Genomic DNA, 42,441 nt, shown 5'->3' on the forward strand with positions numbered 1-42,441 from the left:
CCGAGAATTACAAGTTCGCTCAGCTCGACGTGATCCGCGCCGATCTCACGGCGAAGTTCATCGAGGGCGGCCTCGACGGACGGTGTTTCGGTGATGGCGTGACGGCGGCGATTTGTCGGCATTGACAATGAGTGTCAACACCGGTGTGACACCCATTTCGCGATGTGATGCCGCCGGTGCTCGGTTCCCCGGATGGTGCTGTGCCGGTAGACCCAGCTCAGGGTGGCCAGTTCGACGTCCTCGACGGTCTTCTACGGCTCGCCCCACACGGTCAACTAACGCATATAGACTCGCGTTAGATATCGTTAGCCGATGTGAGGATGGCCCGAAGTGACTGTTGACGAACTTGACCAGCTCTTGCGCGACCGCTTCGGCCTAGACCGAGCCGACCTCATCGCTGCACTCATGACGCTGCCTGCCCACCGCCCTTGGGCGGCGGCGCTGACCGCAGGTGAGGCCCGCCTGCTCGATGTGGCTGGGCTCACCGAGGACCCCGACGCCTACGTCGAGATCGCGGCGGACGTCACCGCCCACATGGGCCGTCTCTACAGCACCGCCTACACCGCTGCCGAAGTTGCAAGCGGCTTGGGCGTGAACAACTCCCGGATCCGTCAGCGCCGCCTCGAACACACTCTGTGGGCGATCGACGATGGCGGATCATGGGTGTATCCGGACGTGCAGTTCCAACTCGTCGACAACGGCCGTAACGCTCCCCTGTCGCTCAAGCACGTCCGCGGCCTCGACCGAGTCCTGCCGCACCTGCTGACCAAAGGACTGCACCCCACCGCGGTCGCCGGCTTTCTCCTGGTACCGCAGGACGAACTGCGCATCGACGGACAACCACGGTCGGTCAAGGAATGGCTGCTGCACGGTGAACCTGTAGAGCCGGTGCTCAACCTCATCGACGTTGGCGACTGGGCCGCCACGTGACCCAAGACCCTACGCTGCCCGACCCGCCAACCCCGCCCGAGCTGCGCGCACTGGGGATTCTGACCGGCGAGACCCGAATCATTCCCACCCACGAGCTCTGGTGGCGCGTCCACAAAATCGCAGGCGAGCACGTCTTGGCATGGAACGCGCTACGCACCTTCGGGCCACTGCTGCGTTTCGACCCGCACCACCTACCCCAAGGTAAGGATCCCGGCCGTGGCGTCTGGTACGGCGCCTCCACTCCCGACGCCGCCTTGGCCGAAGCCTTCCAAGTCGACCGCACCATCGACCGCGGTGGCAACCGCCCGTACCTGACCGCGCTGTCGTTCACCCGACCGCTCACCGTCCTGGACGTCGCCGCCGACAGCACGGGCGCCTGGGCCACCCGCGTCGGCGGCACCTCCGCAATCTCCACCGGCCCGTATGCCATCACCCAGTCCTGGGCGCGGACCATCGTCGACGCCCACCCGAACTTTGACGGGCTGCGCTACAACAGCCGCTTAGCCGGCACCCCGTGTCTGGCGCTATTCGCGCCTGCCGCCGACGCGATACCCGGACGCCCGGAACTGTCACTGCCACTGACACACCCAGACCTGGCTAGCCGCATCGCCGGAGCGGCCAAACGCCTGGGCTACGGCGTCGTCTGATCCGGCCTCATGACATAGGTTGACAGGTTCCTGCGACGTAGCGCCCCAAGCTTCCGGCCCGGGGCGCTACGCTCGCCCCACCATCCTGGCCTGTCAGACACCGCCAGAGCCCCCCTCACTCCCGCACCCTCCCCACCAACCCCGCCGCTCCGTAAGATGACCCGCGTGGCACGACGCCCTGACTCCGCCCAAGGTCCCGCGCACCTGCTCGAGTTGGTGCGTTCCACCGTGCCGCCGATGCACCCGGCCGGGCGCCCGTTCGTCGCCGCCGGGCTTGCCGCGGCGGCCGCCGGATACCGGCATCGGTGGCTGCGCCGCACCGGCCTACTGGCAGCGGGGGCCTGCGCGGGGTTCTTCCGCGAGCCCGCGCGGGTCCCGCCCAGCCGTGAGGGCGCGGTCGTCGCTCCCGGCGACGGCACGATCTGCGTCCTGGACTCCGCGGCGCCGCCGGCCGAACTCGGCATGGGCGACACTCCGCTGCCCCGCGTCAGCATCTTTTTGTCCATACTGGATGTCCACGTACAACGGGCTCCGGTGAGCGGGGAGGTGATCGCCGTGCAACACCGTCCCGGGCGTTTCCTGTCCGCCGACCTGCCCGAAGCGAGCGAGGCCAACGAGCGCACCAGCGTGCGAATCCGCACAGACCTCGCCGCACCGGATGCCGGCGCCGCGGAAGTGGTCGTCGTCCAAGTCGCCGGGCTGGTGGCGCGGCGCATCGTCTGCGACGCCCACGCCCGCGACCGGCTCTCTATCGGCGACACCTACGGCCTGATCCGGTTCGGCTCCCGGCTGGACACCTACCTGCCGCCCGGTACGGAGCCGCTCGTCGAGATCGGCCAGCGCACCATCGGTGGCGAGACGGTATTGGCCGAGCTGATATGACCGGCAAACCCGTGCGCAGGCGGACCAAAGACCTGCACCTGGCGCACCTGGTGCCCAGCGCGATGACCGTGCTGTCCATCTGCGCGGGCCTGACGTCGATCAAGTTCGCCCTCGACGCCAAACCGGTCCCGGCGATGGCATTGATCGCGGTGGCCGCAATTCTCGACGCCCTCGACGGCCGGGTGGCCCGCATCCTGGATGCCCAATCGCGAATGGGCGCCGAGATCGACTCGCTGGCCGACACGGTGAACTTCGGGGTGACACCGGCCCTGGTGGTCTACGTGACGCTGCTGTACAAGTGGCCGATCGGGTGGGCGGTGGTGCTGTTCTACGCGGTGTGCGTGGTGCTGCGCCTAGCGCGCTACAACTCCCAACTCGACGACGGGTCCCTGCCGCCCTACGCCAAGGAATACTTCGTCGGCATGCCCGCCCCCGCCGGGGCGGTCTCGATGATCGGAACCATCGGCCTGAAACTCCAGTTCGGCGAAGGCTGGTGGACTTCGGTGTGGTTCCTGACGTTCTGGATCACCGGCACGGCGCTGCTGATGGTCAGCACACTGCCGATGAAGAAATTCCACACCCTGGCGGTGCCACCCAACTGGGCCGCCCCGCTGCTGGCGGTGCTGGCGGTCGCCGCCGCCGCCGCGGTTCTGGTCCCCTACATCCTGATCTGGGTCATCATCATCGCCTACGTCTGCCATATCCCGTTCGCCGTGCGAAGCAAACGCTGGCTGGCCGAGCACCCCGAGGCGTGGGAGGACAGCAACAAGCAACGCCGTGCCGCCCGGCGCGCGACCCGGCGAGCGCAGCCGCACCGGCGGTCGATGGCGCGACTCGGTCTACGCAAGCCGGGCAGGCGACTGTGACAGACGCCCGGCAGCTCACCCTCACCGCGCGCCTGAACACCTCGGCCGTCGACTGCCGCCGCGGCGTTGTCCGCCTGCATCCGAGCGCGATCGCCGCGCTGGGCATCCGGGAATGGGACGCCCTGTCGCTCACCGGATCCCGCACCACCGCTGCCGTCGCCGGCATTGCCGACGGCGACATCCCGGTCGGCACCGCCCTGCTCGATGATGTGACGCTGTCCAACGCCGGACTGCGCGCGGACACCGCGGTGATCGTCAGCGCGGTCGCGGTCTACGGCGCACGGTCGGTCACGCTCAGCGGTTCGACACTGGCCACCCAATCGCTGTCCCCGGTCACGTTGCGTCAGGCATTGCTCGGCAAGGTGATGACCGTCGGCGACGCGGTCTCGCTGCTGCCCCGCGACCTGGGCCCGGGAACCTCCACGTCGGCCGCGGCCCGGTCGCTGGCGTCGTCGGTCGGGATCAGCTGGACCTCCGAGCTGCTGACCGTCACCGGGGTCGACCCCGGGGGGCCGGTGAGTGTGCAGCCGAATTCGTCGGTCACCTGGGGCACCGAGATCGCCCAGGCGTCTCCGGCGATCCCATCCGCCGAAGTTTCGGCTCCCGCGATACAGGTCGAGGATCTCAAGGGCGCCCAACCCCAGGCGGGGAAACTCACCGAGTGGCTCAAGCTCGCCCTCGACGAGCCGCATCTGCTGAAAACCTTGGGCGCCGGCACCAACCTGGGTGTGCTGGTCTCGGGCCCGGCCGGAGTGGGGAAGGCGACACTGGTGCAAGCGGTGTGCTCCGGACGCCGGCTGGTACAGCTCGACGGCCCGGCGATCGGGGCGCTGGCCGCCGACGACCGGCTCAAGGCCGTCACGACGGCGGTAAAGCAGGTGAGGGAGGACGGCGGAGTCCTGCTGATCACCGACATCGATGCCCTGCTGCCGGCCACCCCGGAACCGGTTGCCGCACTCATTCTCGGCGAGTTGCGCACAGCGGTGGCCACCACGGGTGTCGCACTGATCGTCACCACCGCGCTGCCCGACCAGCTCGATGCACGCCTGCGCTCACCCGAGCTGTGCGACCGGGAGCTGGGGCTGCCACTGCCCGATGCCCGCACCCGCGGCGCACTGCTGGAGGCGCTGCTGAGGGACGTCCCGGCCGAAGAGCTTGACCTTGACGAAATAGCTTCTCGTACACCTGGTTTCGTAGTTGCCGACTTGGCGGCGGTCCTGCGGGAGGCCGCACTGCGGGCAGCGTCGCGGGCCAGCGCCGACGGCGACGAGCCCAAGCTGAGTCAAGACGATCTCGGTGGTGCGCTGTCGGTCATCAGGCCGCTGTCCCGCTCGGCCAGCGAAGAGGTGAGCGTCGGCAGCGTCACCCTCGACGACGTCGGCGACATGACCGAGGCCAGACAGGCGTTGACCGAGGCGGTGCTCTGGCCGCTGCAGCACCCCGACACCTTCGCGCGGCTCGGCGTCGACCCGCCGCGCGGGGTGCTGCTGTTCGGCCCGCCCGGCTGCGGCAAGACCTTCGTGGTCCGCGCCCTGGCCAGCACCGGGCAACTGAGTGTGCACACCGTCAAGGGGTCCGAACTGATGGACAAGTGGGTGGGCTCGTCGGAAAAGGCGGTCCGCGAACTGTTCCGGCGGGCACGCGATTCCGCCCCGTCCCTGGTGTTCCTCGACGAGGTGGACGCGCTGGCGCCGCGGCGCGGGCAGAGCTTCGATTCTGGGGTGAGCGACCGGGTGGTGGCGGCGCTGCTGACCGAGCTGGACGGCGTCGACCCGCTGCGCGACGTGGTCGTCCTGGGCGCAACCAACCGGCCCGACCTGATCGACCCGGCACTGCTGCGTCCGGGCCGGCTGGAACGGATGGTCTTCATCGAACCGCCCGACGTCGACGCCCGCCGCGAGATCCTGCGGACCGCGGCCAAATCGATTCCGCTGGGCGCCGATGTCGACCTCGAAGACGTGGCCGCCGATCTCGACGGCTACAGCGCCGCCGACTGCGTGGCCCTGCTGCGCGAGGCCGCCCTGGCCGCAATGCGCCGGTCCATCGACGCCGCCGAAGTCACCGCGGCCGACCTGGCCACCGCCCGCGAAACCGTACGGCCGTCGCTGGACGCCGCGCAGGTGCAATCCCTGCGCGAATTCGCCCAGGCCCTGTAGGGCGTCGGTCCCCGCCGGGCTCTGGCCGGGCCGGCGTCAGATGACCAGTTCGCCGACCAGCTCGTCGACCACGGCGCGCAGGTCGCCGTCGTGCTCCTCGGCCACCCGACGCTGTCGCTGGTAGGACGCGCCCAGCCGGGGGATGTCGGCGACCGCGGCCAGCTCGTCGGCGCAACACAGTCTCCGGGCGAGGGGTTCGAGGCGGGTGAGCACATCGTCGAGATCCGCAGTGACCAATCGTTCATTGCTGTCGGCGTCCTGGATGATCTCGGCATCCAGCCCGTAGCGCGCCGCCCGCCACTTGTTTTCCTGGACGTGCCAGGGCGGCATCGTCGGCAACCGTTCGCCCGCCTCCAGCCGGCGGTCGAGGTCGACGATCAGGCAATGCGTCAGCGCCACCAGCGCGCCGAGCTCACGCAGATTGGACACCCCATCGCAGATCCGCACCTCGACGGTGCCCAGGTGCGGCGACGGCCTGACATCCCACCGGACTTCGTCGACGTGATCGATGATGCCGGTTTTCTTCTGGTCGTAGACGAAGCCCTCGAACTCCGACCACTGTTCGAACTGGAACGGCAGCCCGGCGGTCGGCAACTGCTGGAACATCATCGCCCGGTTGCTGGCGTACCCGGTGTCCACACCGCCCCACCACGGCGACGACGCCGACAACGCCAGCAGATGGGGGTACTGATTGAGCAGCGAGGAGATGATCGGCATCACCTTCTCCGGCGACGACAGCCCGACATGCACGTGCACCCCCCAGATCAGCATCTGCCGGCCCCACCATTGCGTGCGCTTGATCATTTCGGCATAGCGCGGCGCGTCGGTCAGCTTCTGGGTGGACCACTGCGCGAAGGGATGGGTGCCGGCACAGAACAGCTCCATGCCGCGCGCCCGCACGATCTCGCGGGCCGGGCCCAAAGTGTCCCGCAGATCCTGCATCGCCTCGCCGGTGGTGGCGCAGACACCGCTGACGACCTCGACGGTGTTGCGCAGCAATTCCTTGTGCACCCGCGGATTTTCACCGATCTCGGCGATCACCGCAGTGGCCTCGTTGCTCAGGTCCCGGGTTTCGGCGTCGACGAGTGCGAACTCCCACTCCACGCCCAGGGTCGGGCGTTGCGACCGGGCAAAGTCAATGCGGTTGGCCGCTCGGCTCAGCGGCAGCCTGCCGGGCCCATTACCCGGACCCAATGACACCGCACGCCACCCGCTTGCCGGCGTCGCCAGTCGCTGTCGTGGTCTCGTCGGGGCCGGGTCGCCCGCTGGTCTGGTAGCGGAAGGGAATGTTGCCGAAATTGTCCGAACGCTCGTGGATGATGATGGCCGTCCCGCTGCCTTCGGTGAGGTCATCGGCGGTGACGGCATCCGTCGTGGTGACCAGTGTCCCCGACCCGTCGGCGCGGACCTGCAGCGAGGTCAGATTTCCGCTGGTGGTGGGGCCGGTGTCCCCGGGCAGCGAAAAGTGCCCGCCCGCCGACATGAAGTCGCCCTGGCCCCCGCCGGTGGGTGCGACCGAGTTCGGTTCGCACTTACCCACCTTGTGCACGTGCACGCCATGGAAGCCGGGCGCCAGCACCCCGGCGGTAACGGTCGAGAGCGTCACGGTGGCATAGCCTTTGGAGAAGTCGAACTTGGCTGTGGCGACCTCCGTGCCGCCGGCCCCCTTCAGCACCGTCGTCAAAGAACCGTCGGCCGCCGGGATCCCCTCGCCACCCGACGTCCCTTCGGCGTCACCGGAGCCCGACGGCGCCGGCGAACCCGTCCAGATCGCCGGCGTTGTACCGGGTGTGTCCGCTGGCTTCTGGGGTGACGAGCACGCACTCACCAGCGCGACGCAGGCGACCGCCGACAAGGCGGACACGGTGATTGTTACGGGGGAGCGACCGGCGGGCGTAGGCATAGCCGAGAGCCTAATAGCAATCGACCCGCGTCGCACCGGTCGGGGGGCAAGTCGTCACCGGAGTCGGAAATCGCCTTCAGCCCGCAACCAGGACGACCACGCCCGGCGGCTGTTCGGCGAGTGCGGGAATGCGCTCTTCGACGGGCGCGCCCAACTTCACACCAACCGCGTCGGCGGTGGCCCGCTCGGCGTCGTCGCCGTAATACACCGTAGTTACCGCGACGTCGGGAACCGTGAGATTGGTGACCTCGGCCACGTTGAACCCCGCTTCCCGGAGCTCATCGGCGGTGCGTCCGGCCAGGCCTTCCAGCTCCGAAATGTTGTAGACGCGTACCTCCGCCCGGGTTTCCGCGGGAGCGGTGCTGGCCGGCGCCGCTGCGGTCGTTGCGGTCGGCGAGGACACCGTGGTGATCTGCAGCCCGGCATCGTCGTCGGCTTTGCCGGCCGTCCCCAGAGCCTGCCAGCCCAGCAGCAGGAAGATGACACCCAGGAACAGCAGCACCATCACCATGGCCCGCAGGGGAAGCCCCGAAGAGTCGGGTACACGCTCGCTCATCGCACCAACTGTAGCCAGCCGAACACAAGAAACCGCAACGGCGCCAGAGCCGTCAGGTCACCTCGAAACCCAATCGCCGCGCGGCCCGGGCCTTCTGCCGGCTGGCGCGCAGCCGCCGCAGTCGCTTCACCAGCATCGGGTCGGCGGCCAATGCTTCGGGCCGGTCGACCAGCGCGTTGAGCACCTGGTAGTACCGGGTCGCCGACATGGAGAACAACTCTTTGATGGCGTCTTCCTTCACGCCGGCGAACTTCCACCATTGACGTTCGAAAGCCAGGATGTCGTGCTCGCGGCGGGTCAAACCGTCGGCGACGGCGGATTCGTCCCCCGCTGGGTTTACCCGCGCCATGGCGCTGTCCATACCGCTTCCCTGGACCCTTCCGGCGTATGCCCGGTTGCTCGAATAACGTGACCTACTCGGGGCAATGTGTTGCGCCAGTATTGAACCACGCCGCGATGGGGTCGCCCGCAATCCCGGCCCGCGCGTCGGACGAATCGGCGCGCATTGGCAGGTCCGCGGGTTGTGTTCGGTGCGGTTGGTCGCGGTTAAGCTAGCCGACCATGGCAGTCGTTCCCATTCGCATCGTCGGTGATCCTGTCCTGCACACCCCGACGACGCCCGTTGCGGTAGCCGCCGACGGGTCACTACCGGCCGATCTGCCCCAGCTCATCGACACCATGTACGAGACCATGGACGCCGCCCACGGTGTCGGACTGGCCGCCAACCAGATCGGCTACGGGCTGCGGCTGTTCGTCTACGACTGCGCGTTGGACCGTGGATCGAGCGAGCAGCGGCGCGGGGTGGTGATCAATCCGGTACTGGAGACCTCCGAGATCCCCGAGACCATGCCCTCGGCGGGCCACGACGACGACGAAGGGTGCCTGTCGGTCCCGGGAGAGTCGTTCCCGACCGGCCGCGCCGACTGGGCCCGGGTCACCGGACTCGATGCCGACGGCAAGCCGGTCGACATCGAGGGCACCCGGTTGTTCGCTCGCATGCTCCAGCACGAAACCGGCCACCTGGACGGCTTCCTCTACCTGGATCACCTGATCGGCCGGCACGCCCGGTCCGCCAAGCGCGCGGTCAAGTCGAACGGCTGGGGCATTCCCGGATTGTCGTGGCTACCCGGCGAGGGGCCCGACCCGTTCGGCCACTGATCCCAGATCCCATCGCGGCCCGCACCGGACAGTAGAGGAGCACGCCATGCCGGACGGCACCCTGCGAATAGCCACCTGGAACGTCAACTCGATTCGGGCGCGCATGGACCGGGTGGTCGGCTGGCTCGCACGCGCCGAAGTCGATGTGCTGGCCATGCAGGAGACCAAGTGCACCGACAGCCAGTTTCCCGCACTGCCGCTGCATGAACTCGGCTACGAGGTCGCCCACGTCGGCGTCAACCAGTGGAACGGCGTGGCTATCGCCTCCCGGGTGGGACTCGAAGACGTGCAGGCCGGTTTCGCCGGTCAGCCCGGCTGGAGCAGCAAGCCCGGCACACCCGCCGCACCCGAAGCCCGTGCGCTGGGCGCCACCTGCGGCGGTGTGCGGGTCTGGAGCCTGTACGTGCCCAACGGGCGGGCCCTGGACGATCCGCACTACACCTACAAGCTCGAATGGCTGGCCGCACTGCGCGATACCGCCTCGGGCTGGCTGCGCGAGGACCCGTCGGCACCCATCGCGCTGGCCGGAGACTGGAACATCGCACCCACCGACGAGGACGTCTGGAGCACCGAGTTCTTCGAGGGCAGCACACACGTCTCGGCGCCGGAACGCAATGCCTTCAGCGCCATGGCAGATGCCCGGTTCACCGATCTGGTACGGCCATTCACACCGGGCCCGGGGGTGTACACCTACTGGGACTACACCCAGCTGCGGTTCCCGAAAAAGCAGGGTATGCGGATCGACTTCATCCTCGGCTCGCCGGCGCTGGCGCAACGGACGATCACCGCCGAAATCGTCCGCGAGGAGCGCAAAGGCAAGTCGCCCAGCGACCACGCACCGGTGCTGGTCGACCTGCGCCCCTAGCCGGCAGGGCCGCGGCACCTGCACATCCACCAACGGCTGCGCTAGCGTGGACATCACCCGGAGCCGACCCGGTGGGGCCGCCCACCGAACCGGAGCCGGGCGGCCGATTACCGCACGAACAACACGCGGGAGCGCAATTCTCATGCGCTGAGAGGACGGCTGCGAGCCGTCGACCGTACGAACCTGACCGGGTAATGCCGGCGTAGGGAGATTGCAGGATGACTGACGTTATTTCCAAGACCGTTGAACCTCAGGTGACCACCGGGCCCATCGCGGGCAGCGGCAAAACCTACCGCGACGTCGACGGGGTGCCCGGAGCGCGGGTGCCGGTGCGGCGGGTGCAGCTGTCCACCGGGGAACACTTCGACCTCTACGACACCTCCGGGCCGTACACGGATCCCGACGCGGTGATCGACCTGACCGCCGGGCTGTCCCCCCGGCCCGGCGTTGTGCGCGATCGCGGCACCCAGTTGCAGCGCGCCCGCGCCGGCGAGATCACCGCGGAGATGGCGTTCATCGCGGTACGCGAGGGCATGCCCGCCGAACTGGTGCGCGACGAAGTGGCCCGGGGGCGGGCAATCATCCCCGCCAACCACAATCACCCCGAGAGCGAACCGATGATCATCGGCAAGGCGTTCGCGGTCAAGGTCAACGCGAATATCGGCAATTCGGCGGTCACCTCCTCGATCGCCGAGGAGGTCGACAAGATGGTCTGGGCGACCCGCTGGGGCGCCGACACCATCATGGACCTGTCCACCGGGAAGAACATCCACGAGACCCGCGAATGGATCCTGCGCAACTCGCCGGTGCCCGTCGGCACCGTGCCCATCTACCAGGCGCTGGAGAAGGTCAAGGGCGACCCCACCGAACTGACCTGGGAGCTCTACCGCGACACCGTGATCGAGCAGTGCGAGCAGGGCGTGGACTACATGACCGTGCATGCCGGGGTGCTGCTGCGCTACGTGCCGCTCACCGCCAAGCGGGTCACCGGGATCGTGTCCCGCGGCGGGTCGATCATGGCGGCCTGGTGCCTGGCGCACCACCGAGAGTCATTCCTGTACACCAACTTCGACGAACTCTGCGAAATCCTGGCGCGCTACGACGTCACCTTCTCGCTGGGTGACGGGCTGCGGCCGGGATCCATCGCCGACGCGAACGACGCAGCCCAGTTCGCCGAATTGCGAACCCTGGGGGAACTGACCGGGATCGCGAAATCCCATGGCGTACAGGTGATGATCGAGGGCCCCGGTCACGTTCCGATGCACAAGATCGTCGAGAACGTACGCCTGGAGGAAGAGTGGTGCGAGGAAGCCCCGTTCTACACACTCGGGCCGCTGGCCACCGACATCGCGCCCGCCTACGACCACATCACCTCGGCCATCGGGGCGGCCATCATCGCGCAGGCGGGCACCGCGATGCTGTGCTACGTCACCCCGAAGGAACACCTGGGCCTGCCGGACCGCAAGGACGTCAAGGACGGTGTCATCGCCTACAAGATCGCCGCGCACGCCGGCGACCTGGCCAAGGGGCATCCGCACGCCCAGGAACGCGACAACGCGTTGTCGCAGGCGCGTTTCGAGTTCCGGTGGAACGATCAGTTCGCACTGTCGCTGGATCCCGACACCGCACGCGAGTACCACGACGAGACGCTGCCGGCCGAGCCGGCCAAGACCGCGCACTTCTGTTCGATGTGCGGACCGAAGTTCTGCTCGATGCGCATCACCCAGGATGTTCGGGACTACGCGGCCAAGCACGGACTGGAGACCGAGCAGGACGTCGAAGCGATGCTGGCCTCCGGAATGGCCGAGAAGTCGCGCGAGTTCGCCGAGCACGGCAACCGGGTGTACCTGCCTCTCTCGCAGTGACGTCGGTGCCGCCCAGCCTGCCCGCGCCGCCCGTCCTGCCCGTGCCGCCGCCGGGCACAACTCCGCTGCGGGTGCTGACCATCGCCGGATCGGATTCCGGAGGTGGCGCGGGCATACAGGCGGACATGCGCGCCTTCGCCATGCTGGGGGTGCACGCCTGTGTCGCGGTCACCGCGGTTACCGTGCAGAACACGCTGGGTGTCAAGGGTTTTCACGAAATTCCCGGCACAGTCGTGGCCGAGCAGATCGAGGCGGTGGTCACCGACATCGGCATCCAGGCCGCCAAGACCGGAATGCTGGCATCGGCGTCGATCATCGACGAGGTGACCGCGACCTGGCTCCGCCTGGGGATGACGGTACCGCTGGTGGTCGACCCGGTATGCGCGTCAATGCACGGAGATCCCCTGCTGGCCGCCTCGGCGCTGGACTCGCTTCGCGCGCGGCTGTTCCCGCTGGCCACCCTGGTGACACCCAACCTCGACGAGGTGCGCCTGCTGGTCGATATCGATGTGGTCGACGCCGACTCGCAGCGCGCTGCCGCCAAGGCGCTACACGCCCTGGGGCCGGACTGGGTGTTGGTCAAGGGGGGGCACCTGAGATCCTCCGAGCACAGTTGCGATCTTCTCTACGACGGCACCGGCTTCTACGAGTTCGATGCGCAACGACTGCCCACCGGCAACGATCATGGCGGCGGGGACACAATGGCGGCCGCGATCAGCTGCGCATTGGCGCACGGGCACACCGTGCCGGACGCGGTGAGCTTCGGAAAGAGTTGGGTGACAGCGTGTTTGCGGGCCTCCTACCCGCTTGGCGCCGGGCACGGACCGGTTTCGCCGCTGTTCCGGCTCGGCTCATGAACCTCACGGGCCTGGATCGCATAGCGGGTATCGCCCATCGGCCCGAGCACACCCCGGTAGGCGTAGCCGTACTCACCCACGGCGCCGGAGGGGACCGGGATTCGCCTTTGCTACAACAGCTTTGCGATGCATGGGCCAGTAGGGGCTGGCTGGCGGTGCGCTACAACCTGCCCTACCGGCGGCGACGGACGAAAGGGCCGCCGCCCAACTCGGCGGTCACCGACCAGGCGGGAATCGTGGCGGCAATCCAATACTGCCGCACACTCGCCACGGGGCCGCTGGTTGCCGGCGGCCATTCCTACGGCGGACGTCAGACGTCGATGGTGGTCGCGCAGAAGCAGGCAGCGGTCGACGTGCTGGCCCTGTCCTCCTATCCCGTGCACCCGCCGGGCAAGCCGGAACGTTTGCGCACTGAGCATCTGTCCGCTATCGCCGCGCCGACGGTTTTCACCCACGGCACCTCCGATCCCTTCGGCACCTCGGCCGAAGTCCGCGGGGCGGCCGGGCTGATTTCCGCACCGACCGAGATCGTTGAGATCACCGGGGCGCGACACGACCTCACCTCGAAGACGCTCGATGTCGCCGGTCTTACCGTTGCCGCGACTCTTCGGCTGCTCGGGAGTCCCGCGGACCCGCAGGGGTGACTTCGACGAGTGGTCGCACACACGGCTTCGCCGGATCCCTGAAATTTCCAAAAACCTCCGCGGTCGCCGAAGGTCGATTAACATAACGGGCAATCGAGGGGTAGTCCGATGGCTGGCCCAACGACCGGGGGGTGCGGCGCTTCGCGCGCGGCGTCGTCCAACCGCTAGCCATCGGGCTTACTAATTGAGTCACCCCATCCGGTGGCGTCTAAACGGGCAGTGCTCTTGGCGCAGTGCACAATTCGGTGGACGAAGCAGCCGAGTAGTCGTAGTAGTCGCGGTGGTGCCGTGAGGTCGTGGCCCCCAGGAACATCATCGTCGCCAGTAGGACCACCGCGCCGCCCATCGTCAGTCCACTCACGATGATGCCGGAGATCGCCATACCGCGCCCCTGCTGACCGGTCGTCCTGATTTGGTTCAGCGCGACGACGCCGAAGATCACTCCCAATACGGAACCGACTACACAGAACAGGCCGACGAGCCCCGACACCAGCGACGCGATTGCCATGCCGTTGGTGTCCTGCTTCGGCGGGTATCCCGCCGCCGGGTAGCCCGCGGCCGGCGGGTAGCCGCCCGGGTAGCCGGAGTAGCCCGGGTATTCCGGATTGCCCGGATAGTTCGGGTAGTTCGGGTAGCCCTCGGGGCCGTAGCCCCCTCCGGGTGGCGGCATTGGGTAGTCGGGCGGCAGTTCCGTCACGACCACCGACTCTACGCCCATCGTGCCGGCATGCCTGCAACGCGGGCGGGCGCGATCAGCGAGGGAAACGCTGGTAGCGGCCGGCCTCGTCCCCCAGCCTGAGTTCGGGCTTTTTGCTCAGTACCCGGACGTGAGTGCGAGTCGTTCGCGAGCGTAACGTGGTTGCGATTTCGCACTCCGAATTTCGCCCTGGCGTTACGCTCGCGAGCAAGCGGAATCTCGGAGACCGTGTCCAAAGTCAGGCCGTAGCCCCCTCCGGGTGGCGGCATTGGGTAGCCCGGCGGCAGTTCCGTCACGGCCACCGACTCTATGCCCATCGTGCAGGCATGCCTGCAACGCGGGCGGGCCCGATCAGCGAGGGAAGCGCTGGTAGCAGCCGGCCTCGTCCCCCACCACACCGGCCCGGAACGCGGCGATGCGGGTGAACCCGGCGGGCACAGTGGTGCCGTCGGCGTCGCTGGCGACCATGCGGTTGGTGAGCAGGCCGGCCACGGCTTCGTTGAGGTCACCCGCGGACAGCACCAGCGAGTTGCCCGACGGCAGGTCGGCGTCCTCGGCCATCTTGCGGTGTGCGACGCCGGTAAGGCAGGCCGTGCGCAGCGCGGTCCACGGGCCCTTCATGGGCAGACCGCGCTCGTGCTGCACGGCGAGTGCATATCTCGACATCACGATCGACAACGCGGTGTCATCACCCTGCGGCAGGGTGTGCTGAGCTTCATCGGCCACCCTGCCCATTGTCACCAGGGCCGGCAGATCGACCGCGATGGTGTTGGTGGCCGGGCAGTAGGACGCCGGCGGAGAGTCCTTCGCATCGGGACAACCGCCTGGCCTGCGCGACAGCGTCGGCGGATTCTTGGGCGAGAAGATCACGCCCATCAATTCCATCAGCGTGTTCAACGTCTCTTCGTTGAGGGGGATCTCGCCGGTCTCCGCGGATCCGCCTGATTCGACCCGCAGGGCGGTGGGAAGATCGCCGCGACGCTGCTCCACCTCGGCTTCATCGATCCTGGTGCAGGCCTGGGTTCCGGTGATGAAGCCCATTTGGAAGGCACTGACCCGATCCAGCGCCGACCCGTGCTCGTCATCTACCACGTTATCGGCGTCCATGGTCGGATCGCGGGTGGTGATGATCCCGGCGAGTACATGGTCCAGACCGTCGCCGGTGCTGATCGTGAAGCGCGGGGACTTGCCGGCGGCCACGTGGTACATGTACACGCCGGCCAGGCAATCGGCTTGCTGTTCGCGGACGATGGTGGGGTCCTCGCCGGTGGCCAGCTTGGCCATCCGTTGCAGCGCGTGCCCGAATTCGTGGGCCAGCACCGCGTTTATCGCCATATCGCCGAAGTACTTCTGTGCGACGGCCATGAACACCCCGCGATCCCAGGCGATCATGTTGCAGCGCGATGTGAAGAAGGCGTTGACGAAGTCGTACGACTGGTTGTGGCAGACCGTCGGCCCGTCTGGATCCTCGGAGTCGAACGACACCAGCTTGCCGACCGGCCGGAACGACCCGGGCAACTGTGAGGCGTAGTTCGCCTGCCAGTATCCGGAGATGTCGTTGACCGACAGCAGAGCCAGCCTGTCGATGGGCCCGTTATCGGTGTTGAGCACCGTTCCGGTGGGCTCGGGCCCAGTCGGCCGGCTTCCGCTGGGTCCGTCGGTCGCCGGCAGGCCACCCACCCGGAACGGATCGTTGAGGCCCGACACCGCGCGGCCCGCAACTGTCGTCGAACACCCGACGACCACCAGCAGCGCACTCAGCAGCACTCCCATCGAGGTGCCGAACGGGACCTGCACCGCCCGTATCGAAGGGAACGTTCGCCACGTGCGCAACTTCATCAGACCAACCTCGTCCCAGCCGGTGCGTACCTGAGACCAATATTCTAAAGACGGCGGCCGACGTCGCCAAACGATCCCACGACCGGTCGGGGGCTCAGGGCTGATCGAGCACGTGCCGGGTACGCTCCGCCGCCGCCGGAACGCCGTTCCTGCCCCCCACGTCCTGCGCGTACAGGCCCACGGCGTACGCGACACCGCCGCCCTGGATTGCCAGCGAGGTGCGGTCGAGGTGTTCGAGGTCGTCGCTCTTCTGGTGATAGTTGGGGTCGAAGGCCTCATCGGGGGTTCCGCCCCACAGCTTGGCCTGTTCGGGGGACTTCTTGGCCTCCGCGCCCGAGAACAGCCCGCCGGAGGGAATACCCGCCAGGGTGAACCCGTCGTAGTCGGATCGACCGTCGAACGAGGTGTCCTGTGCGGTCTTACCCGAGCGCCTTAGGTAGTCGACCAGCATCCGCTCGATCCCCGCCGAACCTTCGGGCACGACCGGACGGCCACGGGCATCCAGCGGCAGCGACTGGTCGCCGTCGTAGGTGAAGTAACCCGGATTGGGCGACGCGAGCATGTCGAAGTTGAGGTAGAGCGCAATGCTCTTGAGGTCCTCGAGGTCCAGCGAGGTGACGTAGTTGCGCGATCCGATGAGCCCCAATTCCTCGGCGCCCCAGAACCCGACCCGGACCGCGTTGGCCACCGGGGGTGAACTACCAAGCTGCACAGCGGTTTCCAATACCGCGGCCACCCCGGATCCGTTGTCGTTGATGCCCGGCCCCTCCGGGACACTGTCCAAATGCGCTCCGGCCATCACCACGTCGGTCTGCGATCCGGTCTTGGTCTGCGCAATTACATTGCGGGCCTTGAATACCTGGGTGTTGGCGGTGATCTTGACCGTCGCCGGCCCGGACTTCGCCCGCAGCTGATAACCGACGGACTTGGTGACGCTGACCACCGGTATCTTCACGTCGGTGGTTGCCCCGAGCGTGCCGCCCATCGATTCCTCATCGACGTTGTCGACGATAATCAGGGCTGCGGCACCGCGGTTGGCGGCGGCGTCCACTTTCACCGAGAACCGGCAGGATCCGCGATCCACCACCACCACCGCGCCCTTGGTGGGCAGTCCGTCGTAATCCTCCGGCGTGCATCCCGGGCTGTCCTCCTCCCGGGCCAGCACCAGCGGCCCTGTCACACCCTCGCCGTCGGTGCCCGGGCTGAACTCCAGCGCGCGCGCCTCCACCGTCAGGTCGCCGACCGTCACCGAACCCTTTTCCGCGTGAAACACGTGCGCGGAGAACTCCGGTGTCTGCACGTCGAAACCACTGTCGCGCAGTGTCTGGACGACATAGTCGACACTGGCTTCATAGCCGGAAGTCCCCACGGCACGGGTGCCGTTGTTGGCGTCGGCGATCTCCTGCAGCTTGCGCAGGTGCACCAGCATTGCGTCGGCGGTGACCTTCTTCCGCATCAGGGCAGCGAACTCGGCCGCCGGCGGCTTGGCCCCGGTCGACTGCGACTGGCCGGCCCCGAGGCCGCAGCCCGTTGCGGTCAGGGCGAATACCGCAGCGACGACCGCAACGACCACCCGGACGGCCGGCGCGGCCGGAATCGCCTTCGAATTGTTCAGCATCGCGCCCAGATTAGACCAGATCGGCCCGGTGGCCCCCGGCACGACGCGCAGCAACCGTCTATACCCAGGTGCGGCCACGCCGGCAGAATCGGCCGCGGCTGGTCAGCGGGTTCGTCAGAGCGGGTTCACCAGATCGAAGGCCGCCATCGCGGCACTTGCGTCGGCGGTCAACGCACTCTTGGCGACGAAGATCCAGTAGACGACACCGAAGACGACACCCACGGCGACCGACCACAGCGCCAACTTCTTCGCACTGTCGGCCGACGCCTGCGCTTCGGCATAGCGTCCCTGTGCCCACAACTTGTTCACCTGGGTGGACTTGAAAATCGCCACAATGCCCAGGGGAGGACAGCAGAACAGGGTTGCCAGGATGGAGGCCACCAGGTAGCTGTCGGGCAGCGGCCCGACGGGAGGCTGCGGCGGAGGGTAACCCGGCGACGGCGGTTGCGTCATGATTCCTCCCGGACCACGAAAAGTATGCTGGCGTGCAGCGGCGCCAACCCTACCCGAGAACAGCCCCCCTATCGGGAAAGCGGCGCCGCCGTCCGGCGAACCGGCAAGGAGATCAGATGTCTGCTCTGGTGACCGTGCTGCGCGCCGTCGCGTGCGCGGCACTCGTGGGGGGCGCCGGCTGCGCAGGCATAGCCACCGTCGGTGCCGACCCGGAACCGCCGCCTGCCCCTGCCCCTGCCCCCGACCCCCAGGACATCCTCGCCGATGCACTGTCCAGGGGCTACTCCATGAGCAACTGCGGCCCCGAAGAACCCCCGCCCCCGGGCGTCGTCGTCGCTTTGAGCTGTGGGCAGAATTCCGACGGCTCCGGACCGGCCATGGCCACCTACCTGCTCTACAGCGACGTCACCAGCCTCAGAAACGGGTTCAGCGCCGCCATCCAGAACGAGAGCCTGACCACCTGCGGCGACACCGAACAGTCGCCGACCACCTGGCGCCTGGGCAGTACCGGCGCCGCGGCCGGGAAGGTCGCCTGCGGTACGTTCCAGGACGCCGCCGAAATCATCTGGACCACCGAGGCCAAGAACGTGTTGAGCTACATTCGCGGGCAGAACGTCGACGTGCGGGCCCTCTACAACTGGTGGCGCATCAAGGGCTGATCCCGCCGGTTCGGTTGACGCCCCGTGGGGCTCACCATGGGTTTCGTCAGCGATCAGGGCTGGAGGCCTGTGCCCAGAATCGCTTGGGAATCCGGCCGGCACGCTGCGCCAGGTACCCGGCGTGCACGGCTGCCGCCATAGCCGCCGCCATCATCGCCGGATCCGACGCCCGGGTTACCGCGGTGGCCAGCAGCACCGCGTCGCAACCCAGCTCCATGGCCAGCGCCGCATCGCTGGCGGTTCCGATCCCCGCGTCCAGCACCACCGGGACACCCGCCCGGTTCACGATCATCTCGATGTTGTGCGGGTTGGTGATCCCCAGTCCGGTGCCGATCGGCGCTCCGAGTGGCATCACCGCCGCGCAACCGATGTCTTCGAGGTGTCTGGCCAACACCGGGTCGTCATTGGTGTACGGCAGAACCACGAAGCCGTCGTCAACCAATTGCTCTGCCGCCCTGACCAATTCGACCGCATCCGGAAGAAGTGTCCGCTCGTCCGCGATCACCTCGAGTTTCACCCAGTTGGTGTTCAGCGCCTCGCGGGCGAGCTGTGCCGTCAGCACCGCCTCGGCGGCGGCGCGACAACCGGCCGTGTTCGGCAGCACAGCGATGCCCAGCCGGCCGAGCAAGTCGAGCAGCCCGGTTCCGCCCTCGGTGTCGACCCGGCGGATCGCGACCGTGGTCAACTCGGTGCCCGAGGCGACCAGCGCGTCCTGCAGCGCCGCCAGATTCCCGGCACCGCCGGTTCCCATGATGAGCCGGGAGCTGAAACTCCGGCCCGCGATAGTCAATTCGTCAGCCACCCTGCACCGCCGTCACCACCTCGAGCCGCACCGGGCTCGGCAATTCCGAAATCCTTCTCACCCATTCCGATCGCGGCAGCACAGCGGAATCCACCGCCACCGCTACGCCACGGTCGGGAAATCCCATGGACGCCAGCAGCGCACCCACGCTGATATGCCCCTCGACTTCGACGGGTCGGTCGTTGACTACCACGATCATCGGCGGGCCTCCGGCGCCATCAGTTCGCACACCACCTGCTCGGCCGTCCACGGCGCCAGCAGGAACCCGGAGCGGCCATGGCCGGTGGCAACCAGTGTCCGCTCATCGAGCCGCCGCACGATCGGCAGGTTGTCCGGCGTCATCGGGCGCAACCCGGCCAGGCACTCGACGAACTCGTACTCCCCGAGCGCGGGCATCACCGCGCACGCGTCCTCAAGAAGGTCCCGTACCCCCGATACCGCCGGGGCCGTGTCGCGGCCGTGCTCATATTGGGTGGCCCCGACGACCACCCCGTCCGACCGCGGCACCAGGTACACCTGACGCCCATGCACCCGGGCCCGAACAACCCTCTGCGGCAAGGGCATACAGCCCTTCCGCCAACGCAGACGCAGCACCTCGCCCTTCACCGGACGTACCGGCAGCCCGGGCCACAACGACGGCGCGTCGATACCGTTGGCGATCACCACGGTGCAGGCGCCCGCGGCGAAAACGTCCGCCAGACCGGCAACCGGACCCGCCCAGCGGACACCGCGGCGTTCGCAGGCCCGATCCAGCCCGTCGAGAACGGCCCGGTTGTCCACGGCCAGCTCGGTCAGCGCCCGAAACCCCTGGCGGATACCTTGTGCCAGTAAGGGTTCGACATCGCCGGCCGCCGGCTCCCACACCACCGGGTGCCCCTGGGCCGACAGCCAATCGGCCACCGTTCGCACGTCGGCGATATCGGCCCGGTCGACCCCTACCACCAGGGACTCGCGGGCCGTCACCACCGCCGGATCCAGACCGTCGAGGAAACCGCTGTCCCGCCACATCCGCAACGACTCCAGACCCAGCCGCAGCAGCCGCTCCTCACCCGGCCATCCCTCGCTGTGCGGAGCCAGCATGCCGCCGGCGACCCACGACGCACCCCGCTCTTCGCCGCGGTGCACCGTCACCGAGAACCCGGCTTGAGCAGCGCGACGTGCCACCGACAGCCCGATGACGCCCCCGCCCACGACGGCCAGCGAGTCGCCGATCGACATTCCTGCGCTCCCTTCGCCGGCATGACCCGGATCAGGTGTGACGGTAAAGGCCGGTCCGAGTCGCAAACCGGGATGCGACTCGCAGCGCCCACTCTCAGCCCCGCTGATCGACCCGGGACTCCCGTGTTCTTCGGTGTCCACGCTAGCGCGCTAACGTCGCGATGTGCAGCACACCCGCCTCGCCTCCCGGCTCGACCGGGCCCGGTTGTACCTGTGCACCGACGCGCGCCGGGAACGCGGCGACCTCGCCGAGTTCGCCGACGCCGCCCTGGCCGGCGGGGTGGACGTCATCCAGCTGCGCGACAAGGGCTCGATCGGTGAACAGCGCTTCGGCCCCTTGGAGGCGCTCGACGAACTGGCCGCCTGCCAGATCCTGGCCGAGGCGGCCCGGCGGCACGAAGCCTTGTTCGCGGTCAACGACCGTGCCGACATCGCCCGCGCGGCCGGCGCCGACGTGCTGCACCTGGGCCAGCGCGACCTACCCCTGGCAGCGGCCCGGGAGATCGTCGGGCCGGATGTGCTGCTGGGCGTGTCCAGCCACAGTGAAAGCCAAGCCGACGCGGCCGCCGCCGGGGTGGCCGACTACTTCTGCGTCGGCCCGTGCTGGCCCACCCCCACCAAGCCCGGCCGGGCGGCACCCGGGCTGCGGCTCGTCCGTGCGGCAGCCGCCGCGGCTCACCGAAAGCCGGCTCACCAAAAGCCGTGGTTCGCCATCGGCGGCATCGACGCCGGGCGGCTGGCAGAGGTGCTCGAAGCCGGCGCCCGCCGGATCGTGGTGGTGCGCGCCATCACCGCCTCCGACGACCCGCGCGCGGCAGCCCAGCGACTCAGCTCGGCGCTTGCAGCAGCCCGGTGACTCTGCGGCTCAGCTGCGACTCCGCGCCATCGGCATCGCCGGGCACACACCACAGGAAAACTCCCGGCTCGATCTCCACCGTGCGGGGCAGGCCGCGGCGCCGTTCATCGCGGTCATCCAGCGGGACACTGACCACGGCCGTCCGCAAACCGTCCCAGCTCGCGGCGAAACCCGGATGCAGCGGCAGGTCGGCCACCTCGTCCTCACCGACCCAGCGCAATTCGGCACTCTCCCTGTTGGGGACGGTCTCCAGCAGGTCGCCGGCGTCGGCGACAACGGTCGTGTAGCTCCACCGGTCACCGCCCATGCCCGCGACCTCGGCGGTGACCACCGCGGCCCGCACCCTCACCCGGCCGGCGTCGAGTCCCGCCTCTTCCCGGGCTTCGCGCACCGCGGTCTGCTCGGAAGTCTCATGGCTGTCGCGAGCCCCGCCCGGAAGGCCCCAGGTGCCGCCCTGATGGCTCCACACCGCACGATGCTGCAGCAGAACCGCCGGGGTGCCGTCGCCGCGGGGCGCCCGCAGCAGCAGGCCGGCGGCGCCATACCGCCCCCAGTAGTGGGCACCGCGCTCGGATATCACCCATCCATCGCCGTCGCCGCGCACCGGTCAAGGATATGCACCGCGGGAAATGGCACCGCCTGCGCACATCGGCGGCCATATGCTCTTAGACTTCGCTTATACGGGTTCTTGAACCGAGCGAAAGAGGTCTGACCAGACGTGACGGTTGAGCTTGCACATCCGTCGACCGAGCCGCTGGGGGCCCGCTCGCCCGCCGAGCCCGCCCACCCGCGCTGGTGGTTCGTCTCCACCACACCCGGCCGCATCCTGACGATCGGCATCATGCTGGCCATCCTCGGTGTGTCGAGCGCGTTCGCCACCTCGACCACCATCAACCATCGCCAGCGGGTACTGACCGCCGTCCTGGACCACACCGAGCCACTGGCCTCCGCGGCAGGGCGGCTCTACACGACGCTGTCGGTGGCCGACGCGGCCGCCGCGACCGCATTCATCGCCCAGGCCGAACCGCGCGACGTCCGGGCACGCTACGAGCAAGCCATCACCGGCGCCGCGATCGCGGTAACCCGGGCATCCAGCGGGCTCAGCGACGAGTCGCAGGTGCGCCTGCTGGGCCGGATCAACGCCGAACTGGCGGTGTATTCGGGACTGGTCGAAATCGCGCGCACCAACAACCGCACCGGCAACCCCGTCGGTTCGTCGTACCTGTCGGAAGCTTCGGGGCTGATGCAGTCGCAGATCCTGCCCGATGCACAGCAGCTGTACGAGGCGACGTCGACCCGAGTGGACAACGAAACCACCGCGTCCACGAAGATCCCGGCTCCGGTGATCCTCGTGGTCGCCACCACCGTGATGTTCGGCGCCTTCGCGCACCGCTGGCTGGTCCAGCGCACCCGGCGGCGAATCAACCCCGGCCTGGTCGCCGGCGGCCTCAGTATCCTCGTCATGGTGGCGTGGGTCGGGACGGCGCTGACGATTTCGACCGCCGCCAGCCGCAGTGCCAAAGACACTGCCGCGGAGTCCCTCAAGACGGTGACCAACCTGGCCATCACGGCTCAGCAGGCCCGCGCCGACGAGACGTTGTCGCTGATCCGCCGCGGTGACGAAGAGCTGCGCAAGCAGGCGTTCTACCAGCGTCTCGACGCCATGCACCAGCAGCTCGACCAGTACATCGCACGGCAGGACAGCGTCGACAAATCCGACTTGCAAAGCGCCGACCAACTATTGGTCCGCTGGCAGCAGGCCAACGAGCGGATCAACTCCTACATTTCGGTGGGCAACTATCGTGCCGCAACCGCGGTGGCGCTGGGCAAGGGCCCCGACGACGCCACCCCGGCTTTCGAAAAGCTGGACGAGGCGCTCACCAAGGCCATGGCACAGAGCCGGAATCTGCTGCGCAAGGACGTTCTCAACGCGCATCGGGGGCTGGCCGGAGCACAGGTCGGCGCCGTGGTGTTGAGTATCGGCGCGGCCATCGCGGTTGCGCTGGGCCTGTGGCCGCGCCTGGAAGAGTACCGATGATGCGGCCCGCCGCCCACGTCCGGACCGCCCTCGGGCTGATCGCGGTGGCGGCCCTGCTGGTCGCCTGCAATCATTCCGAACCGCTGACGTTGGAGGTGGCGCCGACGCTGCCGCTGCCCACCCCGATCGGCATGCAGGAAATGCCGGTCGAACCTCCGCTGCCACCGGATGACACACGCCGCAACTGCAAGCCCACCGCGAGCCTGCGCCCGTTCACCGACAAGGCCGAGGCCGACGCCGCCGTGGCCGCCATCCGCGCGCGCGGCCGGCTGATCGTCGGCCTGGACATCGGCAGCAACCTGTTCAGCTTCCGCGACCCGATCACCGGCGAGATCACCGGCTTCGACGTGGGAGTCGCCGGCGAGGTCGCACGGGACATCTTCGGCAACCCGTCGCAGGTCGAATACCGGATCCTATCGGCCGAGGAACGCATTACCGCGCTGCAGCAGTCGCGGGTCGACATCGTCGTCAAGACGATGACCATCACCTGCGAACGCCGCCAGCTGGTGAACTTCTCCACCGTCTACCTCGACGCCAACCAACGCATCCTGGCCCGAAGGGATTCGGCGATCAGCAAGGTGTCCGACTTGTCGGGCAAACGGGTCTGCGTGGCGCGGGGCACGACCTCACTGCGCCGCATACGCGAGATCGCTCCACCGCCGCAGATCGTCTCGGTGGTCAACTGGGCCGACTGCCTCGTCGCCATCCAGCAGCGCCAGATCGATGCCGTCAGCACCGACGACTCCATCCTCGCCGGACTGGTCGAAGAAGACCCCTACCTGCACATCGTCGGACCGAACATGGCCAATCAGCCCTATGGCATCGGCATCAACCTCGACAACACCGGTCTGGTCCGGTTCGTCAACGCCACCCTGGAGCGAATCCGTAAGGACGGGACCTGGAACACCCTGTACCGCAAATGGCTGTCGGTCCTGGGCCCCGCACCCTTGCCGCCCGAACCGAGGTACGTGGACTGATGAGCAGGCCCACGGCAACGGACCGGCAAGAAGATCGGGACGAGGACGACGAATACCCCGGAACCCAGCCGGCCGACGTCCTGACCGGTCCGACCGCGATGACCGGCGGCCGCCCACACGCAACCCAGGCGGTTTTCCGGCCGAATTTCGACGACGACGAGGACGAAGACATCCTGCTGGGAATCATCGACACCCAGCCGCCGGACGGTATGGCCACCCGCGCCCTGCCGCCGATGAGACAACTCGGCGGCGGGCTGGTGGAGATCCCCCGGGTGCCGGACATCGACCCGCTGACGGCCCTGATGACCATGCCGGTCGTCCCGGAGGCCAAGCGGTTCTGCTGGAACTGCGCACGCCCGGTGGGCCGATCGGACTCCAACGGCAAGGGCGCCTCCGAGGGCTGGTGCCCGCACTGTGGTAGCTCGTATTCGTTTGTCCCGCAACTGCATCCAGGTGATACCGTGGCGGGCCAGTACGAGGTCAAGGGGTGTGTCGCGCACGGCGGACTGGGTTGGATCTACCTGGCCGTCGACCACAACGTCAACGACCGCCCCGTGGTGCTCAAAGGCCTGGTGCATTCCGGTGACGCCGAGGCGCAGGCGATCGCCATGGCCGAACGACAGTTCCTCGCCGAAGTCGTGCATCCCTCGATCGTGCAGATCTTCAACTTCGTCGAGCACAACGACAAGAACGGCGACCCGGTCGGCTACATCGTCATGGAGTACGTCGGCGGCCAGTCGCTCAAGCACGGCACAAAGAAGGGCAAGTCCCAGCGGCTGCCGGTAGCCGAGGCCATCGGCTACATCCTGGAAATCCTGCCCGCGCTGGGCTACCTGCATTCGATGGGCCTGGTCTACAACGACCTGAAGCCGGAAAACATCATGCTTACCGAGGAGCAGCTCAAGCTGATCGACCTCGGCGCGGTGTCTCGGATCAACTCGTTCGGCTACCTCTACGGCACCCCCGGGTACCAGGCCCCGGAGATCGTACGGACCGGGCCGACTATCGCCACCGACATCTACACGGTCGGGCGCACGCTGGCCGCACTGACGGTGAAGCTGCCCACCCGCAAGGGCCGCTACGCCGACGGCCTGCCCGACAACGATCCGGTGCTGGCCAAATACGACTCCTTCGCACGGCTGCTGCGGCGCGCCATCGACCCCGATCCCCGCCGGCGTTTCGCCAGCGCCGAGGAGATGTCGAGCCAATTGATGGGCGTCCTGCGGGAGGTCGTCGCACTCGACACCGGCAGACCGCGCCCCGGGCTGTCGACGATCTTCAGCCCCACCCGCTCGACGTTCGGGGTAGATCTGCTGGTCGCGCACACCGACGTGTACCAGGACGGTCAGGTGCATTCGGAGAAGCTGACGGCCAGGGAGATCGTGACCGCCCTGTCGGTCCCCCTGGTCGATCAGGCCGATGTCGCCGCCCCGATGGTGCGGGCGACCGTGCTCTCCCAGCCCGTGCAGACCCTGGATTCGCTGCGGGCAGCCCGCCACGGATCGCTGGACGCCGAAGGCGTGGACCTCTCCGATTCCGCAGAGCTGCCGCTGATGGAGGTCCGCGCCCTGCTGGACCTGGGCGACGTCGACAAGGCAACCCGCAAACTCAACGACCTCTCCCAACGTGTCGGCTGGCAGTGGCGGCTGGTCTGGTACAAGGCGGTGGCCGAGTTGCTCACCGGCGACTACGACCTGGCCGTCCGGCATTTCACCGAGGTGCTGGACACTTTCCCCGGTGAGCTCGCCCCCAAGCTGGCCTTGGCCGCAACCGCGGAGTTGGCCGGCGAATCCGACGAGGGGAACTTCTACCGGACGGTGTGGCGCACCCACGACGGCGTGATCTCCGCGGCTTTCGGACTGGCGCGGACACAGTCGTCCGGCGGCGACCGTCGCGCAGCGGTGCAGACCCTCGACGAAGTGCCGCCCAGCTCGCGGTACTTCACCACGGCCCGGCTGACCAGTGCGGTGACCCTGATGTCGGGACGCTCGCACGGGGAGATAAGCGAGGACCAGATTCGCGACGCCGCGCGGCGCGTGGAGGCGTTGCCGCCCACCGAGCCCCGGGTACTGCAGATTCGCGCGCTGGTGCTCGGCGGTGCGATGGACTGGCTGCAAAGCAACGAGTCCAACACCAACCACATCCTCGGCTTTCCGTTCACCGACCACGGGCTGCGGTTGGGCGTCGAGGCGGCGCTGCGCAATCTGGCGCGGGTGGCACCCACCCAGCGGCATCGCTACACCCTGGTGGACATGGCCAACACCGTGCGGCCCACGAGTACGTTCTGAGCCCGGGCAGCGTCTACTCGGGGGCCGGGCGCCGGGGGCCGGGGGTCGGGGGCCGGGGACCGGGGGCGGGGCCGGGGCCGGGGCCGGGACCGGGGGCCGGGGGTCGGGGGTCGGGGGTCGGCGGTCGGCGGTGGTGAATCGCCCCGCCCGCTTGCTCGCGAGCGTAACGCCAGAGCGAAATCCGGAGCGCGAAATCGCAACCACGTTACGCTCGCGGACGACTCGCAGCCCCCGCGCGCGGGGGTGCCGCCGAGCGACGTCCAAGACGGCATCGACGTCGAATCCGTTCGCAGCGGCGAGAGCATCCAGTCCGGCCACCCTCGGATGCAGTGCACCTCGCCTGCCGATGTCGAAGGCGGTGCGCTCGGGCGTGGTGACCGCCCGGCCGCGGACCTGCTGCGTTTCCCCTTCCAAGAGCAACCAACGGCGGGTCACAACCCCCGCTGGGGGCCGGGAGTTCTGGCAGATCAGCTCGATCGGCACATCAGGTTCGATCCATTTTGCGCCGTGCAGCGCCGCAGCCGCCGCACCCGCGACGACCGCCGTGGCCCTGGACCACACCCAGGCGGCCGCAAGTCGCTGATCGACCGAGGTCACAACCCCGGACGGCACGTATACATCCGGTAGGGCCGCTTGGTATCGCGTCCGCAACTGATGCCTGTTCAAAACTCCGAGCCGCAGTGCCTGGCTGCCGACGAACGGTCCTTCCATGCCGGCCAGGTTCGCACGACTACCGCACACCGCGCCTGCGCCCATCCACAGGCCACGGAGCGGGAACGCACCCGCCGGAGCGGATCTCCTACAGGACTCGCACGCAGTCGCGGGCGATGGCCAGTTCTTCGTTGGTCGGCACCACCAGGACCGTCACCGGTGACCGGTCAGTGGAGATGCGCCGCGCACCCGAGCCCGTCGCGTTGCGGTTCCGGTCGATCTCGATGCCGAGTTCATCCAGGCCGGACAAGGCATCCCGGCGAACCGCCGCATCGTGCTCGCCTATTCCGGCGGTGAAGCTCAGCACATCGGTGTGCCCCAACACCGCCAGATACCCCCCGATGTACTTGCGCAACCGATGGACAAACACGTCGTAGGCCAACTTCGCTGCCGCGTCGCCGCTGTCCATCTTCGCCCGCAACCTCCGGAAATCACGCTCGCCGGCCAGGCCCGCCACCCCGGACTTCTTGTTGAGCATCGACTCGATCTCGGCGATGTTCATTCCCGCGCTGCGCGACAGGTACCCGATGATGCCCGGATCGATGTCGCCGCTGCGGGTGCCCATTACCAGACCCTCCAGCGGGGTCATGCCCATGGACGTCTCCACCGGACGCCCGCCCGCTACCGCCGACACCGATGCGCCGTTACCCAGGTGCAGCACAATCTGATTCACATCCTCCACCGCCCGGCCCAGGAATTCTGCGGCCTGGAAACTCACGTATTCATGCGAGGAGCCGTGGAAGCCGTACCGGCGGATGCTCCACCTTTCGGCCACGTCGCGATCGATGGCGTACGTCGCAGCCTCGGGAGGAAGGCCGTGGAAGAACGCCGTGTCGAAGACCGCCACGTGCGCGACATCGGGCAGTAGTCTTCGGGCTACCTCGATGCCCGACAACGCCGGCGGATTGTGCAGCGGAGCCAGCGCAGACAGCTCCTCGAGTTCGGCGATCACCCCGTCGTCCAGAACCGTAGGCATATGAAAGCGATTGCCGCCGTGAACGACCCGATGCCCGACGGCCACCAACCCGCAGTCACTCAGGTCGATGCCGTCGTCGGCCAGCATGTCGAAGGCGCGGCGCAGGGCGGCGTCGTGATCTGCGATCGGCGACGAAGCCTCCCCGATCTGCTCGACCAGGCCCGCGGCGCGTGCCCGCCCGGAGTCCGGATCGACGAGTTGGAACTTCAGCGACGACGAGCCGGAATTGATCACCAGAACCAGGCGGTCAGCCATCGGTCACCTGCGCCTGAATCGCGGTGATCGCCACGGTATTGACGATGTCCTCGACGAGAGCGCCGCGGGACAGGTCGTTGACGGGTTTACGCAGGCCCTGCAGCACCGGCCCGATGGCAACGGCTCCGGCAGACCTCTGCACGGCTTTGTAGGTGTTGTTGCCGGTGTTGAGGTCGGGGAAGATGAGCACTGTGGCCCGGCCCGCTACCGGCGAGTCGCGCGTCTTGGTCGCCGCCACCGCGGGATCCACCGCGGCGTCGTATTGAATCGGACCTTCCACCAGTAACTCCGGCGATCTCGACCGAACCATTGCCGTTGCCGCTCTGACCTTTTCGACGTCGACACCGGATCCAGATTCCCCGGTCGAGTAGGACAGCATCGCCACCCTCGGTTCGATACCGAATTGCGCGGCAGTTCGCGCCGAACTTATCGCGATATCGGCGAGCTGTTCGGGCGTGGGGTTCGGGACGATCGCACAGTCGCCGTACGCCAGGACCCGGTCGGGCAGGCACATCAGAAATATGCTGGAAACGGTGGAGACGTCGGGAACGGTCCGGATGATCTCCAGCGCCGGACGAACCGTGTTCGCCGTGGTGTGCACAGCGCCGGAAACCATACCGTCAACCAACCCGTTGTACACCAGCATAGTGCCGAAATACGTTGCGTCATTCAGTATTTCACGAGCATGATCGATGGTGATGCCCTTGGACCTGCGCAAGTCGGCATATTGTTCGGCGAATCCGTCGCGCAGCTCGCTGATACCGGGGTCGATCACCGTCGCGGCGTCCAGACTGACGCCCAATTCGGCTGCGCGGGCACGCACCCGGACCTCGTCGCCCAGAATCGTCAAGTCCGCGACCGAACGCCGCAACAGCCGGCCGGCAGACCGCAGGATCCGGTCGTCGTCACCCTCGGGCAACACGATTCGCTTGCGGTCGGCCCGGGCCCGCTGCTGCAACTGGCGGGTGAACATCTTCGGTGTGGTGACCGTCGGAATCGGAATTGCCAGTTGTGCCAGCAGATCGTCGACGTCGACGTGGCGGTCCATCAACTGCAGCGCGGTGTCGATCTTGCGTTGCGACGTCGAAGTGATCCGTCCGCGAGCCGAAGCCGCGGCACTGGCGGTGGCGAACGTTCCGTGCGAGGTGGTGATGATGGGCAATCGCAGCCGAAGACCGGCAACGAGGGCCGCTATCGACGGGTGCAGCTGCAGACCGCCGTTGAGGACGATGCACGACAGTGACGGAAACCCCTCGGCCGCATGGGCACTGGCCAGAGCCAGCACCACGTCCGAACGGTCACCCGGGGTGATCACCGCAAAGCCGTCGCGTAGCCGTTCCAGCACATGATCCGCGGTCATCCCGGCAACCATCACGCCCATCACCTCGCGGTCGCGCAGCGACGCATCCCCGCTGATCGGCGTCCCATCAAGGGCAGCTTCCAACTCGGCCACCGTGGGCGCGGCCAGCAACGGCTCCTCGGGGAGCACGTAGCTGCGCGGGGTGAAGGCTCGCAGCGCCTCCTGGGTGTCGGTCAGCGCCGCCGGCTCACACCGGTTGACCACCACCGCCGCCGCATGTGCGCGTTGCGCCGACAACTCCGCCAGGCACGCCTCCACGACACTGACGACTTCCTTCGGGTTGTGGCCCTCGCCGCGCACCGTCAGCAGCACGGGCGCACCGAGGTCGACCGCGATGCGGGCGTTGACCGAAAAGCCGGCCGGAGAGGCAGCCCCTCCGATATCGGTGAAATCGCTTCCGACGATCACCACCGCTCCGCACTGCGCGGCCATTTCCTGATACGCCTCGGCGATATCCGCCATGGCGGCGTCGCTGTCGTCGTGCAGCTGCTGGTAGGTCACGCCGACGCACTGCTGGTAGGGCAGGCCGGCCGTGGAGTGTTCCAGCAACAGTTCCAGCATGTAGTCGCGCTCTTCGGCGGTCCTGGTGATCGGCCGGAACACACCAACCTTCGCCACCCTGGCGGTCAGCCGGTGCAGCAGCCCCAGCGCGATCGTCGACTTGCCGGTCTCCGCCTCCGGGGCTGCGATGTAGATCGACTTGGCTATCGCCCCCGGCTCAGACAAGGCGGCGCAACCTGGGTTCGAGGTCACTCTCGAACAGCTCCAGGAATCGGCGCTGGTCATGCCCGGGAGCATGGAACACCAGATGGTTGAGGCCCCAGGCCACGTATTGGCCGACCATCTCCACTGCTTCGTCGGGATCCGAGGCCACGATCCACCTCTTGGCGATCTGCTCGATCGGCAACGCGTCGGCCGCCCTCTCCATCTCGATCGGGTCGTCGATACTGTGCTTCTGCTCGGCGGACAGCGACAGCGGCGCCCAGAACCGGGTGTTGTTCAACGCCTGCTCGGGATCGGGGTCGTAGGAGATCTTGATCTCGATCATCCGGTCGATGTCATCGATGTCGCGGCCGGCGGCCGCCGCCCCCTCGCCCACCGCCGGCATCAGCTTCTCGGTATAGAGTTCCGCACCCTTGCCCGAGGTACAGATGAAGCCGTCACCGGCACGTCCGGCGTACTTGGCCACCACCGGACCGCCCGCGGCGACATAGATCGGTATGCCGGCGTCCGGAACGTCGTAGATCGAGGCCCCCCTGAGCCGGTAATAGTCGCCATCGAAATCGACGCGGTCGCCGCGCCACAGCTCGCGCATCAGGCGCACCGACTCGCGCAACCGGGCGAACCGCTCCTTGAAATCCGGCCAGGCGCCCTCGAATCCGGTGGCGATCTCGTTGAGCGCTTCGCCGGTGCCGACGCCCAGGAAGACCCGGCCCGGATACAAGCAACCCATCGTGGCGAAGGCTTGCGCGATCACCGCTGGGTTGTACCGGAAGGTCGGGGTGAGTACCGACGTCCCCAGCCGCAGCCGCTTGGTGCGCTCGCCGACGGCCGTCATCCAGGCCAGTGAGAACGGCGCGTGCCCGCCCTCGTGCCGCCACGGCTGGAAGTGATCGCTGACGGTCGCGCTGTCCATCCCGCGGGCTTCGGCCAGGACGGCCAGCTCGACGAGTTCGCGCGGTGCGAATTGTTCCGCAGACGCCTTGTATCCCAGTCGCAGTTGCGTCACCGTTCTTTTCTACTCCATATCCTCATGGTCACGACCCGACATCGCTCTAGACTCCACGGCATGGGTGGGCACGTGGAGCTGGTCCGGGTCACCGACAAGGTTCATCTCGCCCACGGACCCGCGGTCAACTGGGTGCTGGTCACCGACGACACCGGGGTCATGCTGATCGACGCCGGATATCCGCGCGACCGGGTCGACGTCCTGGACTCGCTGGGCGAGCTGGGCTACGCCCCCGGCGATGTGCGGGCAATCCTGCTCACCCACGCCCACATCGACCATTTGGGCACCGCGATCTGGTTCGCCCGCGAGCACGGCACCCCGGTGTACTGCCACACCGACGAGGTGGGGCACGTCAAGCGCGAGTACTTGGAGCAGGTGTCGATTCTCGATCTGGCACTGCGCATCTGGCGGCCGCGCTGGGCGGTGTGGACGGTCCATGTGGTGCGCAGCGGCGGACTGGTTCGCGATGGCATCCCCACGGTGCTGCCGCTGACCGCGGACATCGCGGCGGGCCTGCCCGGCCGACCACGGCCGGTGTTCAGCCCGGGCCACACCAACGGGCACTGCTCATATCTGGTCGACGGGGTGCTGGCCAGCGGCGACGCGTTGATCACCGGGCATCCGCTGATACGTCACGACGGGCCGCAATTGCTTCCGGCGATATTCAGCTACAGCCAGCCGGACTGCATCCGAACCCTGGCCGAGCTGGCGCGGGTGGAAGCCGAAGCCCTCGCGCCGGGCCACGGCCCGCTGTGGCGCGGCTCGATGCGCACGGCCACCGACGCGGCGCTGGAGAAAGCCGGAGCGCACCGACTCCCCGGGTGATGCGTCAGCGCGCCGGGCACCGGCCGAGCAACCGGGTGGCCACCGCTCGCCACCCGAGCAGCAGCACAGCCGTCGTCGCCGAGGCGACGCCCACGAAACTGGCCGCCACTCCCGCCGATGTGGCCCTGCGTAGCAGCATGCCGAACACCACCGTCGATACCCAGACGACCACGCCGGTCGGCGCCACCGCCGTGGGTCGGCGCCAGCCGCGGGACAACAGCCAGCCAAGCGCGGTCCCGCTCAGAAACGGCCACGCGGTGGTTGCCAGCCCGGTGACGTTCACGCGTTCGTCGTGGCTGCGGCGCCCGAGGGCGCAGAACGCCAGGACTGCCGCGAGATCTGCCGCCATCCACCCCGGCCAGGTCGGCACTCGCTGCGATCGCATACCGCGACGATACCGTTCGTCATCCCCGATTGCGGCTCGGCGGGACCGACCTCGCCCAGCGCGCACAGCCTTCTACAATGGGTCACCACACCCCGGAGATGGCCCAATGACAATGAATGCACGCCGGTTGGCCGTGGTTGCCGCCCTGTGGGCAGTTGCCTCCCCCCTGACCTCCCCCCTGATCTCCCCCCTGATCTCCCCCCCGACGGCCGTCGCCGACCCCGCGGCCATCCTGCCGCCGATGATCTCCACCGACGCCGGGCCCGTGATCGGCGACGGCGGCAACACCGACGCCGTCTCGGAGCAGCTGTTCAGCTTCGAGAATCCGGCGATCCAGGAGGTCGACGGGTCTGATGCGGCTGAATTCATCGCCGCGGCAGCCGGTTTGGCGGATCGGGACCTGGCGACCGTGTTCCAGCCGTTGCGACGGGCGTTGGGCTGCCAAGAGAACGGGGCGGGCTTCGGGGCGCGGGCCTACCGGCGAAATGACGGGCTCTGGGGCGGCGGCATGCTGGTGATCGCCGAGAGTGCCGTCGCCGACGTCGACGCTTTGTCCGCGTGCGTCAAGTTGGGTTGGCGCAAGGCGACCCGGGGTACGCCCACCTCGATGTGCAACAGCGGCTGGGTGTATCCGCCGTTCATCAGCACCGGCAGTGGTGAGGAGACCTATTTCGTCCTGCTGGCCGGAACCGATTCGGATTTCTGCGCACAACCCAACGCGAACTATCGGACGACGGCGAGATCCTGGCCGGGCTAGCCGGATATCCCCGCCGAGCCATCCTGTTAGAGCAGATCGGGGCTCCCGAGGCATACCGCTGGGCCAGCGGAGCACGTACGGTTACATACGCTGCAGTGCACAGACCGAAGGAGGACCATGACGCCCGGATCCAGCCAAGCCTCGTCTGCCGGCAGGCGCCATCACGTCGTCATCATCGGAAGCGGGTTCGGCGGTTTGAACGCGGCGAAGGCACTCAAGCGGGCCGACGTCGACATCACGCTGATCTCCAAGACCACCACCCACCTTTTCCAGCCATTGCTGTATCAGGTGGCGACCGGCATCCTGTCCGAGGGAGACGTCGCCCCGACCACCCGCCTGATCCTGCGAGACCAGAAGAACGTGCGGGTCGTGCTGGGTGAGGTCAACGGGATCGACCTGACCAAGCAGACGGTCACCTCCAAGTTGATATCCATGGAAACGGTGACGCCCTACGACAGCCTGATCGTGGCCGCCGGCGCGCAACAGTCCTACTTCGGCAACGACCACTTCGCCACCTACGCGCCGGGCATGAAGACTATCGACGACGCCCTGGAGTTGCGCGGCCGCATCCTCGGGGCATTCGAAGCCGCCGAAGTCACCACCGACGCCGCTGAGCGGGAACGTCGGCTGACGTTCGTCGTGGTGGGAGCCGGCCCCACCGGCGTCGAATTGGCCGGGGAGATAGTCCAACTCGCCGAGCGCACCCTGGCCGGGGCGTTCCGCACGATCACACCCAGCGATTGCCGGGTGATCCTGCTCGATGCCGCACCGGCGGTGCTGCCGCCGATGGGGGAGAAGCTGGGCGCCAAAGCCCAGCGGCGGCTGGAGAAGATGAGTGTACAGGTTCAGCTCAACGCGATGGTCAGCGCGGTTGACTACAAGGGCATCACGGTCAAGGAGAAGGACGGCACCGAGCGGCGTATCGACTGCGCCTGCAAGGTGTGGGCGGCCGGTGTGCAGGCCAGCACCTTGGGAAAGATGCTCGCCGAACAGTCCGACGGCACCGAAACCGACCGTGCCGGACGCGTGCAGGTGCAGCCCGACCTCACCATCAAGGGTCACCCGAATGTGTTCGTGGTCGGCGACTTGATGGCGGTGCAAGGGGTGCCGGGCATGGCCCAGGGTGCCATCCAGGGCGCGCGCTACGCCACCGACATCGTCAAGCGCGTGGTCAAGGGCAAGGACGATCCCGCCGCCCGCGCGCCGTTCAAGTACCACAACAAGGGCAGCATGGCCCTGGTCTCGCGGTACAGCGCCGTGGCCAAGGTCGGCAAATTGGAGTTCGCCGGATTCTTCGCCTGGATCGGTTGGCTGTTTCTGCACCTGCTGTATCTGGTCGGCCACCGCAACCGGATTGCCGCCATGTTCTCCTGGGGGCTGGCCTTCCTGGGCCGTACCCGCGGCCAGATGGCCATCACCAGCCAGATGATCTACGCCCGGGTGGTCACCAACTGGATGGAGAGCCAGACACAGGGTGCGCTGGCGGCCGCCGAACGCGCCGAAGAGGCCGAACGACAGATCGCCGGTTAGCTCAGCGCGCGGTCGATATCGGCGATCAGATCCTCGGTGCCCTCCAACCCGACGGAGATCCGGACGACACCGTCGCCGAGCCCGATGGCGGCCCGACCTTCGGGGCCCATTGCGCGGTGTGTGGTGGTCGACGGGTGGGTGACCAGCGACTTGGTGTCGCCGAGGTTGTTGGAGATGTCGATCAGCGACATTTTGTCGAGTACCTCGAAGGCGCGCCGCTTCGCAGCACCCTCCGGGGCATCGAGTTCGAAGGTCAGCACCGTTCCGCCGCCGGTCATCTGACGCCGGGCAAGGCGGTGCTGCGGGTGCGACGGCAGGAAGGGATACCGCACCCAGCGCACCGCGGGATGGCCCTCCAGGAATTCCGCGATGCGCTGCGCCGAGGAATTGCTGTACCCGACCCGAACCGAAAGCGTCTCCAGGCCTTTCAACAGAATCCAGGCGTTGAACGCGCTCAGGGCCGGGCCGGTGTGGCGCATCAGCTTCTTGACCGGCTCGTCGATGAAGTCCCGGTCGCCCAGGATCGCCCCGCCCAGCACCCGGCCCTGGCCGTCGATGTGCTTGGTTCCCGAGTAGACCACCACGTCGACCCCCAGCGGAATTCCCTGCTGCAGAAGGGGTGTGGCAAAAACGTTGTCCAACACAACTTTTGCGCCGGCGGCATGGGCCAGTTCGGTGACCGCGGCGATGTCGACCAGGGACTGCATCGGGTTCGACGGCGTCTCGAAGAACACCGCCTGGGCCGGTACCGACAGTGCCTGCTCCCACTGCGCCAGGTCCTCGCCGTCGACGAACACCGTCTCCACCCCCCAGCGCGGCAGGATCTCGTTGCAGACCACGAAGCAGGACCCGAACAGGCTGCGCGCCGCGACCAGCCGGTCACCGGCACCGAGCAGTGCACCGAGCGCAACGAACACCGCGGCCATGCCGCTGGCGGTTGCGAACGCGGCCGGTGCCCCCTCGATCAGCCGCAGCCGTTCCTCGAACATGCGCACCGTCGGATTGCCGTAGCGCGAGTAGACGTAGTGGTCGACCTCACCGGTGAACGATTGCTCGGCGACGGCCGCCGAGGGATAGACGTATCCCGACGACATGAACATCGCCTCGGCGGTCTCGTCGAAGCCTGTCCGCGTCAGGCCGCCGCGGACACCGATCGTGGCCGGGCCAACCCCCTCGGGCAGCGCCCGCGGCGCGGGCATCGATCCGCCGCCGGTCATTCTTGCCGCCAGGGCAGTCCCGCGGCACGCCAGCCGGCGCTCCCGCGGTGGCCCTCCGCATCGAGGGGCCCCTCGAACCCATCCAGCACATTGAACGAGGGCGTCAGGCCGGCCGCGGTGGCAGCCCCCGCGGCGCCGATGGATCGCTGGCCCGACCGGCACAGGAAGATCACCGGCCGGTCGGCGTCGCGCACCGGAACTGTGCGCTGAAGTTCGGCGAGGAAGGCGTCGTTGTGGCGTCCGCCGGATCTGTTCCACTCGACGAAGACCACCTCGCGGCCCAGACTCGACAAGTCCGGGACCCCGACGAACGTCCACTCGGCCTCGGTGCGCACGTCGACCAGCACCGCCGAAGGGTTCTCGGCGAGCATTTCCCAGGCCTGCTGTGGCGTGATGTCCCCGGCGTACCGCACGCGCGAGAGTTTCGCACATTTGCCCCGACGGTAACCTGGCAGGTGCGCCGGCAGGTGCGCGCCCGCACAAGAAATGCTCCGGCTCTTCTCATCTCGCGGGGTTTTGTGCGACCCTCTGACAGGCGGATGATCGGTGCGCGGGCCACGGCGATTCGTCATGCGTTCGTGGCAGCGCCGGCACGGACGGTTCGAGAAAGGGCTAGCGGTGCTGGGGATGGAGTTCGGGGCGCTACCTCCCGAAGTCAACTCGGCCAGGATCTATTCCGGCCCGGGATCGGCGCCGTTGATGCAGGCGGCACTGGCCTGGGAGCGGCTGGCCGACGAATTGAACGCGACGGCAGATTCCTACACCGCAGTGATTTCCGGCCTCAGCGGCCAGGAGTGGCTGGGGCCGTCATCGCTGTCGATGGCTGCCGCCGCCGCGCCGTACGTGACCTGGATGCGGGCGACCGCCGCCCAGGCCGCGCAGGCCGGCGCCCAGGCGCTGGCCGCCGCCAACGCCTACGAGGCGGCATATTCGGCCACCGTTCCGCCGGCTGCGATAGCAGCCAACCGCAGCAGCATGATGTCGCTGATCCAGACCAACATTTTCGGGCAGAACACCCCGGCGATCGCGACCAGCGAGGCGTACTACGGCGAGATGTGGGCCCAGGACATCGTCGCAATGGACGGCTACGCCGGCAGTTCGGAAGCCGCCGCTCAATTGGCGCCGTTCAGCGCGCCACCGACAACCACCACCGAGGAGGCCCCGGCCGTCCAGCAGGCCGCCGTGAATGCCGCCGCGGCTCCGGCGGCAGCCACTGCGGAGTCGCTCCTGCCACCGCCATTCAACATGCTGTCGAACGCGTTGGACGACCTCGACTTTCTGGTCCTCGGCGCCCTGGGGGTGTCGCTGAGCTCCTTGGGTGTGTCGGCGGTGCAGCTGGGCGAGGACCTCCGGCACGACCAGCTGGATGAATACGAGGAAGAAGAGGCCAACGAGCTACGTTACGAGGGGCTCGAAGACAAGTCGCCGGACGCTCTCAACAATGAAGCGCTGTCCATTTTCCGAGCGGAGCACCCGGCGCTGATGAATCCGCCGCCGCTGGCCGCCCGCACCGGATATTCCACCAGCATCGGTGGCATGTCGGTCCCGCCGTCCTGGACGATGTCGCCGGCGGTGCGGCAGGTCGCCGCATTGTTCCCCGGCGGTACACCGTTCTACGCGGCGCCCGGCAACCAGGGCAGCTACGCCGGAATGGCCGCCGCCGGCATGGTCGGAACGGGACTGGCAGGGCTTGCGGCGCGGGGCGCCGGCGACGCTTCCGGGTCCGGCCAGCCGGCGGCCGCAGGTGGCGGAGCCGCAGCCGCCGGCCGTCCGGCAGCCAATACCCCCCCGGTACCCGCCGCGGCTACCGCCGCGCATTTTCCAGGGCTGCCGCAGGGGCTGCCGCCGGGCGTGGTGGCCAACCTCGCGGCCACCCTGGCCGCGATCCCCGGCGCGACGATCATCGTGGTGCCTCCGGACCCGAAGCAGCAGTAAGGGGCACAGGCCACGGGGCGCCCGGCCACGGGCCGCGCGCTACGGCTGGCCGGGCAGCAACCTCACCATGAGGGCGTTCCCCTCGGCCAGCAGTGCCCCGTCGCTGTCACACAGTTCCGCCGACACGAACGCCTTGCGGCCCTCGATACGTGTCACCCGTCCGCTGATCACCAACGGAGCGTCGATCGGGGTGACCTTGCGGTAGTCGATGTGCAGGAAGGCCGTTCGGCTGATGAGTCGGCCTGCGGCGTGCGCGACGGTGCCGAACAGGTGGTCGAACAGCAGCGGCAGCACCCCCCCGTGCACGGCCATGTTGCCGCCCACATGGAACCGGCTGAATCTGCCGGTCATCTCCACCCCCTCGGGGCTGTGGCGGGTGATCGTCCACGGCGGCATCAGCAAGCTGCCCATGCCGGGAAGACCCGGCGTCCGCCCGGCCGGCGACACGCCCTCGGGCGCCTGGTACGGCGCCAGCAGGTCCACCAGGGCAGCCGCATGATCGGCTGCCCGGTCCCAGACGTCGTCGCCCGGGTCGGCGGAGACCGCCAGGTCCTGCACCCTGCGCATGGAGGCTACGAAGCGACCGAAACCCGGCCCGGGATTGGCCGGGGCGAAATCGGGGAAGCCGCCGTGGTGTTCGTATCCAGGGTCCAGCTCCGTCGACGGCTCCGTCGATCGCTGCGCCGGAATCCCCGGGACATCGCTCACCGATGAGCCCGCAGGACATCGCGCCGGACAATGGTCTGGTCCCGACCCGGACCGACGCCTATGCACGAAACATGAGCTCCGGCAAGCTCTTCCAGTCGCAACACGTAGTCGCGCGCGTTGGCGGGCAGGTCGTCGAATTCGCATACGCCCGAGATGTCCTCCGACCAGCCGGGCAACTCCTCGAAGACCGGTGTCGCCTGGCAGAGATCGCCCTGGGTCATCGGCATCTCCGCGGTGCGCCGGCCGTCGATGTCGTATGCCACGCAGACCGGGATCGCCGGCAGGCCGGAGAGCACGTCGAGCTTGGTCAGGAAGTAGTCGGTGATGCCGTTGACGCGGCTGGCGTAGCGCGCGATGACGGCGTCGAACCAGCCGCAGCGTCGGCGGCGGCCGGTGGTGACGCCGAATTCGCCACCGGTCTTGGACAGGTATTCGCCGTGCTCGTCGAACAGTTCGGTTGGGAAGGGCCCGGAGCCGACCCGGGTGGTGTAGGCCTTCAGGATCCCCAGCACGGTCCCGATCCTGGTCGGACCGATGCCCGAGCCCACCGCGGCGCCACCGGCCGTCGGGTTCGACGACGTGACGTAGGGGTAGGTGCCGTGGTCAACGTCCAGCAGGGTGCCCTGCGATCCCTCCAGCAGCACGGTCTGGCCGGCGTCCAACGCGTTGTTGAGCAGCAGCCGGGTGTCGGCGATCCGGTGCCGGAAACCCGCGGCCTGCTCCAGCAACACCTCGACGACCTGCGAGGGTTCGAGCGCTTTGCGGTTGTAGATCTTGACCAGGACCTGATTCTTGAACTCCAGGGCGGCCTCGACCTTGTGGGTCAACTGATCGGAGTCCAGCACGTCGGCCACCCGGATGCCCATGCGGGCGATCTTGTCCTGGTAGCACGGCCCGATACCCCGGCCGGTGGTGCCGATCTTCTTGCTGCCCATGTAGCGCTCGGTGACCTTGTCGATCGCCACGTGGTAGGGCATCAGCAGGTGCGCATCGGCGGAGATCAACAGGTCGGAGGTGTCGACGCCGCGGTCCTCCAGCCCCTTGAGTTCGCTGAGCAGGACGCCGGGATCGATCACCACACCGTTGCCGATGACGTTGGTGACCCCGCGGGTGAGCACGCCCGACGGGATCAGGTGCAGCGCGAAGTTCTCTCCCGAGGGCAACACGACGGTGTGGCCGGCGTTGTTACCGCCCTGGTACCGCACTACCCATTGCACACGTCCGCCGAGCAGGTCCGTGGCCTTACCCTTGCCCTCGTCGCCCCACTGGGCGCCGATGAGGACGACTGCCGGCATGACTTGCTCCTGCTCTGGCGGGTACTACCCGCTCCTTGTGGTCCAGCCGGTGACCTACCCTATCCTGCGGTACGCGGGAAACCTCGCAAAGACCGCGAAACAGGTCAGGAAACGGGTGTGGAGCGTGTGAAAGCGGCCGATCGAACACCCGCGACGGCGGTTCTGGTGTTCGGCGACGCCCGCCTGCCGCGCGCGCTGAGTGCCCTGGAGACCCATCGGAACCCGGGCCAGGCCGACATCGACGCCGCAGCCCAAACCCATCGGCGGCTGGTCGTGGCCGGCGACGACACCCACCTTGCCCAAGTGCTCACCCGCCTGCTGCGCACCGAACGGTTGGACGTCGAGGTCGGCTACGTTCCCCGCCGCCGGACCCACGCCACCAGGGCATACCGGCTGCCGGCAGGACGCCGCGCGGTGCGGCGGGCGCTGCGGGCCGGTGCCCGCCGGGTGCCGTTGATTCGCGACGAGACCGGGACGGCGATCGTCGGGCGCGCCCGCTGGCTGCCGGCCGCCGAGGCGCCGGCGATCCGCGGCGAGGCGGTCGTCGACGACACGGTGCTCTTCGACGGCGATGTCGCCGAGGTCTGGATCGAGCCGACGGCGCTGATTCCCGGTCTGCGGGCCGCGCTGCCCGGGCGATTCCGGTGGACGCGGTGGACACGGTCGGTGCGGTGGGTCGGTGGACGAGCCGCCCAACTGGGAACGACCGGCGCCGTCGTGGTACGCGACGAGGTACCGGGACCTCGCACGGTGCGACGGTCGACGTTCTACCGCAACGTCGAGGGCTGGCTGTTGGTCCGGTAGCTTTCAACCCGTGAACAACCCGGGCACGCACGCGTCGGTGCGGCCCAGCCCGATCTTTCTCGGCCTGGTCGCAGCGACGGCTGCCGGCGGGACGATCGCGTGGACGGCCGGGTCCCTGCTGAGCCCACAGGCCTACGCCGGTGTGTTCGTCTTCGTCATCGCGGGCTGGCTGGTGTCGCTGTGCCTGCACGAATTCGGGCACGCGTATACCGCCTGGCGATTCGGGGACCACGGCGTGGCGGTCCGCGGCTACCTGACGCTGGATCCGCGACGCTACAGCCACATCGGCCTGTCGCTGGTGCTGCCGATCGTCTTCACGGTGTTGGGCGGTATCGGCCTGCCCGGGGCCGCGGTGTATCTGCAGACCGCATTCATGGCACCCGTCCGGCGCACCCTGATCAGCCTGGCCGGGCCGGCGGCCAACCTGTGCCTGGCCGCAGTCCTGCTGGGGAGCATCCGGCTGTTCTACGACCCGGCCCACGTCGTGTTCTCGGCCGGATTGGCGTTCCTGGGTTTTCTGCAGATCACCGCGCTGGTGCTGAACCTGTTGCCGATCCCGGGCCTGGACGGCTACAACGCGCTGGAACCGTACCTGAGCCCCGAGACGCAGCGTGCGGTGGCGCCCGCCAAGCCCTACGGCGTTCTCATCTTGTTCTTCCTGCTCATTTCCCCGGGGCTGAACCGGTGGTTCTTCGGGGTCGTGTACTGGCTCTTCGGCCTCTCGGGGGTGCCGCCGCGGCTGGCGATGGCCGGCGACGCGCTGACCCGCTTCTGGAGCGTCTGGTTCTGAGCGTCGCCCCCCTGCCCCCTGGCCCCTGGCCGAGCCCAGTCGCGTCGTCGCGGGCGAACGCGCTCCGCCCCTGCCCCCTGCCCCTGCCCCCTGCCCCCTGCCCCCCTGGGCGAGATTCAGCCCGCTTGCTCGCGAGCGTAACGCCAGGGCGAAATCCGGGGCGCAAAATCGCAGCCACGTTACGCTCGCGAACGACTCGCAGCCACCCGCCCCGAATTCGGCCTCTCGGGGGTGCCGCCGCAGCTGGCGATGGCCGGCGACGCGCTGACCCGCATCTGGAGCGCCTGGTTCTGAGCCTCGCCCCCCAGCCCCAGCCCCCGCCCCCCGCCCCCGGCCCCAGGCCCCCCCCCCCCGGCCCCGGGCCCCCGCCCCCCCCCCCCCCCCCCCCCG

Annotated in this window: 41 protein-coding genes and 2 riboswitches; of the genes, 21 read left to right on the forward strand and 20 right to left on the reverse strand. The window is 68.2% G+C overall.

Annotated features, from left to right (window positions below):
- Positions 1-330: 330 nt before the first annotated feature.
- The 5 genes from ACK5M9_RS09430 (at position 331) to ACK5M9_RS09450 (ending at position 5,481) form a co-directional block, all read left to right on the forward strand.
- On the forward strand, positions 331-930 hold the full coding sequence (locus ACK5M9_RS09430) for a DNA-binding protein (protein ID WP_416892909.1): 600 nt from the start codon (positions 331-333) through the stop codon (positions 928-930).
- Positions 915-1,577 carry an RES family NAD+ phosphorylase gene (locus ACK5M9_RS09435; protein WP_416892940.1) on the forward strand — a complete coding sequence of 221 codons (663 nt, stop codon included), beginning with the start codon at positions 915-917 and terminating at the stop codon, positions 1,575-1,577. The genes ACK5M9_RS09430 and ACK5M9_RS09435 overlap by 16 nt, the downstream gene beginning before the upstream one ends.
- 165 nt (positions 1,578-1,742) lie before the next feature.
- Positions 1,743-2,459 carry a phosphatidylserine decarboxylase gene (locus tag ACK5M9_RS09440; protein ID WP_416892910.1) on the forward strand — a complete coding sequence of 239 codons (717 nt, stop codon included), beginning with the start codon at positions 1,743-1,745 and terminating at the stop codon, positions 2,457-2,459.
- The gene (gene pssA, locus ACK5M9_RS09445; RefSeq protein ID WP_416892911.1) at positions 2,456-3,325 is read left to right on the forward strand and encodes a CDP-diacylglycerol--serine O-phosphatidyltransferase; all 870 of its coding nucleotides are present in this window, start codon (positions 2,456-2,458) and stop codon (positions 3,323-3,325) included. The genes ACK5M9_RS09440 and pssA overlap by 4 nt, the downstream gene beginning before the upstream one ends.
- On the forward strand, positions 3,322-5,481 hold the full coding sequence (locus ACK5M9_RS09450) for an AAA family ATPase (RefSeq protein WP_416892912.1): 2,160 nt from the start codon (positions 3,322-3,324) through the stop codon (positions 5,479-5,481). The genes pssA and ACK5M9_RS09450 overlap by 4 nt, the downstream gene beginning before the upstream one ends.
- Before the next feature lie 36 nt (positions 5,482-5,517).
- Here ACK5M9_RS09450 and ACK5M9_RS09455 read toward each other — a convergent pair whose 3' ends face one another.
- From ACK5M9_RS09455 to ACK5M9_RS09470, 4 genes are all read right to left on the reverse strand, one after another.
- Complete coding sequence (locus ACK5M9_RS09455) at positions 5,518-6,648, reverse strand: glutamate--cysteine ligase (protein WP_416892941.1); 1,131 nt, start codon at positions 6,646-6,648, stop codon at positions 5,518-5,520.
- 13 nt (positions 6,649-6,661) lie between these two features.
- A complete protein-coding gene (gene sodC / locus ACK5M9_RS09460) occupies positions 6,662-7,384 on the reverse strand; it encodes a superoxide dismutase[Cu-Zn] (RefSeq protein ID WP_416892913.1) in 723 nt (240 codons plus the stop codon).
- Between the two features lie 76 nt (positions 7,385-7,460).
- Entirely contained in the window at positions 7,461-7,940 is a 480-nt protein-coding gene (locus ACK5M9_RS09465; protein ID WP_416892914.1) for a LytR C-terminal domain-containing protein, read from the reverse strand.
- Positions 7,941-7,992: 52 nt separating this feature from the next.
- Entirely contained in the window at positions 7,993-8,301 is a 309-nt protein-coding gene (locus ACK5M9_RS09470; RefSeq protein WP_416892915.1) for a DUF3263 domain-containing protein, read from the reverse strand.
- Between the two features lie 200 nt (positions 8,302-8,501).
- Between ACK5M9_RS09470 and ACK5M9_RS09475 the strand changes: the two genes are divergently transcribed.
- The 5 genes from ACK5M9_RS09475 (at position 8,502) to ACK5M9_RS09495 (ending at position 13,329) form a co-directional block, all read left to right on the forward strand.
- Positions 8,502-9,098 carry a peptide deformylase gene (locus ACK5M9_RS09475; RefSeq protein ID WP_416892916.1) on the forward strand — a complete coding sequence of 199 codons (597 nt, stop codon included), beginning with the start codon at positions 8,502-8,504 and terminating at the stop codon, positions 9,096-9,098.
- Between the two features lie 61 nt (positions 9,099-9,159).
- Positions 9,160-9,963 carry an exodeoxyribonuclease III gene (locus tag ACK5M9_RS09480; protein ID WP_416892942.1) on the forward strand — a complete coding sequence of 268 codons (804 nt, stop codon included), beginning with the start codon at positions 9,160-9,162 and terminating at the stop codon, positions 9,961-9,963.
- A gap of 114 nt (positions 9,964-10,077) precedes the next feature.
- Positions 10,078-10,189, forward strand: a riboswitch (TPP riboswitch).
- 4 nt (positions 10,190-10,193) lie between these two features.
- The gene (thiC, locus tag ACK5M9_RS09485) at positions 10,194-11,828 is read left to right on the forward strand and encodes a phosphomethylpyrimidine synthase ThiC (protein ID WP_416892943.1); all 1,635 of its coding nucleotides are present in this window, start codon (positions 10,194-10,196) and stop codon (positions 11,826-11,828) included.
- A 17-nt stretch (positions 11,829-11,845) separates the two neighbouring features.
- A complete protein-coding gene (gene thiD, locus ACK5M9_RS09490; RefSeq protein WP_416892944.1) occupies positions 11,846-12,685 on the forward strand; it encodes a bifunctional hydroxymethylpyrimidine kinase/phosphomethylpyrimidine kinase in 840 nt (279 codons plus the stop codon).
- Positions 12,682-13,329, forward strand: a complete 648-nt coding sequence (locus ACK5M9_RS09495; protein ID WP_416892917.1) for an alpha/beta family hydrolase — start codon at positions 12,682-12,684, stop codon at positions 13,327-13,329. The genes thiD and ACK5M9_RS09495 overlap by 4 nt, the downstream gene beginning before the upstream one ends.
- 208 nt (positions 13,330-13,537) lie before the next feature.
- On the opposite strand, the gene ACK5M9_RS09500 is transcribed toward ACK5M9_RS09495, so the two are convergent.
- The 4 genes from ACK5M9_RS09500 to ACK5M9_RS09515 form a co-directional block, all read right to left on the reverse strand.
- Complete coding sequence (locus ACK5M9_RS09500; protein WP_416892918.1) at positions 13,538-14,026, reverse strand: DUF4190 domain-containing protein; 489 nt, start codon at positions 14,024-14,026, stop codon at positions 13,538-13,540.
- Positions 14,027-14,377: 351 nt separating this feature from the next.
- Positions 14,378-15,799 carry a peptidase gene (locus ACK5M9_RS09505; protein ID WP_416892945.1) on the reverse strand — a complete coding sequence of 474 codons (1,422 nt, stop codon included), beginning with the start codon at positions 15,797-15,799 and terminating at the stop codon, positions 14,378-14,380.
- 160 nt (positions 15,800-15,959) lie between these two features.
- Positions 15,960-17,483 carry a M28 family metallopeptidase gene (locus tag ACK5M9_RS09510; protein ID WP_416892919.1) on the reverse strand — a complete coding sequence of 508 codons (1,524 nt, stop codon included), beginning with the start codon at positions 17,481-17,483 and terminating at the stop codon, positions 15,960-15,962.
- 114 nt (positions 17,484-17,597) lie between these two features.
- Entirely contained in the window at positions 17,598-17,936 is a 339-nt protein-coding gene (locus tag ACK5M9_RS09515) for a CD225/dispanin family protein (RefSeq protein ID WP_416892920.1), read from the reverse strand.
- Between the two features lie 116 nt (positions 17,937-18,052).
- Between ACK5M9_RS09515 and ACK5M9_RS09520 the strand changes: the two genes are divergently transcribed.
- Positions 18,053-18,595 (forward strand): serine/threonine protein kinase, encoded by a 543-nt coding sequence (locus ACK5M9_RS09520; protein ID WP_416892921.1) that lies wholly within the window; start codon positions 18,053-18,055, stop codon positions 18,593-18,595.
- Positions 18,596-18,641: 46 nt separating this feature from the next.
- Here the strand turns inward: ACK5M9_RS09520 and ACK5M9_RS09525 are convergent, their stop codons facing one another.
- The 3 genes from ACK5M9_RS09525 to thiO all read right to left on the reverse strand — a co-directional run bounded on the left by ACK5M9_RS09525 (position 18,642) and on the right by thiO (position 20,615).
- Positions 18,642-19,397, reverse strand: a complete 756-nt coding sequence (locus tag ACK5M9_RS09525) for a thiazole synthase (RefSeq protein ID WP_416892922.1) — start codon at positions 19,395-19,397, stop codon at positions 18,642-18,644.
- Positions 19,390-19,596 carry a sulfur carrier protein ThiS gene (gene thiS, locus ACK5M9_RS09530; protein ID WP_416892923.1) on the reverse strand — a complete coding sequence of 69 codons (207 nt, stop codon included), beginning with the start codon at positions 19,594-19,596 and terminating at the stop codon, positions 19,390-19,392. Before thiS ends, ACK5M9_RS09525 begins: the two co-directional genes overlap by 8 nt.
- The gene (gene thiO / locus ACK5M9_RS09535) at positions 19,593-20,615 is read right to left on the reverse strand and encodes a glycine oxidase ThiO (RefSeq protein WP_416892924.1); all 1,023 of its coding nucleotides are present in this window, start codon (positions 20,613-20,615) and stop codon (positions 19,593-19,595) included. The genes thiS and thiO overlap by 4 nt, the downstream gene beginning before the upstream one ends.
- Positions 20,607-20,750: riboswitch (TPP riboswitch) on the reverse strand. It overlaps the preceding gene by 9 nt.
- 28 nt (positions 20,751-20,778) lie before the next feature.
- Between thiO and thiE the strand changes: the two genes are divergently transcribed.
- Positions 20,779-21,471 (forward strand): thiamine phosphate synthase, encoded by a 693-nt coding sequence (gene thiE / locus ACK5M9_RS09540; RefSeq protein ID WP_416892925.1) that lies wholly within the window; start codon positions 20,779-20,781, stop codon positions 21,469-21,471.
- On the opposite strand, the gene ACK5M9_RS09545 is transcribed toward thiE, so the two are convergent.
- Positions 21,443-22,075, reverse strand: coding sequence for an NUDIX hydrolase (locus tag ACK5M9_RS09545; RefSeq protein ID WP_416892926.1), 633 nt, complete (start codon positions 22,073-22,075; stop codon positions 21,443-21,445). The genes thiE and ACK5M9_RS09545 overlap by 29 nt on opposite strands.
- 114 nt (positions 22,076-22,189) lie before the next feature.
- Here ACK5M9_RS09545 and glnX point away from each other — a divergent pair, with 114 nt between their 5' ends.
- The 3 genes from glnX to ACK5M9_RS09560 are packed head-to-tail and all read left to right on the forward strand — an operon-like array spanning position 22,190 to position 26,774.
- Entirely contained in the window at positions 22,190-23,509 is a 1,320-nt protein-coding gene (gene glnX, locus ACK5M9_RS09550) for a protein kinase G-activating protein GlnX (RefSeq protein ID WP_416892927.1), read from the forward strand.
- Entirely contained in the window at positions 23,506-24,486 is a 981-nt protein-coding gene (locus ACK5M9_RS09555) for a glutamate ABC transporter substrate-binding protein (RefSeq protein ID WP_416892928.1), read from the forward strand. Before glnX ends, ACK5M9_RS09555 begins: the two co-directional genes overlap by 4 nt.
- On the forward strand, positions 24,486-26,774 hold the full coding sequence (locus ACK5M9_RS09560; RefSeq protein WP_416892929.1) for a serine/threonine-protein kinase PknG: 2,289 nt from the start codon (positions 24,486-24,488) through the stop codon (positions 26,772-26,774). The genes ACK5M9_RS09555 and ACK5M9_RS09560 overlap by 1 nt, the downstream gene beginning before the upstream one ends.
- A gap of 799 nt (positions 26,775-27,573) precedes the next feature.
- On the opposite strand, the gene ACK5M9_RS09565 is transcribed toward ACK5M9_RS09560, so the two are convergent.
- From ACK5M9_RS09565 to fgd, 3 genes are read right to left on the reverse strand one after another with little or no spacing between them, the layout of a single operon-like run.
- Positions 27,574-28,716, reverse strand: coding sequence for an acetate kinase (locus ACK5M9_RS09565; RefSeq protein ID WP_416892930.1), 1,143 nt, complete (start codon positions 28,714-28,716; stop codon positions 27,574-27,576).
- Positions 28,709-30,784, reverse strand: coding sequence for a phosphate acetyltransferase (pta, locus tag ACK5M9_RS09570; RefSeq protein ID WP_416892946.1), 2,076 nt, complete (start codon positions 30,782-30,784; stop codon positions 28,709-28,711). Before pta ends, ACK5M9_RS09565 begins: the two co-directional genes overlap by 8 nt.
- A gap of 10 nt (positions 30,785-30,794) precedes the next feature.
- Positions 30,795-31,805, reverse strand: coding sequence for a glucose-6-phosphate dehydrogenase (coenzyme-F420) (fgd, locus tag ACK5M9_RS09575; protein WP_416892931.1), 1,011 nt, complete (start codon positions 31,803-31,805; stop codon positions 30,795-30,797).
- A 60-nt stretch (positions 31,806-31,865) separates the two neighbouring features.
- Here fgd and ACK5M9_RS09580 point away from each other — a divergent pair, with 60 nt between their 5' ends.
- Positions 31,866-32,630, forward strand: coding sequence for an MBL fold metallo-hydrolase (locus ACK5M9_RS09580; RefSeq protein ID WP_416892932.1), 765 nt, complete (start codon positions 31,866-31,868; stop codon positions 32,628-32,630).
- Positions 32,631-32,634: 4 nt separating this feature from the next.
- On the opposite strand, the gene ACK5M9_RS09585 is transcribed toward ACK5M9_RS09580, so the two are convergent.
- Complete coding sequence (locus tag ACK5M9_RS09585; protein WP_416892933.1) at positions 32,635-33,015, reverse strand: DUF3054 domain-containing protein; 381 nt, start codon at positions 33,013-33,015, stop codon at positions 32,635-32,637.
- Between the two features lie 106 nt (positions 33,016-33,121).
- On the opposite strand from ACK5M9_RS09585, the gene ACK5M9_RS09590 reads away from it, so the two are divergent.
- Positions 33,122-33,772, forward strand: coding sequence for a hypothetical protein (locus tag ACK5M9_RS09590; RefSeq protein WP_416892934.1), 651 nt, complete (start codon positions 33,122-33,124; stop codon positions 33,770-33,772).
- A 117-nt stretch (positions 33,773-33,889) separates the two neighbouring features.
- On the forward strand, positions 33,890-35,302 hold the full coding sequence (locus tag ACK5M9_RS09595; protein ID WP_416892935.1) for an NAD(P)/FAD-dependent oxidoreductase: 1,413 nt from the start codon (positions 33,890-33,892) through the stop codon (positions 35,300-35,302).
- Here ACK5M9_RS09595 and ACK5M9_RS09600 read toward each other — a convergent pair.
- Entirely contained in the window at positions 35,299-36,519 is a 1,221-nt protein-coding gene (locus tag ACK5M9_RS09600) for an O-succinylhomoserine sulfhydrylase (protein ID WP_416892936.1), read from the reverse strand. The genes ACK5M9_RS09595 and ACK5M9_RS09600 overlap by 4 nt on opposite strands.
- On the reverse strand, positions 36,516-36,932 hold the full coding sequence (locus ACK5M9_RS09605; protein ID WP_416892937.1) for a rhodanese-like domain-containing protein: 417 nt from the start codon (positions 36,930-36,932) through the stop codon (positions 36,516-36,518). The genes ACK5M9_RS09600 and ACK5M9_RS09605 overlap by 4 nt, the downstream gene beginning before the upstream one ends.
- A 214-nt stretch (positions 36,933-37,146) precedes the next feature.
- Here ACK5M9_RS09605 and ACK5M9_RS09610 point away from each other — a divergent pair, with 214 nt between their 5' ends.
- Positions 37,147-38,454, forward strand: coding sequence for a PPE family protein (locus ACK5M9_RS09610; protein WP_416892947.1), 1,308 nt, complete (start codon positions 37,147-37,149; stop codon positions 38,452-38,454).
- A 39-nt stretch (positions 38,455-38,493) separates the two neighbouring features.
- On the opposite strand, the gene ACK5M9_RS09615 is transcribed toward ACK5M9_RS09610, so the two are convergent.
- Both ACK5M9_RS09615 and ACK5M9_RS09620 read right to left on the reverse strand, forming a co-directional pair.
- On the reverse strand, positions 38,494-39,144 hold the full coding sequence (locus tag ACK5M9_RS09615) for a PaaI family thioesterase (RefSeq protein WP_416892948.1): 651 nt from the start codon (positions 39,142-39,144) through the stop codon (positions 38,494-38,496).
- A 14-nt stretch (positions 39,145-39,158) separates the two neighbouring features.
- Entirely contained in the window at positions 39,159-40,457 is a 1,299-nt protein-coding gene (locus tag ACK5M9_RS09620; RefSeq protein ID WP_416892938.1) for an adenylosuccinate synthase, read from the reverse strand.
- 126 nt (positions 40,458-40,583) lie between these two features.
- On the opposite strand from ACK5M9_RS09620, the gene ACK5M9_RS09625 reads away from it, so the two are divergent.
- Positions 40,584-41,261 carry a peptidase M50 gene (locus ACK5M9_RS09625; protein WP_416892949.1) on the forward strand — a complete coding sequence of 226 codons (678 nt, stop codon included), beginning with the start codon at positions 40,584-40,586 and terminating at the stop codon, positions 41,259-41,261.
- Between the two features lie 10 nt (positions 41,262-41,271).
- Complete coding sequence (locus tag ACK5M9_RS09630) at positions 41,272-42,051, forward strand: site-2 protease family protein (RefSeq protein WP_416892939.1); 780 nt, start codon at positions 41,272-41,274, stop codon at positions 42,049-42,051.
- Positions 42,052-42,441 lie beyond the last annotated feature (390 nt).

Origin of the sequence: Mycobacterium sp., assembly GCF_047975165.1 — a bacterium.
Classification (GTDB): domain Bacteria; phylum Actinomycetota; class Actinomycetes; order Mycobacteriales; family Mycobacteriaceae; genus Mycobacterium.

Bases quoted from the DNA above. Each gene is read 5' to 3' on its own strand.
- pssA (WP_416892911.1), top strand. From the start codon at position 2,456: ATGACCGGCAAACCCGTGCGCAGGCGGACCAAAGACCTGCACCTGGCG.
- ACK5M9_RS09510 (WP_416892919.1), bottom strand. From the start codon at position 17,483: ATGCTGAACAATTCGAAGGCGATTCCGGCCGCGCCGGCCGTCCGGGTG.
- ACK5M9_RS09620 (WP_416892938.1), bottom strand. From the start codon at position 40,457: ATGCCGGCAGTCGTCCTCATCGGCGCCCAGTGGGGCGACGAGGGCAAG.
- ACK5M9_RS09600 (WP_416892936.1), bottom strand. From the start codon at position 36,519: ATGACCGGCGGCGGATCGATGCCCGCGCCGCGGGCGCTGCCCGAGGGG.
- ACK5M9_RS09580 (WP_416892932.1), top strand. From the start codon at position 31,866: ATGGGTGGGCACGTGGAGCTGGTCCGGGTCACCGACAAGGTTCATCTC.
- ACK5M9_RS09610 (WP_416892947.1), top strand. From the start codon at position 37,147: ATGGAGTTCGGGGCGCTACCTCCCGAAGTCAACTCGGCCAGGATCTAT.
- ACK5M9_RS09520 (WP_416892921.1), top strand. From the start codon at position 18,053: ATGTCTGCTCTGGTGACCGTGCTGCGCGCCGTCGCGTGCGCGGCACTC.
- ACK5M9_RS09505 (WP_416892945.1), bottom strand. From the start codon at position 15,799: ATGGGAGTGCTGCTGAGTGCGCTGCTGGTGGTCGTCGGGTGTTCGACG.
- sodC (WP_416892913.1), bottom strand. From the start codon at position 7,384: ATGCCTACGCCCGCCGGTCGCTCCCCCGTAACAATCACCGTGTCCGCC.
- ACK5M9_RS09565 (WP_416892930.1), bottom strand. From the start codon at position 28,716: ATGGCTGACCGCCTGGTTCTGGTGATCAATTCCGGCTCGTCGTCGCTG.
- ACK5M9_RS09515 (WP_416892920.1), bottom strand. From the start codon at position 17,936: ATGACGCAACCGCCGTCGCCGGGTTACCCTCCGCCGCAGCCTCCCGTC.
- ACK5M9_RS09470 (WP_416892915.1), bottom strand. From the start codon at position 8,301: ATGGACAGCGCCATGGCGCGGGTAAACCCAGCGGGGGACGAATCCGCC.
- ACK5M9_RS09495 (WP_416892917.1), top strand. From the start codon at position 12,682: ATGAACCTCACGGGCCTGGATCGCATAGCGGGTATCGCCCATCGGCCC.
- thiO (WP_416892924.1), bottom strand. From the start codon at position 20,615: ATGTCGATCGGCGACTCGCTGGCCGTCGTGGGCGGGGGCGTCATCGGG.
- ACK5M9_RS09555 (WP_416892928.1), top strand. From the start codon at position 23,506: ATGATGCGGCCCGCCGCCCACGTCCGGACCGCCCTCGGGCTGATCGCG.
- ACK5M9_RS09585 (WP_416892933.1), bottom strand. From the start codon at position 33,015: ATGCGATCGCAGCGAGTGCCGACCTGGCCGGGGTGGATGGCGGCAGAT.
- ACK5M9_RS09475 (WP_416892916.1), top strand. From the start codon at position 8,502: ATGGCAGTCGTTCCCATTCGCATCGTCGGTGATCCTGTCCTGCACACC.
- thiS (WP_416892923.1), bottom strand. From the start codon at position 19,596: ATGATCGTGGTAGTCAACGACCGACCCGTCGAAGTCGAGGGGCATATC.
- ACK5M9_RS09595 (WP_416892935.1), top strand. From the start codon at position 33,890: ATGACGCCCGGATCCAGCCAAGCCTCGTCTGCCGGCAGGCGCCATCAC.
- ACK5M9_RS09590 (WP_416892934.1), top strand. From the start codon at position 33,122: ATGACAATGAATGCACGCCGGTTGGCCGTGGTTGCCGCCCTGTGGGCA.
- ACK5M9_RS09560 (WP_416892929.1), top strand. From the start codon at position 24,486: ATGAGCAGGCCCACGGCAACGGACCGGCAAGAAGATCGGGACGAGGAC.
- ACK5M9_RS09465 (WP_416892914.1), bottom strand. From the start codon at position 7,940: ATGAGCGAGCGTGTACCCGACTCTTCGGGGCTTCCCCTGCGGGCCATG.